The sequence below is a fragment of the Billgrantia saliphila genome, from assembly GCF_002930105.1.
In the GTDB taxonomy this organism is placed as follows: domain Bacteria; phylum Pseudomonadota; class Gammaproteobacteria; order Pseudomonadales; family Halomonadaceae; genus Halomonas; species Halomonas saliphila.
In genome coordinates this window covers 1-57,020 of the sequence record NZ_PJRN01000007.1, presented here as the reverse complement: position 1 = coordinate 57,020, position 57,020 = coordinate 1, and the positions used below count along the sequence as shown (strand labels likewise).

General features: G+C 63.7%; 50 protein-coding genes, 4 tRNA genes and 2 pseudogenes (1 of these 56 running past the window's edge). 34 read left to right on the top strand and 22 right to left on the bottom strand.

Annotated features, from left to right (window positions below):
• The 3 genes from mtnN to folD form a co-directional block, all read right to left on the bottom strand.
• A protein-coding gene (gene mtnN / locus CYJ07_RS09580) for a 5'-methylthioadenosine/S-adenosylhomocysteine nucleosidase (protein ID WP_104203475.1) crosses the window boundary here: on the bottom strand, positions 1–23 show its 5' portion. It extends 718 nt beyond the left edge of the window; 23 of the gene's 741 nt are visible here — the first part of the coding sequence; its start codon is at positions 21–23; the stop codon falls past the left edge of the window.
• Between the two features lie 48 nt (positions 24–71).
• Complete coding sequence (locus CYJ07_RS09575) at positions 72–545, bottom strand: S-ribosylhomocysteine lyase (RefSeq protein WP_104203474.1); 474 nt, start codon at positions 543–545, stop codon at positions 72–74.
• Between the two features lie 75 nt (positions 546–620).
• Positions 621–1,499, bottom strand: a complete 879-nt coding sequence (gene folD, locus CYJ07_RS09570; protein ID WP_104203473.1) for a bifunctional methylenetetrahydrofolate dehydrogenase/methenyltetrahydrofolate cyclohydrolase FolD — start codon at positions 1,497–1,499, stop codon at positions 621–623.
• Positions 1,500–1,717: 218 nt separating this feature from the next.
• Here folD and CYJ07_RS09565 point away from each other — a divergent pair.
• From CYJ07_RS09565 to CYJ07_RS09515, 11 genes are all read left to right on the top strand, one after another.
• Positions 1,718–1,794: transfer RNA gene (locus CYJ07_RS09565), tRNA-Pro, on the top strand.
• Positions 1,795–1,861: 67 nt separating this feature from the next.
• Positions 1,862–1,938 (top strand) — tRNA-Arg (locus tag CYJ07_RS09560).
• Between the two features lie 43 nt (positions 1,939–1,981).
• Positions 1,982–2,056, top strand: a tRNA-His gene (locus CYJ07_RS09555).
• A gap of 61 nt (positions 2,057–2,117) precedes the next feature.
• Positions 2,118–2,192, top strand: a tRNA-His gene (locus CYJ07_RS09550).
• 292 nt (positions 2,193–2,484) lie between these two features.
• On the top strand, positions 2,485–3,846 hold the full coding sequence (gene tig / locus CYJ07_RS09545; protein WP_104203472.1) for a trigger factor: 1,362 nt from the start codon (positions 2,485–2,487) through the stop codon (positions 3,844–3,846).
• 83 nt (positions 3,847–3,929) lie between these two features.
• Positions 3,930–4,550 carry an ATP-dependent Clp endopeptidase proteolytic subunit ClpP gene (gene clpP, locus CYJ07_RS09540; protein ID WP_104203628.1) on the top strand — a complete coding sequence of 207 codons (621 nt, stop codon included), beginning with the start codon at positions 3,930–3,932 and terminating at the stop codon, positions 4,548–4,550.
• A 78-nt stretch (positions 4,551–4,628) separates the two neighbouring features.
• Entirely contained in the window at positions 4,629–5,906 is a 1,278-nt protein-coding gene (clpX, locus tag CYJ07_RS09535) for an ATP-dependent Clp protease ATP-binding subunit ClpX (RefSeq protein WP_104203471.1), read from the top strand.
• 150 nt (positions 5,907–6,056) lie between these two features.
• Positions 6,057–8,462, top strand: coding sequence for an endopeptidase La (gene lon / locus CYJ07_RS09530; protein ID WP_104203470.1), 2,406 nt, complete (start codon positions 6,057–6,059; stop codon positions 8,460–8,462).
• Positions 8,463–8,638: 176 nt separating this feature from the next.
• Entirely contained in the window at positions 8,639–8,911 is a 273-nt protein-coding gene (locus tag CYJ07_RS09525) for an HU family DNA-binding protein (protein WP_104203469.1), read from the top strand.
• A 211-nt stretch (positions 8,912–9,122) separates the two neighbouring features.
• Positions 9,123–10,943 (top strand): SurA N-terminal domain-containing protein, encoded by a 1,821-nt coding sequence (locus CYJ07_RS09520; protein WP_104203468.1) that lies wholly within the window; start codon positions 9,123–9,125, stop codon positions 10,941–10,943.
• Positions 10,944–11,129: 186 nt separating this feature from the next.
• Positions 11,130–12,176 carry a CobW family GTP-binding protein gene (locus CYJ07_RS09515; RefSeq protein ID WP_104203467.1) on the top strand — a complete coding sequence of 349 codons (1,047 nt, stop codon included), beginning with the start codon at positions 11,130–11,132 and terminating at the stop codon, positions 12,174–12,176.
• 10 nt (positions 12,177–12,186) lie between these two features.
• On the opposite strand, the gene CYJ07_RS09510 is transcribed toward CYJ07_RS09515, so the two are convergent.
• Together CYJ07_RS09510 and CYJ07_RS09505 are read right to left on the bottom strand one after the other, a co-directional pair.
• Positions 12,187–12,948 carry a UDP-2,3-diacylglucosamine diphosphatase gene (locus CYJ07_RS09510; protein ID WP_104203466.1) on the bottom strand — a complete coding sequence of 254 codons (762 nt, stop codon included), beginning with the start codon at positions 12,946–12,948 and terminating at the stop codon, positions 12,187–12,189.
• Between the two features lie 78 nt (positions 12,949–13,026).
• Complete coding sequence (locus tag CYJ07_RS09505; RefSeq protein ID WP_104203465.1) at positions 13,027–13,536, bottom strand: peptidylprolyl isomerase; 510 nt, start codon at positions 13,534–13,536, stop codon at positions 13,027–13,029.
• Positions 13,537–13,725: 189 nt separating this feature from the next.
• Between CYJ07_RS09505 and CYJ07_RS09500 the strand changes: the two genes are divergently transcribed.
• Positions 13,726–15,402, top strand: a complete 1,677-nt coding sequence (locus CYJ07_RS09500) for a glutamine--tRNA ligase/YqeY domain fusion protein (RefSeq protein WP_104203464.1) — start codon at positions 13,726–13,728, stop codon at positions 15,400–15,402.
• A 1-nt stretch (position 15,403) separates the two neighbouring features.
• Positions 15,404–16,816 (top strand): cysteine--tRNA ligase, encoded by a 1,413-nt coding sequence (gene cysS, locus CYJ07_RS09495; protein ID WP_104203463.1) that lies wholly within the window; start codon positions 15,404–15,406, stop codon positions 16,814–16,816.
• 54 nt (positions 16,817–16,870) lie between these two features.
• Here the strand turns inward: cysS and CYJ07_RS09490 are convergent, their stop codons facing one another.
• The gene (locus CYJ07_RS09490) at positions 16,871–17,863 is read right to left on the bottom strand and encodes a DUF1853 family protein (protein WP_104203462.1); all 993 of its coding nucleotides are present in this window, start codon (positions 17,861–17,863) and stop codon (positions 16,871–16,873) included.
• Between the two features lie 92 nt (positions 17,864–17,955).
• Here CYJ07_RS09490 and osmF point away from each other — a divergent pair, with 92 nt between their 5' ends.
• From osmF to CYJ07_RS09470, 4 genes are read left to right on the top strand one after another with little or no spacing between them, the layout of a single operon-like run.
• Entirely contained in the window at positions 17,956–18,873 is a 918-nt protein-coding gene (gene osmF / locus CYJ07_RS09485) for a glycine betaine ABC transporter substrate-binding protein OsmF (protein ID WP_104203461.1), read from the top strand.
• Between the two features lie 3 nt (positions 18,874–18,876).
• On the top strand, positions 18,877–20,043 hold the full coding sequence (locus tag CYJ07_RS09480) for an ABC transporter permease (protein WP_104203460.1): 1,167 nt from the start codon (positions 18,877–18,879) through the stop codon (positions 20,041–20,043).
• Positions 20,040–20,981: an ABC transporter ATP-binding protein gene (locus tag CYJ07_RS09475; protein ID WP_104203459.1), complete on the top strand. Its 942-nt coding sequence runs from the start codon at positions 20,040–20,042 to the stop codon at positions 20,979–20,981. Before CYJ07_RS09480 ends, CYJ07_RS09475 begins: the two co-directional genes overlap by 4 nt.
• Entirely contained in the window at positions 20,978–21,739 is a 762-nt protein-coding gene (locus CYJ07_RS09470; RefSeq protein ID WP_231489590.1) for an ABC transporter permease, read from the top strand. The genes CYJ07_RS09475 and CYJ07_RS09470 overlap by 4 nt, the downstream gene beginning before the upstream one ends.
• Before the next feature lie 35 nt (positions 21,740–21,774).
• Here the strand turns inward: CYJ07_RS09470 and CYJ07_RS09465 are convergent, their stop codons facing one another.
• Positions 21,775–23,622: a hypothetical protein gene (locus CYJ07_RS09465; RefSeq protein WP_104203457.1), complete on the bottom strand. Its 1,848-nt coding sequence runs from the start codon at positions 23,620–23,622 to the stop codon at positions 21,775–21,777.
• A 448-nt stretch (positions 23,623–24,070) separates the two neighbouring features.
• Between CYJ07_RS09465 and CYJ07_RS09460 the strand changes: the two genes are divergently transcribed.
• From CYJ07_RS09460 to CYJ07_RS09445, 4 genes are all read left to right on the top strand, one after another.
• A complete protein-coding gene (locus CYJ07_RS09460) occupies positions 24,071–25,297 on the top strand; it encodes a thiamine pyrophosphate-dependent dehydrogenase E1 component subunit alpha (protein ID WP_104203456.1) in 1,227 nt (408 codons plus the stop codon).
• A gap of 1 nt (position 25,298) precedes the next feature.
• Complete coding sequence (locus CYJ07_RS09455; RefSeq protein ID WP_104203455.1) at positions 25,299–26,276, top strand: alpha-ketoacid dehydrogenase subunit beta; 978 nt, start codon at positions 25,299–25,301, stop codon at positions 26,274–26,276.
• A gap of 27 nt (positions 26,277–26,303) precedes the next feature.
• Positions 26,304–27,944, top strand: a complete 1,641-nt coding sequence (locus CYJ07_RS09450; protein WP_104203454.1) for a dihydrolipoyllysine-residue acetyltransferase — start codon at positions 26,304–26,306, stop codon at positions 27,942–27,944.
• A 62-nt stretch (positions 27,945–28,006) separates the two neighbouring features.
• Positions 28,007–29,848 (top strand): protein kinase domain-containing protein, encoded by a 1,842-nt coding sequence (locus CYJ07_RS09445; RefSeq protein WP_104203453.1) that lies wholly within the window; start codon positions 28,007–28,009, stop codon positions 29,846–29,848.
• An 18-nt stretch (positions 29,849–29,866) separates the two neighbouring features.
• Here CYJ07_RS09445 and CYJ07_RS09440 read toward each other — a convergent pair whose 3' ends face one another.
• The 5 genes from CYJ07_RS09440 to CYJ07_RS09420 form a co-directional block, all read right to left on the bottom strand.
• Positions 29,867–31,171, bottom strand: a complete 1,305-nt coding sequence (locus CYJ07_RS09440; RefSeq protein ID WP_104203452.1) for a TRAP transporter large permease — start codon at positions 31,169–31,171, stop codon at positions 29,867–29,869.
• Between the two features lie 26 nt (positions 31,172–31,197).
• Positions 31,198–31,761, bottom strand: coding sequence for a TRAP transporter small permease (locus CYJ07_RS09435; protein WP_104203451.1), 564 nt, complete (start codon positions 31,759–31,761; stop codon positions 31,198–31,200).
• A 68-nt stretch (positions 31,762–31,829) separates the two neighbouring features.
• A complete protein-coding gene (locus CYJ07_RS09430) occupies positions 31,830–32,813 on the bottom strand; it encodes a TRAP transporter substrate-binding protein (RefSeq protein ID WP_104203450.1) in 984 nt (327 codons plus the stop codon).
• Between the two features lie 47 nt (positions 32,814–32,860).
• The gene (locus tag CYJ07_RS09425) at positions 32,861–33,298 is read right to left on the bottom strand and encodes a VOC family protein (RefSeq protein ID WP_104203449.1); all 438 of its coding nucleotides are present in this window, start codon (positions 33,296–33,298) and stop codon (positions 32,861–32,863) included.
• 65 nt (positions 33,299–33,363) lie between these two features.
• Positions 33,364–33,792: a winged helix DNA-binding protein gene (locus CYJ07_RS09420; RefSeq protein ID WP_331280925.1), complete on the bottom strand. Its 429-nt coding sequence runs from the start codon at positions 33,790–33,792 to the stop codon at positions 33,364–33,366.
• A gap of 309 nt (positions 33,793–34,101) precedes the next feature.
• Here CYJ07_RS09420 and CYJ07_RS09415 point away from each other — a divergent pair, with 309 nt between their 5' ends.
• From CYJ07_RS09415 to CYJ07_RS09380, 8 genes are all read left to right on the top strand, one after another.
• Positions 34,102–35,958, top strand: coding sequence for an ABC transporter ATP-binding protein (locus CYJ07_RS09415; RefSeq protein ID WP_104203447.1), 1,857 nt, complete (start codon positions 34,102–34,104; stop codon positions 35,956–35,958).
• Positions 35,959–35,983: 25 nt separating this feature from the next.
• Positions 35,984–37,507, top strand: coding sequence for an ABC transporter substrate-binding protein (locus CYJ07_RS09410; RefSeq protein ID WP_104203446.1), 1,524 nt, complete (start codon positions 35,984–35,986; stop codon positions 37,505–37,507).
• Positions 37,508–37,568: 61 nt separating this feature from the next.
• Positions 37,569–38,492 (top strand): ABC transporter permease, encoded by a 924-nt coding sequence (locus CYJ07_RS09405; RefSeq protein ID WP_104203445.1) that lies wholly within the window; start codon positions 37,569–37,571, stop codon positions 38,490–38,492.
• Positions 38,493–38,497: 5 nt separating this feature from the next.
• On the top strand, positions 38,498–39,349 hold the full coding sequence (locus tag CYJ07_RS09400) for an ABC transporter permease (RefSeq protein WP_104203444.1): 852 nt from the start codon (positions 38,498–38,500) through the stop codon (positions 39,347–39,349).
• Positions 39,346–41,103 (top strand): M14 family metallopeptidase, encoded by a 1,758-nt coding sequence (locus CYJ07_RS09395; RefSeq protein ID WP_104203443.1) that lies wholly within the window; start codon positions 39,346–39,348, stop codon positions 41,101–41,103. The genes CYJ07_RS09400 and CYJ07_RS09395 overlap by 4 nt, the downstream gene beginning before the upstream one ends.
• A gap of 55 nt (positions 41,104–41,158) precedes the next feature.
• Complete coding sequence (locus CYJ07_RS09390; RefSeq protein WP_104203442.1) at positions 41,159–41,920, top strand: 5-oxoprolinase subunit PxpA; 762 nt, start codon at positions 41,159–41,161, stop codon at positions 41,918–41,920.
• Positions 41,917–42,627 carry a 5-oxoprolinase subunit PxpB gene (pxpB, locus tag CYJ07_RS09385; RefSeq protein ID WP_269320541.1) on the top strand — a complete coding sequence of 237 codons (711 nt, stop codon included), beginning with the start codon at positions 41,917–41,919 and terminating at the stop codon, positions 42,625–42,627. The genes CYJ07_RS09390 and pxpB overlap by 4 nt, the downstream gene beginning before the upstream one ends.
• Positions 42,624–43,568 carry a 5-oxoprolinase subunit C family protein gene (locus CYJ07_RS09380; RefSeq protein ID WP_104203441.1) on the top strand — a complete coding sequence of 315 codons (945 nt, stop codon included), beginning with the start codon at positions 42,624–42,626 and terminating at the stop codon, positions 43,566–43,568. Before pxpB ends, CYJ07_RS09380 begins: the two co-directional genes overlap by 4 nt.
• 33 nt (positions 43,569–43,601) lie before the next feature.
• Here CYJ07_RS09380 and CYJ07_RS09375 read toward each other — a convergent pair whose 3' ends face one another.
• The 10 genes and pseudogenes from CYJ07_RS09375 to CYJ07_RS09335 all read right to left on the bottom strand — a co-directional run bounded on the left by CYJ07_RS09375 (position 43,602) and on the right by CYJ07_RS09335 (position 52,014).
• Positions 43,602–43,823: a ribbon-helix-helix domain-containing protein gene (locus CYJ07_RS09375; RefSeq protein ID WP_104203440.1), complete on the bottom strand. Its 222-nt coding sequence runs from the start codon at positions 43,821–43,823 to the stop codon at positions 43,602–43,604.
• Positions 43,824–43,962: 139 nt separating this feature from the next.
• Positions 43,963–44,655, bottom strand: a complete 693-nt coding sequence (csiR, locus tag CYJ07_RS09370) for a DNA-binding transcriptional regulator CsiR (protein WP_104203439.1) — start codon at positions 44,653–44,655, stop codon at positions 43,963–43,965.
• A 106-nt stretch (positions 44,656–44,761) separates the two neighbouring features.
• The gene (locus CYJ07_RS20290) at positions 44,762–44,905 is read right to left on the bottom strand and encodes a hypothetical protein (protein ID WP_231489589.1); all 144 of its coding nucleotides are present in this window, start codon (positions 44,903–44,905) and stop codon (positions 44,762–44,764) included.
• 20 nt (positions 44,906–44,925) lie between these two features.
• Positions 44,926–45,261: pseudogene (locus CYJ07_RS09365) on the bottom strand (ABC-type transport auxiliary lipoprotein family protein); the annotation flags it as partial.
• 102 nt (positions 45,262–45,363) lie between these two features.
• Positions 45,364–46,302 carry an MlaD family protein gene (locus CYJ07_RS09360; protein WP_104203437.1) on the bottom strand — a complete coding sequence of 313 codons (939 nt, stop codon included), beginning with the start codon at positions 46,300–46,302 and terminating at the stop codon, positions 45,364–45,366.
• Positions 46,302–47,108 carry an ABC transporter ATP-binding protein gene (locus CYJ07_RS09355; RefSeq protein WP_104203436.1) on the bottom strand — a complete coding sequence of 269 codons (807 nt, stop codon included), beginning with the start codon at positions 47,106–47,108 and terminating at the stop codon, positions 46,302–46,304. Before CYJ07_RS09355 ends, CYJ07_RS09360 begins: the two co-directional genes overlap by 1 nt.
• Positions 47,105–48,226, bottom strand: a complete 1,122-nt coding sequence (locus tag CYJ07_RS09350; protein ID WP_104203435.1) for an MlaE family ABC transporter permease — start codon at positions 48,224–48,226, stop codon at positions 47,105–47,107. The genes CYJ07_RS09355 and CYJ07_RS09350 overlap by 4 nt, the downstream gene beginning before the upstream one ends.
• Before the next feature lie 107 nt (positions 48,227–48,333).
• Positions 48,334–49,146: an IclR family transcriptional regulator gene (locus CYJ07_RS09345; RefSeq protein ID WP_104203434.1), complete on the bottom strand. Its 813-nt coding sequence runs from the start codon at positions 49,144–49,146 to the stop codon at positions 48,334–48,336.
• A 97-nt stretch (positions 49,147–49,243) separates the two neighbouring features.
• A complete protein-coding gene (locus CYJ07_RS09340; protein ID WP_104203433.1) occupies positions 49,244–50,452 on the bottom strand; it encodes a 3-oxoadipyl-CoA thiolase in 1,209 nt (402 codons plus the stop codon).
• A 26-nt stretch (positions 50,453–50,478) separates the two neighbouring features.
• A complete protein-coding gene (locus CYJ07_RS09335) occupies positions 50,479–52,014 on the bottom strand; it encodes a 3-hydroxyacyl-CoA dehydrogenase (protein ID WP_104203432.1) in 1,536 nt (511 codons plus the stop codon).
• A gap of 216 nt (positions 52,015–52,230) precedes the next feature.
• Between CYJ07_RS09335 and CYJ07_RS09330 the strand changes: the two genes are divergently transcribed.
• The 5 genes and pseudogenes from CYJ07_RS09330 to CYJ07_RS09310 all read left to right on the top strand — a co-directional run.
• Positions 52,231–53,382 (top strand): acyl-CoA dehydrogenase family protein, encoded by a 1,152-nt coding sequence (locus CYJ07_RS09330; RefSeq protein ID WP_104203431.1) that lies wholly within the window; start codon positions 52,231–52,233, stop codon positions 53,380–53,382.
• Positions 53,382–54,983, top strand: coding sequence for a class I adenylate-forming enzyme family protein (locus CYJ07_RS09325; RefSeq protein ID WP_104203430.1), 1,602 nt, complete (start codon positions 53,382–53,384; stop codon positions 54,981–54,983). Before CYJ07_RS09330 ends, CYJ07_RS09325 begins: the two co-directional genes overlap by 1 nt.
• On the top strand, positions 54,980–55,405 hold the full coding sequence (locus CYJ07_RS09320) for a PaaI family thioesterase (RefSeq protein ID WP_104203429.1): 426 nt from the start codon (positions 54,980–54,982) through the stop codon (positions 55,403–55,405). Before CYJ07_RS09325 ends, CYJ07_RS09320 begins: the two co-directional genes overlap by 4 nt.
• Complete coding sequence (locus tag CYJ07_RS09315; RefSeq protein WP_104203428.1) at positions 55,402–56,790, top strand: hypothetical protein; 1,389 nt, start codon at positions 55,402–55,404, stop codon at positions 56,788–56,790. Before CYJ07_RS09320 ends, CYJ07_RS09315 begins: the two co-directional genes overlap by 4 nt.
• Before the next feature lie 102 nt (positions 56,791–56,892).
• Positions 56,893–57,020, top strand: a pseudogene (locus tag CYJ07_RS09310) (electron transfer flavoprotein subunit beta/FixA family protein); the annotation flags it as partial.

The following is a 57,020-nucleotide window of genomic DNA, read 5'->3' as shown; positions in this document are numbered from 1 at the left end:
CCGATGATGCCGATGCGTTTCATCTTGCGATGCGTTCTCCGTGGGCGGCGTGGGCAACGCCTATGGGGGCGTCATGCCTCGTCGGCGAAGACCTGGGTCCACTCGTCACGCTTGGACAGGAAGCCGCGGGCGATCCGCTTGGCGCCCTCGAGGCTATGGCTGGCTGCCCAGCCGCACTGCATCTCGTTGCAGGCGGGGACCTCGTTCGCCTCGAGCACGTCCTCCAGCGTCTTCTGCAGCAGGACCAGCACGTCGTCGTAGTCGTCGTGATTGATCAGCGCGACGTAGAAGCCTGTCTGACAGCCCATCGGGCTGATGTCGACGATGCGGTCGGAATGGTTGCGCGACAGCTCAGCCATAAGATGCTCGAGCGAATGCAGGGCCGGCATCTCCATGTGCTCGCGATTGGGTTGGCAGATACGCATGTCATACTTGTGAATGCGATCGCCGTTGAGTCCGGTCTTGATGTCGGCCAGGCGCACGTAGGGGGCCTTCACCTTGGTGTGGTCGAGGTTGAAGCTTTCGACGTTCATCTTGTCGCTCATGGGCGGCCTCCCGCTACCGGTGAGAAAACGAAGCGCGCATTCTAGCCGAGACGCGCGGTCGTGTCAGGGGCGGCGTCAGCGGTCGGCGGCGGCAGGTGCCATGGCGTCGTGCTGTTCGGCCGCGCCGAGCGTGTTTTCCAGTAGCGAGGCGACTGTCATCGGGCCCACGCCGCCAGGCACCGGGGTAATCCACCCGGCGCGCTCGGCAGCGGGGGCGAACTCGACGTCACCCACCAGGCGGCCGTCCTGCTCGCGATTGATGCCTACATCGATGACGATGGCTCCCTCGCGCACCCATTCGCCCTTGACGAGGCCCGGCTTGCCCACCGCCACCACCAGTAGTTCGGCGCGGCGCACATGCGTCTCGAGATTGCGGGTGAAGCGATGGCAGACGGTGGTGGTACATCCAGCCAGCATCAACTCGAGCGCCATGGGGCGACCGACGATATTGGAGGCACCGACGACCGTGGCGTCCAGACCGCGCACCTTGAGTCCGCTAGCCTGTAGCAGGGTCATGATTCCCTTGGGAGTACAGGGGCGAAGCATCGGCTGGCGTTGGGCCAATCGACCGAGATTGTAGGGATGGAAACCGTCGACGTCCTTGTGCGGCAGTATGCGCTCGAGGATGGGGCGATCGTCCAGATGCTCGGGCAGCGGCAGCTGCAGCAGGATGCCGTCGACCCGGGAATCGGCATTGAGCTCGTCGATCAGCCGTTCCAGCGCCTCCTGGGTGGTGTCGGCGGGCAGGGCGTGTCGGAACGACAGGATACCGGCCTGCTCGCAGGCGCGATGCTTGTTACTGACGTAGACGTGGGAGGCCGGATCTTCGCCCACCAGGATGACGGCCAGGCCGGGAATGCGCTTGCCCTCGATACGGCGCGCCTCGACCTGGCGTGCAACCTGTTCGCGGACCTGAGCGGCAATGGCCTTGCCATCGATGAGTTGGGCGGTCATCGTGTTCCCCCGTGGGTGGTCTGGGATGGGCGCTGTGGCGGCCTGGCCGGCCGGCGGAAGCGGTGCGAAGGGTGCCGATTTTCGCATGACGCGCCGTTCAGGCAAAGCGCAAAAAGCCCCGTCGTGTCAGGCCGCTATTGACCGTGTTCGATTCTCGCGTAGAATACGCAGCGCTCGACGAGGCCCCTGCGGCGTGTCGAGGGTCGTGCATAGGCCGGCGGGGTGTAGCGCAGTCTGGTAGCGCGCCTGCTTTGGGAGCAGGATGTCGGGGGTTCGAATCCCTCCACCCCGACCACAACTTACTGTTTGCGCTCAGGAAATGGCGGAGCGGGGTTGCGGTCAGACGCCATGGAACGTAGAATGCGCCCATAGCTCAACCGGATAGAGCAACGGCCTTCTAAGCCGTAGGTTGCAGGTTCGAATCCTGCTGGGCGTGCCAGTTCGGCGTGCGAAGCAGTTCGGCCGGGCGGTTTGTCGATATGGTGGATGTAGCTCAGTGGTAGAGCCCCGGATTGTGGCTCCGGTGGTCGTGGGTTCGATCCCCATCATCCACCCCATTCGACTTTCGTGCAGTACCCGCGATCTTGCGGGCGTTTTTGCAACGCGTCTCTTGCAATGGTGGATGTAGCTCAGTGGTAGAGCCCCGGATTGTGGCTCCGGTGGTCGTGGGTTCGATCCCCATCATCCACCCCATTGCAACTCCTCTTCTTCGTTTCGCTCCTTCAAGCTTGTGCCTTCCCGTGTGCCTTCCCGATTTCCAAGGGGTGATGCCCTGCATCTCGCCGTGGGCGGGCATGGCGCGGTGGGTGATACGCGTCTGTATCCTTCGCGCTCGGTTTCGGATGTCGCTGCGGCCCTTGCAATCCGCCGTGTCGCCCCCATGCTTTAGGCATAACGCTTGCCAGCGTAGAGTGGGGTTCTTAGAATCTCTCTTTTACTTTCCACACGCTTTCCCTAGAACGCCCCAGTCGGTAGAGGACCATTCATGCAAGTTTCCGTCGAAACGACCTCCCAGATCGAGCGCCGCGTCACGTTTCAGGTGCCGGCCGCAGAGGTCGACGAAGCCGTCGAGGCTCGCCTCAAGGACACGGCGAAGAACATTCGCCTCAACGGCTTCCGCAAGGGCCGGGTGCCCATGGCCGTGGTGCGCCAGCGGTACGGTCGCGGGGTGCGCGACGAGGTGGTCGGCGAGCTGATGCGTGAGCGCTACGTGAGGGCGATCACCGAAGAAAACCTCAACCCTGCAGGTTTCCCGAGCATCGAGCCGAAAGTCAACGAGTCTGGTCGTGACCTGGAATTCGTGGCGTCTCTCGAAGTCTATCCGGAGATCGAGCTGGCGCCGATCGACGGTGCCGAGATCGAGCGTCCCGTGGTCGAGGTGACCGACGCCGACCTTGAGGAGATGGTCGAGACCCTGCGCAAGCAGAACGCCTCCTGGGAAGTCGTGGAGCGTCCCGCGGAAGACGGCGATCAGGCCAAGATCGATTTCGAGGGCTTCCTCGGTGACGAGCCCTTCGAGGGTGGCAGCGCCCAGGGCCACGAGCTGGTGCTGGGCTCCGGCAACTTCATTCCCGGCTTCGAGGAGCAACTGGTGGGTGCCCAGGCCGGCGAGGAGAAGGAGATCAAGGTCACCTTCCCCGAGGACTACCAGGCCGAGCACCTGGCCGGTCAGGAGGCGACGTTCAAGGTCAAGGTGCATGAGGTCAAGGCCCGAGCCCTGCCCGAGGTCGACGAGGAGTTCATCAAGCGCTTTGGCGTCGAGGACGGCGATATCGAAAAGTTCCGCGCCGAAGTGAAGAAGAACATGGCGCGCGAGGCCAAGCAGGCGGTCGACAACCGCGTCAAGCAGCAGGCGCTCGAGGCACTGAAGAGAGCCAACGAAGTACCGGTGCCCCAGGCGCTGGTTCAGCAGGAAACCGATGCGCTCAAGCGCCAGGCGGCCCAGCAGTTCGGTCTGGGTGAGGACTTCGACGTTTCACAGCTGCCCAACGAGCTGTTCTCCGAGCAGGCCAAGAGCCGCGTTCAGGTCGGTCTGCTGCTGGCCGAAGTGATCAAGGCGAATGAGCTCGACGCCAGCGACGACGAGATCCGCGCCAAGGTCGAGGAGCTCGCCGAGCAGTATCAGGATCCGCAGGAGGTCGTCGACTATTACATGGGCAACGAGCAGCTCAAGACCCAGGTGAAGTCGGCTATCCTTGAGGAAAAGGCGGTCGACAAGCTGCTGGAGCAGGCCACCGTCAAGGACGTGGAGATGAGCTATCAGCAGGCCCTGGCCGCCGCCCAGCAGGGCGAGCAGTCGTCCGAGGAGGACGAGGTCGAGGAAGGCCAGGAAGAAGCCAAGAGCTGATCTTGCGACTGCATCCCGCTGGCGGCCAGGTCGCCAGCGGGATGTCACTCACTTCATTCATCGGATGCAAGGACATCACACTGATGAGCAACGAGTTCGAGACCCGAAACGCCGGCGGCCTGGTGCCGATGGTGGTAGAGCAGAGCGCACGCGGCGAGCGGGCCTACGACATCTACTCCCGGCTGCTGAAGGAGCGTGTGATCTTCCTGGTGGGTCCGGTGGAGGATCACATGGCCAACCTGGTGGTTGCCCAACTGCTGTTTCTCGAATCCGAGAATCCGGACAAGGACATCCACCTCTACATCAATTCGCCGGGCGGGGCCGTCACGGCGGGCATGGCGATCTATGACACCATGCAGTTCATCAAGCCTGACGTATCCACCGTATGCATCGGGCAGGCCGCCAGCATGGGCGCGCTGCTGCTGGCCGGCGGTGCGGCGGGCAAGCGCTACTGCCTGCCTCATTCGCGGATGATGATCCACCAGCCCCTTGGCGGCTACCAGGGGCAGGCGGCGGACATCGAGATCCATACCCGCGAGATCCTGGGTATCCGCGACAAGCTCAACCGCATTCTGGCCCATCATACCGGTCAGAATATCGAGACCATCGCCCGCGATACCGACCGCGACAATTTCATGAGCGGCGGCCAGGCGGTGGAGTACGGTTTGATCGATGCCGTACTGGATAAGCGCCCCACATCCTGATAGCGTGAAATCAAACCACGCATCTTATACGTGATTAGCGGCGGCCGGCGTGGCCGCCGAAGTGACAGAGGTACGCGAATGGCCGACGGCAAAGGCAAGGACGAGGGCGGCAAGTTGCTCTACTGCTCGTTCTGCGGCAAAAACCAGAACGAAGTGCGCAAGCTGATTGCAGGCCCGTCCGTGTATATCTGCGACGAGTGTGTCGACCTGTGCAACGACATCATTCGCGAGGAAGTTCTCGATGCCGATGCCGAGAGCGATGAGGAGCGCCTGCCCGTTCCCCGCGAGATTCGTCGCACCCTGGACGAGTACGTGATCGGCCAGGACCGCGCCAAGACGGTGCTTTCCGTGGCCGTCTACAACCACTACAAGCGTCTTCGCGCGGGTGTCAAGGGCGATGACGTGGAGCTTGGCAAGTCCAACATCCTGCTCATCGGTCCCACCGGCAGCGGCAAGACCCTGCTGGCCGAGACCATGGCGAGGCTGCTCAACGTTCCCTTCACCATCGCCGACGCCACGACTCTTACCGAGGCCGGCTATGTGGGTGAGGACGTCGAGAACATCATTCAGAAGCTGCTGCAGAAGTGCGATTACGACGTCGAGAAGGCCCAGCGCGGCATCGTCTACATCGACGAGATCGACAAGATCTCGCGTAAATCGGACAACCCCTCGATCACCCGCGACGTTTCGGGCGAGGGCGTGCAGCAAGCCCTGCTGAAACTGATCGAGGGCACCACGGCATCGGTGCCGCCGCAAGGCGGGCGCAAGCACCCGCAGCAGGAGTTCCTGCAGGTCGATACCGGCAATATCCTGTTCATCGTGGGCGGCGCTTTCGCCGGTCTCGACAAGGTCATCCGCGATCGCGCCGAGAAGGGCGGCATCGGCTTCAGCGCCGTGGTGAAGAGCAAGGACGAGACCAAGGGCGTGGGCGATCTGCTCGCCGATGTCGAGCCGGAGGACCTGGTCAAGTTCGGCCTGATCCCCGAGTTCGTCGGCCGTCTGCCGGTCATCGCCACACTGACCGAGCTCAACGAGGATGCCTTGATCCAGATCCTCACCGAGCCGAAGAACTCGCTGGTCAAGCAGTATGCACGCCTGTTCGACATGGAAGGCGTGGAGCTCGAGTTCCGCGAGGACGCCCTGCGGGCCGTGGCAGCCAAGGCCATGGCGCGCAAGACCGGCGCCCGCGGCCTGCGCTCGATTCTCGAGTCGGTACTGCTGGACACCATGTACGAGATTCCTTCCATGGAGGGGGTGACCAAGGTGGTCATCGATGCGTCGGTCATTGCCGGCGAAAGCGAGCCGCTGCTCATCTACTCGCAGCAAGATCAGCGGGTCGACGGCACCGACGGTTGAGGCGGGGCGGCCGACGCTGCCACGCCCGTGACGGTGAAAGGGGTCGCTTGGGCGGCCCCTTTTTCGCGTTCGACCTCGCGCCCTTGCAATAGTGGTGGCGCGCCCCCATCCCCCCCGTATCCACCGATTCGACTTTGAGGAACGTCTGCGATGCAGCAGAACGCCGTTCAGACTTTGAGTCTGCCTCTCTTGCCACTGCGCGACGTGGTCGTTTATCCGCAGATGGTGATCCCCTTGTTCGTCGGCCGCGAGAAATCGATCCAGGCGCTGGACGCCGCGATGGACGCCGACAAGCGTGTACTGCTGGTGGCCCAGCGCGAAGCCGGGCAGGACGACCCGGGCACCGAGGACCTATTCACCATCGGCACCGTTGCCGAGATCATGCAGTTGCTGAAGCTGCCCGACGGTACCGTCAAGGTACTGATCGAGGGGGTTTCCCGCGCCGACTTGCGCGAAGTCCATCATGCCGACCAAGGGCACAGCATGGCCGAGGCCGTCCTGCGCGACAGCGAGCCGCTGACCGAGCGTGAGCAGGAAGCGCTGGTGCGCGTGCTGCTCAATCAGTTCGAGCAGTACGTCAAGCTGTCGAAGAAGGTCCCCAACGAGGTGCTCAACTCGCTCTCGGGCATCGAGGATCCCAGCCGCCTGGTCGATACCATTTGTGCGCATCTCTCACTCAAGATCCAGGACAAGCAGCGACTGCTCGAAATGGATCGCGTGAGGGATCGCATCGAGCACCTGATGGCGCTGATCGAATCGGAAATCGATCTGTTGCAGGTGGAGAAGCGCATCCGCTCCCGGGTCAAGGACCAGATGGAGAAGTCTCAGCGCGAGTACTATCTCAACGAGCAGATGAAGGCCATCCAGAAGGAGATGGGCGAGCTCGAGAACGTGCCCAACGAAGCCGAGAAGTACGAGGCGGCGATCGAGGAGTCGGGCATGCCCAAGGAAGCGCGCGACAAGGCGCTTCAGGAGCTGGGCAAGCTCAAGATGATGTCGCCGAGTTCGGCCGAAGCCACGGTGGTGCGTTCCTATCTGGATTGGCTGGTATCGGTGCCCTGGAAGAAGCGCACCCGGGTCAAGCACGACCTGGTGCATGCCCATAAGGTACTGGACGAGGACCACTATGGCCTCGATGAGGTCAAGGAGCGCATCCTCGAATACCTCGCCGTGCAGAAGCGAGTGAAGAAGCTCAAGGGGCCCGTGCTGTGCCTGGTGGGGCCGCCAGGGGTGGGCAAGACCTCCCTCGGCCAGTCCATCGCCCGGGCCACCAATCGCAAGTACGTGCGCTTGGCGCTGGGTGGCGTGCGCGACGAATCGGAGATTCGCGGGCATCGCCGTACCTATATCGGTTCGCTACCGGGCAAGCTGATCCAGCGCATGAGCAAGGCCGGCGTCAAAAATCCGCTGTTCCTGCTCGACGAGGTCGACAAGATCGGCATGGACCATCGTGGCGATCCCGCCTCGGCGCTGCTGGAGGTGCTCGACCCGGAGCAGAACGACAAGTTCAACGACCACTATCTCGAGCTCGATTACGATCTCTCCGAGGTGATGTTCATCTGTACCGCCAACTCGATGAACATTCCGGGGCCACTGCTGGATCGCATGGAAGTGATTCGACTGCCCGGCTATACGGAGGATGAAAAGCTCGCGATCGCGCGTCGCTACCTGGTGCCCAAGCAGCTCAGCGCCAACGGGTTCAAGGAGGACGAGCTCAGCTTCTCCGACGATGCGTTGCTCGAGCTGATCCGCTACTACACCCGGGAGGCCGGTGTGCGCGAGCTTGAGCGGCAGATCGCCAAGGTGTGCCGCAAGGTGCTGCGTGAGCGTCTCGAGTACGAGGGCAAGGGCGCTCGAGCACCGGTCTCGCTGGATGCGGCGGATATCGAGAAGTATGCTGGCGTACGTCGCTACAGTTACGGACTGGCCGACAAGGAGGACCAGGTGGGGCGTGTGACCGGCCTGGCCTGGACCTCGGTGGGCGGCGAGCTGCTCAATATCGAGTCGGTAGTGACGCCCGGCAAGGGTCGGATCAACAAGACCGGGTCACTCGGCGACGTGATGAAGGAGTCGGTCAGTGCCGCCCAGACCGTGGTGCGTGCCAGGGCCAGCGCTCTGGGCATCGACCCGGAGCGCTTCGAGAAAGAGGACCTGCATATCCACGTGCCCGAAGGGGCTACGCCCAAGGATGGACCCAGCGCTGGCATCGCCATGGTCACCGCCATGGTGTCGGCCTATACCGGTCGCCCGATACGTTGCGATCTGGCCATGACCGGCGAGGTCAACCTGCGAGGCGAAGTCATGCCGATCGGTGGGCTAAAGGAGAAATTGCTGGCGGCCCGGCGCGGTGGTATAAAGACCGTGCTCATTCCAGAAGAGAACCGCCGTGACCTCAAGGAGGTACCGGACAATATCAAGGGCGCGCTGGACATCCGGCCCGTCCGTTGGATCGATGAAGTGTTGGAGGCTGCATTGGCAGAAAGAGCAGGCTCCAGCGGGGAAGAGTCAAGAACGGAGGAATCCGCTTCTTCTTCCACCATGATCAATACACATTAACGATAATTTAAGTGTTATGCCGGGGTTGAAATCCCGGCATGACGCGGTTTGGCGCCGCAGTTGCTTGACACCTCTTTTGCAGCATTGCTATAAACTGCCAGCCATGCTGTGATCGTGTTGCCGGGCGAAAGGCACGCCGATTAGAGCCATTTTCTGAAACAGTTAAGGGGTGAAGTGTGAACAAATCCGAGCTGATCGAAGCCATCGCCGCGTCTGCCGACATTCCCAAGGCCGCAGCGTCGCGTGCACTGGATGCCATGGTCGACACCGTCACCGAGAGCCTCAAGAAGGGCGATACCGTCTCTCTTGTCGGTTTTGGCACTTTCACGGTGAAGGAACGCGCTGCGCGCACCGGGCGCAACCCGCAGACCGGCGAGCCGATCCAGATCAGCGCAGCCAAAGTGCCGACCTTCAAAGCCGGCAAGGCGCTTAAAGACTCCGTAAACTGAGTCAACGGATTATTTGCGCCGCTGTCCCCGGTTGGGACGTACACATATCGGCAGCAAACAATCAGGCGCATCGCTAAGGCGATGCGCCTTCTTTTTTACGCCGCGAGCGACGTCGCATGACGAGGCGACGGAGAGCGGCGATGGCCGGGGGCGACGAGCCACCGTATAATACGGCGCCACAGCCAGCCAACAATCAGCAACAGAGGCCTGCATGCTGCAAAGTATTCGTGACCGCTCCAGGAGCTGGGGCGCCAAGATCATCGTAGGTGCCGTGGTAGTGACCATGGCGCTGTTCGGGATCGAGTCCCTGGTGGGGCTGTTCGGAGGCAGTGGCGATGAGGTCGCCAAGGTCAACGGCGAAACGATCACACGTCAGGAGCTGGAAATGGAGGTGCAGCGCGCCATTCGCTCCGGACAGGTACCGCCCGAGCAGGAGCGCGCGCTGCGCGGCCAGGTACTCGAAGAGATGATCGGCGAGCGCCTGCTGATTGATTTCGCCGAGGACGGCGGCCTGTACCTGTCGGACGAGCAGCTCGACCAAGTCATCGTGACGCTGCCGGAGTTCCATGATCAAAATGGGCGTTTCGATGCCGATCTGTTTCGCAATCGCTTGGCCAGCGCCGGCTTCACGCCTGTCTCGTTTCGCAACGCCCTGCGTGTGGACCTCAAGCGTCAGCAGCTGCAGCAGGGGTTGACGCTCAGCGAGTTCACGCTTCCCAGCGAGCGCGAGAGCCTCGCCGCACTACAGCGGCAGACGCGCAGCTTCCGCTACCACGTGCTTGACGAAGAGAACCTGGCTGAGCCCGTGGAGATCAGCGAAGAGGAGCTGAGCGCCTACTACGAGGAGAACCGGGATCGATACCGGCGTCCCGAACAGGTGCGACTCGAGTACGTCGTCGTCGACAAGCAGCAGATGGCCGAGCAGGTCGAGGTGGATGAGGCCTCGATTCGTGCGGCGTGGGAGGAGCGCGGCCAAGACGCGGATCGTCGTGTGTCGCATATCATGGCGACCTATGGCGACGAGCGCGGCCGGGAAGAGGCGGTGGCCAGGCTCGAGGAGGTGCGTGAGCGTCTCGCTGAAGGAGAGGAATTCGCCGATCTCGCCCTCGAGTATTCCGACGACCCCTCGACGGCCGAGCAGGGCGGAGATCTTGGGGTGATCAGCCGCGGTTTCTTCGGCGACGACTTCGATGAGGCCGCCTTCTCGCTGTCGCCGGGCCAGGTATCAGGCATCATCGAGACCAGCAACGGGCTGCACCTGATACAAGTCACCGAACTGGACCAGCCGCCTCTGGAAGAGTTGCGTGACGAGTTGGCTCGTGAGCTGGCGCTCGAACAAGTCGCTGACGAATTCAATCAGCGGGTACAAGCCCTGATCGACGAGAGCTTTGCCGCCGACGATCTGGAAAGCGTGGCAGAAAGCCTCGATCTGGAGCTGCAGGAGAGCGACTGGGTATCCCGGGAGGGGGCTGGACAGGGCGTTCTGTCCGAGCCTGGCGTCATGAGCGAAGCCTTCAGCGAAGACGTACTGATTGAGGGGTTCAATAGTGAAGTCATCGAACTCGATGCGGATCGCCGCATGGTGCTGCGAGTAGCCGAACATCGTGAAGCGACCGTTCTGCCGCTGGAAGAGGTTCGTGACCAGGTGGCGCAGGCAGTGGAGCGGCAGAAACGGCGTGAGCTTCTCGTGGATGTGGCGCGTGAGCGGGTCGAGACCCTGCGTGCCGGAGCGGAGCTCGATCTGGAATGGCAGCGGGTCGAGGCAGCAACTCGCCAGCATGATGGAGTGCCTCGCCAAGCGCTGCAAACGGCCTTTCGCTTGCCGAGTCCCCAAGGGAATGACGCCGTCTTCGGTCACGCCATCGATGGCGATCGTGTCATCCTGATCGCGCTGGACGACGTGGAGCAGGGCGAAGTCGACGAGCAGGTCGAGGAGTTCGTCGCGCGCATGACCGAGCAGCTGCGCAGCCAGAGCGTGGTGCAGGGACTGCGTGAGCATCTACGAGAGACTGGCGACATCACGAGACGCTGAATCGCGTTCGGATCCGCGAGTGGGGCGGCCTGGTCGCCCCTTTCTTTTTACGCTAGATTTATACCGTTATCTTTTCTAGCTCATTTAGCGTACGAATAGCCTTTGGTGTTGGGATGCCCAGTCGCGGACGGCAAAATTTTGTTATAAAGTAACGTATTCATTCCTTCCGTGCGCTTGAGTCATGCCATGCAAAACGCCACGCCTGTTCCCGTGCATGTCGTCACCGGTTTTCTGGGTAGCGGCAAGAGCACGCTGATCCGATCCTTGATCGAGCAGAAACCCGAGCACGAGCGCTGGGCGATCCTGGTCAACGAGTTCGGCCGTATCGGCATCGACCAGACCATGTTCGAGGCTCGCAGCGATGTCATAGTGAAAGGGCTGCCCGGCGGTTGTCTGTGTTGCCAGCTGGCTTTCGTCATGCAGGCGACGCTGGTCAACCTGTTGCATCGCCATCGGCCCGAACGGCTCATCATCGAGCCATCGGGGTTGGGCCATCCGGCAGGGTTGCTCGATGTGCTGCGCGGAGAAGCCTTCTCCGAGGTGCTCGACGTTCGTGACATCCTGGTGCTGCTCGACCCCGCGCGGCTCGACGATTCCCGTTCCCGAGAGCATGAGACCTTCCGCGATCAGTTGAGCATGGCCGATGCCGTGGCGCTGACCATGACCGACCGGGCCAGTGCGGCGCAGCTCGGCGAGGCATGGCGCCACGCGGAATCGCTGTGGCCGGCGAAGAAGTGGATAGCGGAGGCGCCGCATGGGGCATTGCCCATCGAACGGCTGCTAGGCAGCGGGGCGCATCGCGGCGAAGAGGGCGCAGCGACCAGTGTGGACCACGACAGGCTGCGCCATTCGGCTGGGGCGAGCGTCGTGCTCGATGACTTCGCCATGGCACAGCCTTCACCGGGTTGTCCGTTGCAAGAGAGTGACGTTGCGCTCGGTTACGCCACCCTGGGCTGGCGCTGGCATCCCGCCGATGTCTTTTGCCTCGATCGGCTGACCCTGGCGCTGGATCGATTGCCTGCAGGGCTGCGCGTCAAGGGTGTGCTGCATACCGATGTCGGCTGGAAACTCTTCAATCGGGCCGAAGGAAGCATCAGCCTCACCGATAGCGCCTGGCGTCAGGATTCGAGGCTGGAACTCATCGGCGAGAACGAGCGCCTCCCCGCGGCGGAAAGCGTCTTGAGTACACTGCAGGGCTGTCGGCTGGGGAGTGGGACGGGTACGTCGGGTTGATCGCCGCCCGCTACAGCGAGAATTCGCGCAGCTGCGGGTCGCCATCGGTGCCAATCACGACTTCCCAGCCCTGGCCAGGCTGCCAATCGCCCAGCACGATACGCCTGGCCGGCTGGTCGTCGATTTCCAGTTCATGCACAGCAGGGCGATGCGTATGCCCATGAATCAGCGTGGTGACACCGTGATCGCGCATGGTGCGAACGACCTCGTCGTGGGTCACGTCCATGATGTCCTCGGCCTTGTTGGAGGTCGCCTCGCCCGACTGCTGGCGAAGCGAGTCGGCCAGCTTGAGGCGCTCGGCGATCGGCATGGAGAGCACTTGTTGCTGCCACGCGGGATTGCGAGCCTGGCCACGAAACGTCATGTACGCCTCGTCGCGAGTGCATAGGCTGTCGCCATGCATCAGCAATACCGGCTCGTCGGCGATGCGCAGCACGGCGGGATCGGACAGCAGCTTGGCGCCGGCGGCAGTGGCATAGCGATGGCCGAGCAGAAAATCGCGGTTGCCATGCATCAGGTAGATCGACGTGCCGTCATCGGCCAGCCGCCGCAGGGCAGTGGCAACGCGCACGGCGAGTTCGGCGTTGCCGGTGGGGTCCTGCTCGATGTAATCGAGCAGGTCGTCGCCTATCCAGGCCTCGAAGAAATCGCCGAGGATGTATAGCGCTCCGACGCCGCGAGCGCGCTCATCGAGCCAGGTGAGGAATCCTTCCGTGACCTCGGGCGCGCCGGGGTGCAGGTGCAGGTCGGAGATCAGCAGGGTAGTGGTCATGGCCGTGTCTCGCAGGCGCGTGTCGTATGGCGAGGGCGGCGCGCGCCCGGGAGGTCGAGCGCGCGATATGAGCTGGGATCAGGCGTCGTCGGCCGTACCCTTGATGTAGGCGCGCTGGATCACCACGTCCTCTGCCGGTACGTCGGCGTGCATGCCGCGGCGAGTGGTTTCCACCTCGGTGATGCGCTTGACCACGTCCAGGCCTTCGACCACTTCGCCGAACACGCAGTAGCCCCAACCCTGGATCGATTTACCGCTGTGATTCAGGAAGTCGTTGTCAGCCACGTTGATGAAGAACTGGGCCGTGGCGGAGTGGGGGTCCTGGGTCCTGGCCATGGCCAGTGTACCGGACTGATTCTTAAGCCCGTTATCGGCTTCGTTCTCGATTGGATCACGGGTGGGCTTCTGGTTGAAGTCCTGATCGAAGCCGCCGCCCTGGATCATGAAGCCGGGGATGACGCGATGGAAAAGGGTGCCGTCGTAGTGACCGTCGCGAACGTACTGCTCGAAGTTGGCTGCGGTTTTCGGAGCTTTTTCGTGATTCAGTGCAATCGTGATATCACCGAAATTCGTTTCGAGAATGATCATCAAACTATTCCTGTCCAATAAGCGCACGCCTTGGCGCCGTGCATGGGCGTGGCGTTATAATAGCGGTTTTGTATCGACGCGCGAAGCGCGTCGGACTCATCGATACCCGCGAGGCTGAGGGCGGCGCTGTTGTTCACCGGTTCGCCAGCGTTCCCGATTCGCATCCAATCAGAGGGTTGCCGCAATCATATGACCACCGAGACCGCCAGTGCGCCGAATTTCATCCGTAACCAGATCTACGACGAGATCGAGACTGGTCGCGTCGACAAGGTCGTGACCCGCTTTCCGCCGGAGCCCAATGGCTTCCTGCATATCGGGCATGCCAAGTCGATCTGTCTTAACTTCGGTCTGGCCGAGATGTTTGGTGGAGATTGTCATCTGCGCTTCGATGACACTAACCCGACGAAGGAAGAGCAGGCCTACATCGACGCCATCAAGGCGGATGTCAGCTGGCTAGGCTTCGAGTGGGCCGGTGCGGTTCGCTACGCCTCGGACTACTTCGACCAGCTCTACGCCTGGGCACAGCATCTCATTCGCGAGGGCAAGGCCTACGTCGACGACCTTTCGCCCGACGAGATCCGCGAGTACCGCGGCACCCTGACCGAGCCGGGGAGGCCGAGCCCTTATCGCGAGCGTGACGTCGAGGAGAACCTGGACCTGCTGGAACGCATGCGCGCCGGCGAATTCGACGAAGGCGAGAAGGTGCTACGGGCCAAGATCGACATGGCCTCGCCGAATATCAATCTTCGCGATCCGATACTCTATCGTATTCGTCATGCCCGTCATCACCAGACCGGCGACAAGTGGAAGATCTACCCCTCCTACGACTTCGCGCATGGCCAGTCGGATGCCGTCGAGGGCGTGACCCATTCTCTCTGCACCCTGGAATTCGAGGATCACCGTCCGCTGTACGAGTGGTTCCTCGACAATTTGCCGGTGCCCTGCAAGCCGCGCCAGATCGAGTTCGCGCGGCTCAACATGAATTACACGCTCACCTCCAAGCGCAAGCTGAAGCTGCTGGTCGACAAGGGGATCGTCGACGGTTGGGACGATCCGCGTATGCCGACCATCTCGGGCATGCGCCGTCGTGGCTATACGCCCGCCTCGATCCGCAAGTTCTGCGAGATGATCGGGGTGACCCGTGCCGACGGCGGCCTCGTCGACATCGCCATGCTCTACCATGCGATTCGTGCCGACCTCGAGGACAATGCACCGCGCGCCATGTGCGTGCTCAAGCCCCTCAAGGTGGTGCTGACCAACGTCCCCGAGGACTTCGAGGAGATCTACGAGGTGCCCGGTCATCCCGCGCGGGAGGACATGGGCGTGCGCCGCGTGCCGTTCAATCGCGAGATCTATATCGACCACGACGACTTCATGGAGGAGCCGCCGAAGAAGTTCTTCCGCCTGGCACCCGGCCAGGAGGTGCGTCTGCGCAACTCCTACGTGATCCGCTGCGACGAGGTGGTCAAGGATGCCGGCGAGATCACGGAACTGCGCTGCTCGGTGGATTTCGACACCCTGGGAAAGAACCCGGAGGGTCGCAAGGTCAAGGGCGTGATTCATTGGGTCAGCGCGACCCATGCGGTGCCGATGGAAGTGCGCCTCTACGACAACCTGTTCCTGGTCGAACAGCCGGACAAGGACAAGGACGCCGACTTCATCGAGCATCTCAATCCCGAGTCGTTGTCGGTCTGCCAGGCCATGGGCGAGCCGAGCCTGGCCGAGGCCGGCCCGGAGACGCGCTTCCAGTTCGAGCGCGTGGGCTACTTCTGTGCCGACCGTCATGCCTGTCGCGAGGGTAAGCGGGTCTTCAACCGCACCGTCGGTCTCAAGGACAGTTGGGCAAAGATACAGAAGAAGGGCTGACATGCAGATCTACAACACGCTGACGCGGCGCAAGGAGCCGCTCTCCCCGATCGAGCCGGGCAAGGTGCGCATGTATGTCTGCGGCATGACCGTCTACGACTACTGTCATCTGGGTCATGCGCGCGTGATGGTGGCCTTCGACGTGGTCACCCGCTACCTGCGCTGGCGCGGTTTCGACGTCAACTACGTGCGCAACATCACCGACATCGACGATAAGATCCTCAAGCGCGCCGACGAGAATGGCGAGAGCATCGCTTCGCTCACCACGCGCATGATCGACGCCATGCACGAGGACGAGGCGCGTCTGGGCGTGCTGCGTCCCGATTTCGAGCCGCGCGCCACGGGGCATGTCAGCGAGATCATCGCCATGATCGAGACCTTGATCGACAAGGGGTACGCCTACGCGGCCGATAATGGCGACGTCTACTATCGTGTGCGCAGGTTCGAGGGCTACGGCAAGCTCAACAACCGCAATCCCGACGAGATGCGCGCCGGCGCCAGGGTTGAAGTCGACGAGCACAAGGAGGACCCGCTCGACTTCGTGCTGTGGAAGGCGGCCAAGCCGGGTGAAGCGAGCTGGCCTTCGCCTTGGGGCGAGGGGCGCCCCGGCTGGCATATCGAATGTTCGGCCATGTCCACTTGCTGCCTGGGCGACACCTTCGACATCCATGGTGGCGGTCCGGACCTCACGTTCCCGCACCACGAGAACGAGATCGCCCAGTCGGAGGCCGCCACGGGCAAGCCTTACGTGAACACCTGGATGCATGCCGGCGCGGTGCGGGTAAACCAGGAGAAAATGTCCAAGTCGCTGGGCAATTTCTTCACCATTCGCGAGGTGCTCGAAGCGCACGACCCGGAAGTGGTGCGTTACCTGCTGGTGGCCAGTCACTACCGCAGCCCGATCAACTACGCGCCGGATTCGCTGGCCGAGGCACGCAAGTCGCTGGAACGTTTCTACAACGCTCTCGACGGTATGGTCATCGACGATGGTGGCGCGGAAGGCGATGGCGATGTGGCTGCCCGCTTCGGCGAACGCTTCGTCGCCGCCATGGACGACGACTTCAATACGCCCGAGGCACTATCGGTGTTGTTCGATCTGGTGCGCGAGCTGAACCGGGCCAGGAAGGATGCGCCGGAAATGGCGCCCGTGCTGGCTCGTGAGTTGCGTCGCCTGGGCGACGTACTGGGTCTGTTCGGTCAGGAGCCGCAGCGATTCCTCAAGGGCAGCCAGGCGGCGTTGCCACTTTCCGAAGACGAAATCGAGGCGCGCATTCGCCATCGTGCCGAGGCCAAGCAGGCCAGGGATTTCGCCACCGCCGATGCCATTCGCGACGAGCTTGCGGCACTCGGCATCGTGCTCAAGGATTCGCGAGAGGGCACGAGCTGGGTTTTCGAGGCGCCCCAGGCGCAGTAGCAGCGGAAGCGGAAGCAAAGCGCTGAACGCCCGGCCCTGGCCGGGCGTTCTCGTCTAGAAGACTTGACGAGGATGAGGCGGTAGGGGAATCAGGCGCGGCCAGTCGTCGTCCACCACGAACAGACGCCGATGGATGACATCGCCTCGCGAACGCTGAAGCAGGGCGATCTGGACCGGCGACGCGGGGCGGCTGAAGTGCTGTGCCAGGCGCGCCTCGAGCTCGCGCAGGGGGACGAACGCTTCGTCCCGGGGCAGCGCCAGCCAGTGCGGCTTGGCCAGCCAGGCGGCACATGTGTGCCTCGGCAGGCTGTCGCGCAGGCGCCGCCAGTCGCGCCAGGGCAGCCAATGCCCTCGGAGATGGTTCGTCGTCGCCTCGTGCGGTGCGGGAAGCGATGCTCGCCAAGGATAGAAGAGCACGCCTGGCATCGCCAGCTGGCGCTGAATGAGAATTGCCGGTGCCGGGCCGATATCTCGCGGATGCGTATGCAACTGGATCGTCTGGCGGGTTTCGTCCCATTCGGTCAGCCGCAACTGATGACGATCGAGATGCTCGCGCTTGGTCGCCAGGCTATCGGCTCCCCCTGGACCGATCCAGCGTGCCTGATCTCGAGCGTTGCCGGGCCCCGAGGCTAGGCCGAGGTAGAACTTGATCGCGACTTCGAGATGAATCGGCGTCGGATCGTCACGCCGCCGATAGAGGAGATCGAGTTCGCCCAGCGTGCGTTTGCCCTGATGAATGCGGAGGTTGCTGGCCAGCAGGCGCGTGGCCGGTGCCGCATCGAGCAGGAATTGCCAGAGGCGTTCGTGATAATGGCCCATGCGGCCCTCGATGGTACCGCTCACGCGGCGCTCCAGCGCTTGGGGGTGGGCTTCCTGCTCGTCGAGGAACGCGGTCAGCCGTCGATCGTCCTCCAGCCCCAATGCTGGACGCCCAGGACGCCCGGGCCAGGGTGTGGCGATCAAATCCGGCGTCAGCACTAACCATGCCAGATCCCTCACCAGCGGATGATGGCATCGGGCAAGCAGGCGGTGGTCGTCCTCGCGCATGATCGGCTCATGGCTCCGCGTTGAGGTGGATCTGACAGGCAAACTGTACACGCCTTATACTCTGGGTACATTCACAACGACGGTATTGCCTTATGAATCGCTCCCTGAGAGGTTTGGCGGCACTCGCCGCCGGCTCCTTGCTGCTGTTCGCTTCCGCCGGTGTCCAGGCCAACGAACCGGTCGTCGTGGCGTCCAAGATCGATACCGAAGGATCGGTATTGGGCCAGTTGATCATCCAGCGTCTGGAGCAGGGGGGGATCGAAACCGAAAACCGTCTGCAACTCGGCGCCACCAGTATCGTGCGCGAAGCGCTGCTGGCCGGCGAGATCGATCTCTACCCCGAGTACACCGGCAATGGCGCTTTCTTCTTCGACATGGGAGACAGCGATGTCTGGAACGATGCCGAGCGCGCCTTCGAGACGGTACGGCAGCGGGATGCCGACAACGGCTTGCGTTGGCTGGCGCCGGCTCCGGCCAATAACACCTGGGCGATGAGCGTACGCGGCGACCTGGCACGGGAGCACGACTTGAAGACGCTCGAAGACCTGGCGGACTATCTGAAAGAGGGGGGAGACTTCAAGTTCGCGGCGAGCGCTGAGTTCGTCGAATCCGAGCAGGCGCTGCCGGCGTTCCAGGAGGCCTACGGCTTCGAGCTGACGTCGGATCAATTACTGGTGCTTTCGGGCGGCAATACCGCCGCCACCATGCGGGCCGCCGCCCAGCAGACCAGCGGGGTCAACGGCGCCATGACCTACGGAACGGATGGGGGGCTGGCGGCGCTGGATCTGGTGGTACTCGAGGACACCAAGAATGTGCAGCCGATCTATCAGCCGGCGCCGGTGGTGCGTCAGGAGGTGCTCGATGAGCACCCCGAGATCGAGGAACTGCTCGCGCCGGTATTTCGCGCGCTCGACCTGGAGACGCTCCAGGAGCTCAACGGCAAGGTTGCGGTCGATGGCCTCGATCCGCGTCAAGTGGCTGAGGGCTTTCTCGAAGAGCTGCCGGAATAAGCTATGGAGAGCGGTAGACGCGTACCCAATAGGGTCCTGCTGGCCTTGATGCTGGCCGGTCTGCTGGCGTGGCTTGCGCTGGATGCCGTCAGCCTGGCTCCCAATCGCATCGTGCCTGGTAACTCGTATCGTGCTTTCGAGATAGGGGGGGGCTGGCCGGCACTGGCCATGACGCTGCCGATGCTGGTGGTGGCGGGGCTGGCCTGGCGGCCCTCGCCTCAGACGCTGCGGTTGGCTCTTTGGAGTGTGCTGGCGCTGCTGGTTCTGCTCCCCTGGTGGCTCGTCGCGGCGAGTGCCAGCCTGGTGGAACCGGAGATGCCGCAGGCGCGAATTGGAATTGGCGTCTCGATATGGCTATTGCTGTTCGTCTGGCTATTGACACTGATCGAGTTGCGTACTCGACTCGGACTGCCGCGCCAGTTGGGCTGGTTGCTACTGTTGCCCGTGCTGGCGAGCTGGTGGGTGGCGCTGGTGTGGTGGCTGGAACCACTGTCGCTCTACCGAGAATACCAGGCGCGTAGCGACCAGTTCCTGGCGGCCGTTACCACCCATCTTGCTCTGGTCGGAGCGGCGGTTCTCGCTAGCCTGGTCCTGGGTGCGCTGCTGGCGCTTGCCATGCGACGCCATCCCGGTGTGCGCCGTGCGGGCTTCGGTCTGCTCAACTTCCTGCAGACTGTGCCCAGTCTGGCGCTGTTCGGCCTGCTCCTGGCGCCGCTCGCCTGGCTCGGCGCTCGGTTCGATGCGCTGGCGGCCATTGGGGTCAGTGGCATCGGTTGGGCGCCGGCCTTCCTGGCATTGCTGGGCTACAGCCTGCTGCCAATGGTGCGCAACATGTATGTGGCGCTGGAGGAGGTCGACCCGGCGGTGATCGAATCGGCGCACGGGATGGGCATGAACCGGCGCCAGGTACTGCTCCAGGTGCGCTTGCCGCTGGCATTGCCGATCGTGCTCGAGGGTATTCGCATCACCACCGTGCAGGCGATCGGCCTCACGGCGGTAGCGGCACTGATCGGTGCCGGGGGGCTCGGCACCTTCGTCTTTCAGGGGCTGGGGCAGGCCGCCATGGATATGGTGCTGCTCGGGGCATTGCCGATACTGGGGCTTGCGCTGGTTGCCGACGCCGCGATCAGCGCTCTGAGTGAACGTCTCCGCCCGGGAGGGGCTGCATGATAGAGCTGTTCGGCGTCACCAAACGATTCGGCGGCGAGACCGCCGTCGATGCGCTTTCGCTGCGCGTCGAGAAGGGAGAAGTGTGCGTGCTGGTGGGCACCTCGGGGTGCGGCAAGTCGACGACGCTGCGCATGATCAATCGTCTGATCGAGCACGACGGGGGCGAGATTCATCTCGAGGGGGCCCCGGTGCGCAGTTTCGATGAGGTGACGCTGCGCCGACGCATCGGCTATGTGATCCAGAGTACCGGGTTGTTTCCGCACTGGACGGTCGCACGCAACATCGGGCTGGTGCCGCGACTGCTCAAGTGGCCGCGGGCACGCATTCAGGAGCGGGTCGAGGAGTTGATGCAACTGCTGGGGCTGCCGGTGCGGGAATTTGCCGGCAAGTACCCGCGGCAGCTTTCAGGCGGCCAGGCACAGCGCGTCGGCGTGGCCCGAGCGCTGGCCGCCGATCCCGAAATCCTGCTGATGGACGAGCCGTTCGGCGCCCTCGATCCCCTCACACGCCAGTCACTGCAGAAGGAATTGCAAGAGCTCCAGGCCCGCCTGCACAAGACCGTGGTCTTCGTGACTCACGACATGGACGAAGCGCTGGCATTGGCCGACCGTCTCGTGGTCATGCGCAAGGGTCGTATCGTGCAGCAGGGGCGCCCCATCGACCTGTTGCACGACCCGGCCGACGAGTTCGTCGAGTCACTGCTGGGCGGTATGGATCGCGGCCTCAAGGAGGCGGCATTGACCCGCGTCAGCGAGCGGATGCTGCCGTTGGGGCCGCGCCTTCTCGCCAGCGAACGTATCCCCTATGCCGCGCCGCTGAGCCAAGCGCTGTCACTGATGCTGTGGCATCGCGTGGAGCGCTTGACGGTGGTCGACGACGAGGACATACCCGTCGGCGAGCTGTCGCTGCGTCGACTGCTGGGGGGCAAGACGTCATGAGCCGCCAGGAGTTGACGATCGGTGCCGCGGGATTGCAAACGCAGATGCGTTCCTGGCTGGCCCCACTGGCCTGGCTATTCCTGCTGGTGTTGTTCGCCTCCGGCATGCCCCATCTAGAAGGAGCGTTTCGCTGGATCGAACCCGATAGTCGCGAGGTCATCTATCGGCGTGCCGGGTTCTTTGTGCTGCTGGGCCAGCACGTGCTGGTGGTGGGGGTGGCATCGCTGCTGGCCGTGGCGTTGGGCATAGGGTCGGCGATCGCCGTCACGCGTCCGGCCGGACGCGACTTCCTGCCGCTCGTCTCGCAGCTCGCATCGATCGGCCAGACCTTTCCACCCGTTGCCGTACTCGCGCTGGCGGTTCCGGCGCTGGGCTTCGGTACGCTGCCCATCATCGTTGCGTTGTTGCTCTACGGCCTGCTGCCTATCGTGCGCAACACCCTGACGGGGCTCGATGGCATCGACGCCGACGTACGCGAGGCGGCACGGGGCATGGGCATGACCGGTGGCCAGCTTCTACGCCAGGTCGAGCTGCCCCTGGCGGCGCCGGTGATACTGGCCGGTATTCGTACCTCCGTCACCGTCAACATCGCGACCGCGGCGCTGGGAGCCACCGTCGGTGCCAGCAACCTTGGCGACCCGATCATCGCGGGCATCATCAACGGCAACACCGCCTATATCGTACAGGGGGCGCTGCTGATCGGGCTGCTCGCCCTTGCCGTCGATAGCGTCTTCGAGCGCCTGCTGCGTCGCGGCTAGCGCCACGCGCGGCAGGGCCCGTCATGGCAATGACTTCACGCCAGTTCGCCATGCTCGATCAGGGTCGTCTCACCCACGCCCAGCAGCGATAGGGCGTGATCGCCGATGAAGGCGTCCACTTCGGCGGCACTCTGTACATTGCCCTCATCGACCCAGCCTTCCCCCGCCTCGGCGATGCGGAAGGCGTCCGCACCTTCTTCGATGCCGGGGTCGGCATCGGTATCCAGCACATAGAAGAGGTCGCCGGCGTCATCCTCGAACAGAAGGCCATCCAGGGTGTCGTCATCGTCATTGGCCACGGTGACGCCGAAGTCGAAGGTGCCGTCGAAGCGGCCGTCAGCGTCGATCGACCATTGCGTATCCCTGGTATCGCGAGCGAAGAAGGCGTCGTTGTAGGCAGCGCTGTCGTTGGAAAAGTTATGGCCGGCATTAAGCGTCACCTCTCCGCTCGACCGTACTCTGACAGCACCATCGGCACTTTCCGGATGCAGGATTGCTCCGGTCAACGCATAGAAATCCTCGGTTTCCACCAAGCTGTCGCCTGAAACAATGGCGAATCCATCCTCCAGCAACAGCTCGCCACGGGCTACCACGTCTTCCAGAGAAGTCGAAGCGTTGGGAGAATGGATACGGAAGCTGGCCATGTCATCCAGTTCGCCAGCGTTCCGATAACGCAACCCGTTGCCTGCCGTTCCGCCGGTGTAGCTCAGATCACGACCTTCAACGGTAATGCCGTTCTGGCCAACTTCGGAGCCAACGATCTCGGCCGTGCCACGCGCCTGGCCGGCAAATGCACCGATATCGATGTTCAGGGTGTCTTCACCAGGTGGCACAATGTCGCCGCGCAGTTCGGCCGCGTCGATACGAACCGACTCGACCTGAGTGCTGGCCTCGTCGGTGTAGAAAACGACTCGGCCACCGCCCTCGAGGTTGACCTCTTCGAGATGATTCAGTTCGAGGCCCGATAGCAGCAGCTCGCCGTCGGTGGAGGCATCCACCTGCTGCAAAGCGTCCGAATCGGCAATGGAGGTGAGGTGAAACCTTGCATCGCCCGTGACCTTTAGCCGCTCCAGGTTCTCGGCGTTGATATCCAGGCTGTGATAGGTGCCACCATGGGCTTCATCACCTTCATAGATGCTCACCATGTCCAGGTTGAAGGTGGCTTCGGTCAGGTGCGCGCCATGCAGCGTGGCATTACTGAACCAGCCGGGCGCGTCGACCCGCAGCGACTGGGCCGCATCGGCATGGATGGTACCGCTAAACCCGGTGTCATCAGCCACGTACAGGCTCACCGATTCGCTGTTGGGCAAATGGTAGGTACCGCTGGGAGAGTCATATTCGGGATTCGGATCTTCCGACAAGAAGGTGTCGATCGCCGCGGGGCCGCTGCCGTCGAAGCGGAAGACGCCGTGGTACTCCTCATTCCTTTCATCGGCACTCAGGTTCAGCGCCAGGGCAGCGTCGCCCATGTCGTCGTACGTCATGTCCTCGTCGGTACTGCCCAGCGTGACGGTTTCCACGTGCCTCTCTTCATCATCCTCTTCTTCGTCGCGTTCCCGCTCCGAGGGTGTAATCGTCTCGTTGAGGAGGCGCATCATTTGTCCTGCCGGGCCCTCGCGTAGTGCGGAGATCGCTGTCTCGAGATCCTGCGAGAGGGTTCGCTGATGCATGTCGCGGAACAGGGCAGTCGTCTCTTGCATGCGGTTCAGGTCGGCATAGAGTTCCTGTTGCTGTTCTCTGAGCTCGGTAAGCCCCGAGTGAAGCTCGCTCAGGATCGAGTCGTTTGAACGAAGCAGGGCGGCAGGGGTGGAGCCATGTGCTTCCAGTGGAAGGTCGATACGTTGGGCGAAGGATGGGATCGCTGCCTTGGGATCGCGAGTCATTCAAATACTCCCTTTCGACTGGCCACGAGCGAACTTCGCTGCCCGAGGTGGGGAATTTTTTGTGACGTGCTGTAGCGTGTTATGGGTGCGATTTGCCGTGCTGGCGCGCCACTACTGTGTAGTAAAGAAAGCGAGGCGCAGCAAGGGTGCGGGAGGCAGGTTGGTTCACACTGCGGCGCCAGGGGAGGGGCCGCGTCGTTGGCGCGCCGCGGGGATCGTCGGAACAGAGCGAGGCACTTCATGCATTCAGCTTCAAGGCAGTCGATTCCTTATACGAACCGCCAATAGGCCAGCAAAATAGATGCGCTAAGATCCATCTTACGTTAACGTCAACTGATCCAGCGTTGGCGGGTCGCTGGGTGACCCTCTGGCGGCCGGCTACATTAGAGACAACACTGCCCTCACAAGGGGCGGTTTTTCCTCCTGCCACTACCCAAGGACCAGGAAGATGACAACAACTTATGACGTCCATGCGCCGGAGTTCATGACCGGCGATGAGTTCCAGATCCCGACGTTCCGGCTATTGCAGCAGGATGGCACCCTGTTCGAAGGCGCCGAGGCGCCCGAGCTCGATGAGGAGAAGGCGCTGAAGATCTATCGCGCCATGCTCGTCACGCGCGTGCTCGACGAGCGTATGATGGCGGCGCAGCGCCAGGGGCGGCTCTCCTTCTACATGCAATGTACCGGCGAGGAGGCCGCCGTGATCGGCGCGACCGCGGCACTCGACGACGCCGACATGATCATGGCGCAGTACCGGGAGCAGGGGGCGTTGGTCTATCGCGGCTTCAGCTACGACGAGTTCATGAATCAGTTGTTCGGCAACGAGCTCGATTACGGCAAGGGACGTCAGATGCCGATCCATTACGGGTCGCGCAAGTTGCACTACATGACCATCTCCTCACCGCTGGCAACCCAGATTCCCCAGGCCACCGGTTATGCCTACGGCCAGAAGCTGGCCGGCGAGGGCCACTGCACCATCACCTTCTTCGGCGAGGGCGCGGCCTCCGAGGGCGATTTCCACGCTGCCCTGAACATGGCGTCGGTGCACAAGGTGCCGGTGATCTTCTTCTGTCGCAACAACGGCTATGCGATATCCACGCCGGCCAGCGAGCAGTTCGCCGCCGACGGCATCGCACCGCGTGCCTTCGGCTACCGCATGCATGTCATTCGCGTCGACGGCAACGACGTGCTCGCCGTCTATCGGGCCACTCAGGAGGCACGCAAGATTGCGGTCGAGATGAACCAGCCGGTACTGATCGAGGCGATGACCTATCGCTTGGCGGCTCACTCTTCCTCGGACGATCCCTCGGGCTACCGCTCGCGCAAGGAAGAGGAAGCGTGGCGCGAGAAGGACCCGATCCTGCGCATGCAGCGTTGGATGATCGATCGCGGCTGGTGGAGCGAGGAGCAGGAGAAGAGCCTTCAGGAGAGCCTGCGCCGCGAGGTGCTAGAAACCATGAAGCGCGCCGAGAAGCGCCCGCCACCGCCCCTGGACAGCCTGGTGACCGACGTCTACGCCGACGTCACGCCCGCATTGCAGCGCCAGCTCGACGCGCTCAAGACCCATATCCGCAGGCATCCGGACGCCTACCCCAGGGGGGCTCGATCGCTCGATCCCGACGTCAGCGTCGACACCACCGACACCAAGGCCAGCGAAGAGCAAGGGGGAGCCTGAGATGCCCAAGATGAACATGCTTCAGGCGATCAACAACGCCCTCGACATCGCCATGGCCGAAGACGAGAAGGTGCTTTGCTTCGGTGAGGACGTCGGTGTGTTCGGCGGCGTCTTTCGCGCCACCAGTCATCTGCAGGAGAAGTACGGCCGCGACCGCTGCTTCAACACGCCGCTGGTGGAGCAGGGCATCATCGGTTTTGCCAACGGCCTGGCGGCCCAGGGCTCGGTGCCGGTGGCCGAGATCCAGTTTGCCGACTACATCTTTCCGGCCTTCGACCAGATCGTCAACGAGACCGCCAAGTTCCGTTTCCGCTCGGGCGATCTGTTCAATGTCGGCGGGCTGACGATACGCACGCCGTACGGCGGCGGTATCTCCGGTGGTCTCTATCACTCCCAGTCGCCCGAGGCTTACTTCGCGCACACGCCTGGGCTCAAGGTCGTGGTGCCGCGCAACCCCTATCAGGCGAAGGGGCTGCTGCTGTCGGCCATCCGCGATCCGGATCCGGTGGTCTTCTTCGAACCCAAGCGGCTCTATCGCGCCTCGGTCGGCGAGGTCCCCGAGGAGGACTTCCAGTTGCCCATCGGCGAGGCCGAGGTGATCAAGGAGGGCAGCGACATCACCGTGCTGGGCTGGGGCGCGCAGATGGAGGTGATCGACCACGCCGTGGAGCTGGCTGAGAAAGAGGGCATCTCCTGCGAGGTGATCGACCTGCGTACCATCCTGCCCTGGGACGAGGACACCGTGGCCGAGTCGGTGCTCAAGACCGGCCGCCTGGTGATTACCCACGAGGCACCGCGCACCGGCGGTTTCGCCGGCGAAATCGCCGCTACCGTCCAGGAGCGCTGCTTCCTGTACCTGGAGTCGCCCATCGAGCGGGTGACGGGTCTGGATACGCCTTTCCCGTTGACGCTGGAGAAGGAGTATTTGCCCGATCACTTGAAAATCTTCGAAGCGATCAAGGCATCCGTGGCGTTCTGACGCCCGATATCAGGACAGGAGACAACGATGAGCGACTTCATGCTGCCCGATATCGGCGAAGGTATCGTGGAATGCGAGATTGTGGAATGGCGCGTCGATGAAGGCGACGTCATCGAGGAAGACCAGCCGGTGGTCGAGGTGATGACCGACAAGGCCCTGGTCGAGATCACCGCCCCCGAGGCCGGGCGCGTCACCAAGCTCTACGTGCCCAAGGGCGAGATCGCCAAGGTACATGCGCCGCTGTTCGCCTATGAGGCCGAAGGGAGCGAACAGAGCGTCACGCCGGAGCCGCCGCGTCCCGTTGCCCGGCCGGAGGACGAAGTGGCGAGTCCGGTCGAGGAAGCACCCTCTCCGCGGCCCGAGTCCGCCGGTTCGGCGACGTCGGCCGCTGACGTTTCGCGCGACTTCATCCTGCCCGACATCGGCGAGGGCATCGTCGAGTGCGAGGTGGTGGAGTGGCGCGTGGCCGAGGGGGAACATATCGAGGAGGACCAGCCGCTGGTCGACGTGATGACCGACAAGGCGATGGTCGAGATCACGGCCCCCGAGGCGGGCACGGTGAGTCAGTTGTATGTGCCCAAGGGCGAGATCGCCAAGGTGCATGCGCCGCTGTTCGCCTATGTGCCGGATCAGGTCGAAGCGACCGATGCCGCGCCCGAGAAGCGGACGGCGCCCCAGGCGGAGGCGGTTAGCGAGGCGTCGGCGGTATCTCCGGTCGCCTCCGGCGGTCGGGGGCCCTACGGGCGTATCCCGGCGAGCCCGGCGGTGCGTCGCCTGGTGCGCGAGCACGGGCTTTCTCTCGAGGCGATCTCCGGCTCCGGCAAGGAGGGGCGTGTGCTCAAGGAGGACGTGCTGCGTTACCTGGAGCGGGGGGAAACACAGCCCGCTGCGGTCGCCACGCAGCCCGCCCCCCGTGATGCGTCGCCAGCGAGGGCGACATCGACCCCCACCCGTGATGAGAGCGAGGTGCGAGTCGAACCTATCCGCGGTGTGCGCGCGGTGATGGCGCGGCGCATGGTCGAATCGGCCAGTACCATTCCTCACTTTCAGTATGGCGAGGAGATCGACGTCACCGAGCTGCTGGCACTGCGTGAGCGGTTGAAACCCGTGGCGGAGGCGCAGCAGACCCGTCTGACCCTGATGCCGTTCTTCATGAAAGCGCTGGCCTTGGCGATCCGCGACTACCCGATCCTCAACGCCCGGCTCAATTCCGAGGTGACCGAGATCCACTACCTGCCCTCGGTCAACATCGGCATGGCGGTGGATAGCCAGTCGGGCCTGATCGTGCCCAACGTCAAGCACGTCGAGCGGCTCACGGTGCTCGACGTGGCCCGCGAGGTCCAGCGTCTCACCGCCGATGCCCGCGAGGGCCGAGTCGCGCAGGAGGACCTCAAGGGCGGCACCATCAGCATCTCCAATATCGGCGCGTTCGGCGGCACCTATGCGTCGCCGATCATCAACGCCCCGGAGCTGGCCATCGTCGCCATCGGCAAGAGCCAATGGCTGCCGCGCTTCGACGACCGCGGGGAAGTGACGCGGCGCGCGATCATGACGGCTACCTGGGCGGGCGACCACCGCGTGATCGACGGCGGCACCATCGCCCGCTTCTGCAATGCCTGGAAGGGTTATCTCGAGAGTCCCGAGACGATGCTCCTGCATCTCGGCTAGCATGTGTGAGCCGTCCGAGCCATTGGCATCGAGACGGCTTCCCACCGACAGGCAGGCATGACATGTCTCAGGCGCCGCTGCAGCAGTTCTACATCCCTGAAGAGCAGTCGATCTATCTGCTCAGCCACGACGACGCGCGCAAGCTCAAGGAGTGGGTGGCGCTGTGTTGCGCCCAGCTCGAGCAGTTGGGTTACCGGGACATCGAACTGATCGGCAAGGGTGCTTACGGCTTCGTATTTGCCGGCATTACGGCCCATAGCGAGGAGTACGTATTCAAGTTCACCCGGGTCAACCTGCCCCAGCAATTGCAGGATCGCCTCGAGGAGGAGGCTTTCATGCTGGAGCAGGTCGACCACCCCCGGGTGCCGCGCCTGATCGCCTTCCAGCGCGTGCGCAACCAGTCGATCCTGATGATGCAGCGTGCGCCGGGAATCAATCTGGAAGAGGTCTCGCTGCGCGAGGGGCGCCTCTCACCGCGCCTGGTGGTGCGCATCGCCGACCAGCTCGCCGACATCCTGCGCAGCCTGCGCCGCGAGTCAGGGCCGGCGGGGCGGCCCATCGTCCATGGCGACATCAAACCGTCGAACCTGGTTTACGATGCCCGCTGCGAGGCGGTGGCACTGATCGACTGGGGCTCGTCGGTGTTCGCTCAGCTCGATGCCAACCAGCAGTTCGTGTCGGCCAACGTGATGGAGCTGATGTCGGACAACCTGCAGCAGACCAATGCGCGTCTTGGTGACGTCTACTTCATCGGCGAGGAGCAGTTGAACGGCGCGTTGTCGTCGCCGCGCTTCGATGAACAGGGCACCGCCGGCACGCTGTACGCATTGGCCTCGGCCCAGTCGTGCCGCTTCGGCCATCGCGCCATTCCAGCCACCTCCCTAGGCCTGCCCATGGAGTTCGCTCGCATGCTCGACGGCATGCTCGACCCCGACCCGCGCGTGCGCCTACGCGCCGGGGATCACTTCATTCGCGAGATGCCGCGCCTGGCGCGGGTGGTGATGATCGACCTGCCGGAAGCCGCGGAGTCGCCGCTGGTGCCGACCTGGGTACGGCCCTCGACTCGCGAGATCGATACCGTGGTGTACAGCTCGCGCAAGGCTTTCCTGCGCGAGGAGGGCGGCCGCGAGACGCTCAACGACGTCAATGACGTGCAGCTCGATCGTTACTACAAGAACTTCATGCAGGGCATGGGCGAGACCGAGAAGGCGTTCCTGGCGGCCGTGAGCCGCCTGGGCAAGTATCCTGTGGTAGGCGGGCTCGCCGTGCGTTGGGAAGCCGATGGGGTCTACATCGACACCTCGTTGAATCTGCACGATACCAGGCTCAAGTCGGCCTTCGTCGCCGCGGTCAACAACATGGTCAATCTGGCCCGCGCCATCTATCGCCAAGGCATCTTCAAGAGCTGCCTGTTCAACGCTCGCGATACCTTGCACCTGGACCGCGAGAGCCCGGCGCACCCCTTCGTCATCGAACCCGGCATGCGGTTGCGCTACGAGGTCAGCGCGGTACCCGAGCTGGAGGACCGCAGCCGCCTGCACAGCTACTTCGAGGACGGACCCGACCCCGAGGAGTTCCTGGTCCTGCCGGAGCCGATCATCACCTCGCTGGAGGCGCTCAACGAGATCCACCACACCGGCATGATCATCTTCGAAGCGCTGCCGCAGCACCTCAAGATCCATAGCTACTACCGCCTGCTCGATCCGTCGCGGGAGGCGGAGTTCCGCCGCCGCCTCGAGGATATCCTCGATGCCGTCGGATTGATCGAAGGGCTCGGTGTGTCGGGCTTCATGAAGATGCCCTACAAGGACACGCGTTTCTTCGCCCATATCGAACGTCAACCCGAACGCTACTACCCGCGCAACCCTCGGGATGAGCTGCGGCATGACGGCGCCCGAGGCTAGGCTCGAGCGCCGTCGCACTCAGCGGGTCATGGTCTGGGGCAGGTAGAGGGCGATCTCGGGGAATAGGTGCATCAGCGCGATCGCGACCAGCATGAGCAGGAAGAACGGCAGCGTGGCCTTGGTGATGGTGACGATATCCTTGCCCGTGAGGCCCTGGATCACGAACAGGTTGAAACCCACGGGCGGCGTGATCTGCGACATCTCCACCACGATGACCAGATAGATGCCGAACCAGATGAGGTCGAAGCCGGCAGCGTTCACCAGCGGCATGATGATGGCCGTTACCAGCAGGATCAGCGAAATCCCGTCGAGAAAACAGCCCATGATCAGCAGCAGCAGGGTCAGGGCGACCAGCAGCATGGTGGGCGACAGGCCCATCTCGCCGATGGCTCGGGCCAGTTGCATCGGTACCTGGGTGAAGCCCATGGCCGAGGTCAAGAACGAGGCCGCGGCGATGATGAAGGCGATCATGCAGGCGGTACGCACGGCGGCGAACAGCGAATCCCTGAAGATGGCGGCATCGAAGCTGCCATTCCAGCGGGCGATCAGCATCGACAGCACCACGCCGACCGCCGCCGCCTCGGTGGGAGAAGCCAGCCCGCCGTAGATCGACGCAATGATACCGCCGATCAGCAGCAGGATCGGTATGAGCTCCAGCGTCTGGCGCAATTTTTTGGCCAGAGGCAGGCCGGACTCGTCCCGTCCGGTAAGGCCGCGACGGTTGCCGCTGACCAGCGACCAGACGATCAGGTAGCCCATGAACAGCGCCAGGATCATCAGGCCCGGACCGATTCCCGCCATGAACAGACGCGAGATCGACTGCTCGGTCACCACGCCATACACGATCAGCACGATCGAAGGGGGAATCAGCAGCCCCAGGGTGGAGGCGCTGGCCAGGGTGCCGATGGCCATGTTGACGTCGTATCCGCGTCGTTCGAGCTCCGGCAGGGTCATCTTGCCCACCGTGGCGCAGGTGGCGGCAGAGGAGCCGCATACCGCGGCGAACATGCCACTGCCGACTATGTTGGTGTGCAGCAGACGGCCGGGCACACGATTGAGCCACGGCGAGAGGCCGCGGAACATGCTGTCGGCGAGCCCCGAGCGAAACAGGATCTCGCCCATCCAGATGAACATAGGCAGGGCGGTCAGATCCCAGCCATAGCTGGCGCCCCAGAAATCGGAAGCCAGAATCGGGCCTGGATCGAAGGAGCTGAAGAAGGCCAGCACAACCCAGGCGGTACCGATCAGCGCGAAGGCGATCCACACGCCGCTGCCGAGCAGGATCGCCAGCGTGGCGATGGTGGCCAGACTCAGTATCAACACGTGTCTACTCCGTATCGGGGAGCGCCTCAGGGCGTCTCGCTGTCGTCGGTTGCCGTGGCTTCGCGGAAGCGGCTGGGCTCGCGAATGGCGATGCGCAGCGTCGCCGCCAACGTTTCAAGCAGCGCCAGGCACAGCAGGCCGACGCCGGTAGCCAGCACGGTCTGAGGGATCCATAAGGGAATCGACAGGAAGCCCGATGAGACATCATCGAAATCGCGGCTCTCGCGGGCGAGCTCAACCAGCCCGTAGCCGAGCAGCACGCTGATGGCGAGTGCCACCAGCAGGCAGAAGACCTCGAACCAGGCGCGTGCCGCCGAGGGCAAACGGGAAATCAGCAGCGTGACGCGAATGTGCGCGTGATGCACGAAGGTGTAGGCAAGGCCCAGGAAGGCCGCTCCGACCAACAGGTAGGCGGCGATCTCGGACAGCCCGGTGACGCTCAATCCCAGGCGAGCGAATCCCGTCACGGACAGCAGGGCGTCGATCAGCCGGAAAGTGACCTGCAACGCCACCAACGCGCAGATCATAACCATGCAGGTCGCGGCACCCCAGGCGCCCAGGCGATAGAGAAAGTGGAATTTGTAGGTCATGGTGTGGCCTCGCGGCGAGCGGTAGAGGCGATACGCGGCGGGTAGCCGCCGCGTATCGCGGACATGGCTCAGTTGCCGCGCTTTTCGCGGTACTCCTCGAGTACCTGCTTGGCATCTTCGCCGGCACGTTCCTGCCAGTCGGCGAATAGCTGGTCACCGGCTTCCTGCAGCGCTGCCGCCACCTCGTCGTTGGGTTTCGACACGGTGATTCCGTTCTCCTGCAGCGCCTCGAGGCTGGCCTCGTTGTCCTCGCGGCTCATCTGCCAGCCACGCTCCTCGGCGCGTGCCGCCGCTTCGAGCAGGGCCTCCTGGGTGGCCTCGTCGAGACGGTCGAAGGCGCGCTGGTTGACGAACACGATATTCTTCGGCAACCACAGATTGGCGTCGGTGTAATGCGAGACGTAATCCCAGGCGGTCATCGAATTGCCGGTCGAACTCGAGGTGATCATGGCGTCGACCCGGCCGGTGCTGAAGGCGGTTGGAATGTCGGATTCCTCGGTCTCGGTCGGGTTGCCGCCGAGATTGTCGACGAAGCGCTGTGTGTTGATGTTCGGCGCGCGAACGCGCAGGCCCTCGAACTGCTCCGGGTCGGTCAGCTCGAAGTCGGTATAGATGCCTTGAGCCGGCCAGGCCACCGCGTACAAGGGCTTGAGCCCCTGGTTGGCGAACAGCTCCTCGATGACCGGGCGGGTGGTCTCCCACAGCGTATACGCCTCGTCATAACTGCCGGCGACGCCCGGTAAGGTATCGACCTCGAAGATCGGATCGTCGTTGGAGAGTACCGAGAGGAAAACCTCGCCCACCTCGACGGTGCCGCGGCGCACGGAGGGCTTGATCTCGCCGTGGGCGACCAGCGAGCCGCCGCTGTGCACATTGATGGTCAGTTCGCCGTCGGTGGCTTCGGCCACGTCCTCGGCGAACTGCTTGACGTTCTGGGTGTGGAAACTGGCATCGCCATAGGGGGTGGCCATGGTCCATTCGACGGCATGGGCGGTGGCGGTGAGGCCGCAGGCGGCGGCCAGTAGCAGGGTACGGGAAAGAGTCTTGTGCATGATCTCGTCTCTCTTGTTGGTCTTGTTGTATTGAAGCTTTAGCCGGCTTACGCCTTCCTGAACAGCTGCTCTTCGCGATTCTTGAACGCCTTGAACTCCAGCGCGTTGCCGGAAGGATCGTAAAAGAACATGGTCGCCTGTTCGCCCGGTTCGCCCTTGAAGCGGATGTAAGGTTCGATCTCGAATTCGACGCCATGGTCACGCAGTTTTTGCGCCAGCGCTTCCCACGAGGCCATGTCCAGCACGACACCGAAGTGGGGCACCGGCACGCCGTGGCCGTCGACCGGATTCTTGTGGCTGGACACGGGGTTGTCCTTTAGGGCGGGATTCAAGTGGCAGACGAATTGATGTCCATACAGGTTGAAATCGACCCAGCTATCCGACGAGCGGCCCTCCGGACAACCCAGGAAGTCGCCGTAGAAACGGCGGGCCTCTTCGATATCGTGAACCTGCACGGCCAGGTGGAAAGGATCTTTCACAAGCATTTTGAATGTCTCCAAGTTTCAAGGTGGCGACCAGTCGCTGCACCCCAGGTGCAAGCGTTGCGCTATCACAGCGAAGCAGCCGCTCGCGCCGCCTGGTCATAGAGACCCGACATCGCGCGGAGCATGCCTGCCAGCCTGCTCATTTCCAGGCGTTCGATGCCCATTGACGACAGGGAGTCGACGAGACATGCCTCACGTATCTCAGCATAGCGACTACAGGCTTCTCGACCCTCGCTCGTGGTGCGGAAGAATGTCTCCTTGCCTTGTTTTTCTCCATTGACCAAATTCAGCTTAGCCAACTTCTTTAGCGCATAAGTGACCGTATGCGTGTCTTCGACATTGAGCACCAGGCAGATGTCCGACTGGCGCTTGGCCCTCTTGCGGTGATTGACGCTATGCAATACCAGTATGTCCAGGGAATTCAACTCGGAATACCCGGTGGCTGTCATGCAGCGCACCATCCAGCGATGAAAGGCGTGACCTGAAATGATCATGCCGAATTCGAGCTCCGATAGCTCTTGAGCGCTATGCGAGAGATGCTCTGAGGAGACGATCGGGCCGCGAGCGTGTGGTTGAGTTATCTTCGAGTCTGTCATCAACAAACTGCCCTATTGTTTTGATGTGCCTGAGCATGCGTGTTCCAAGGGCGCCATGGCAAGCAGGGCGTTGGGCACCGCCAACAGCTTTTTTCGAGTCGACATACGAGCATTGCCAAACGAGGTGGCGAACGTGCACGGTTGACACGATCATAGTGTGAATATAGTTTCTTTGTAAATTACACAAAAAATATAGGTATAGTCCTTGTGACTTCCTCTCCTTTATTGAGCGTCGAGTCCCTCCACGTCGCCTTTGGTCGCAATGAAGTCGTCAAGAATCTCTCCTTCAGCGTTCAGGCAGGGGAGACGCTCGCCATCGTCGGTGAGTCCGGCTCCGGCAAGTCCGTCACTTCGCTGGCTATCATGCGCTTGGTGGAGTATCAGCATGCCTCGATCACCAGCGGCAGCATCCGCTTCCAGCGCGCAGATGGCACCACCTGCCTCGACCTGACCCAGCTCACCGATCGCGAGATGCGGCGTATCCGCGGCAAAGAGATCTCGATGATCTTTCAGGAGCCGATGACCTCGCTGAACCCGGTCTACACCATCGGCGACCAGATTGCCGAGGTGCTGGTACTGCATGAGCAGCATGACCGGTCTTCCGCGCGACAGGAGGCCATACGGCTGTTGGAACTGGTGCGCTTGGCCGATGCCGAGTCCCTGCTCAAGCGTTATCCCCACCAGCTCTCCGGCGGGATGCGTCAGCGCGTGATGATTGCCATGGCCCTGGCTTGCAAGCCAAGAATCCTGGTGGCAGACGAACCGACCACGGCACTGGATGTGACGATTCAGGCACAGATCCTGGCCATCATTCGCGATCTGCAGAAGGAGCTGGGGATGGCGGTGATCTTCATTACCCACGACATGGGCGTTGTGGCTGAAGTCGCCGATCACGTAGTCGTCATGAGAGAGGGGGAAAAGGTCGAGGAGGCCCCGGTAGAGGAGATCTTCGCCAACCCCAGGGAGCCCTATACCAAGGCACTGCTCTCGGCAGTGCCCAAGCTTGGCAGCATGCAAGGTCATCGCCTGCCTCGGATCGACCCCTTGATCATCTTCGACGGCAGTGAAGCTCGCAGGATCGGCGAGTCCAGGGAGCAGGATACCGTCCAGCAGGACGCATCGCCGATCGTGCGGATCGACAACTTGGTCACTCGCTTCGACATCCGCAAGGGGTTCTTCGGCGGCGTTAGCCATCGTGTCCATGCCGTCGAAAACGTCAGCCTGGAGATCTACCCCGGGGAGACGCTCGCGCTGGTAGGCGAGTCGGGGTCGGGCAAGTCGACCATCGGCCGTACCATCCAATTGCTTCAGGAAAGCACCAGCGGCGACATCCTCTTCTCAGGCAAGCCGGTAGCGCAGATGAGCCGCATCGAGAAGATGCGCCTGCGCCAGGAAGTGCAATACATCTTCCAGGATCCTTTCGCCTCGCTCGACCCGCGCAAGAGCGTTGGCTTCTCGATTGCGGAGCCCATCCATACCCATGGCCTGCTCAGAGGCAGGCGCAATGTCCAGCGCCGCGTCAGCGAACTGCTCGAGCGAGTGGGTCTGAAGCCAGAGCATGCCGAGCGTTATCCGCATGAGTTTTCCGGCGGCCAGCGCCAGCGTATCTGCATCGCCAGGGCGCTGGCGTCACGTCCCAAGCTGATCATTGCCGATGAAGCGTTGTCGGCACTGGATGTATCGATTCAGGCTCAGATCATCCATCTGATGATGACGCTGCAGAGAGAAGAAGGGCTGGCCTACCTGTTCATCAGTCACGACATGGCCGTCGTCGAGAAGATGAGTCACCGAGTGGCGGTGTTGCACCTGGGACAGGTCGTCGAGCTGGGACCCAGGCATCGCGTGTTCGACGCTCCCCTGCATGCGTATACCCGTAAGCTGCTGGCAGCCGTGCCGGTGGCCGACCCTTCCCAGCGCCATGAGCACGTGCTGCTGGAGGGAGAGATCCCGAGTCCCATCAGGAAGGTGGGTGACGAGCCGAGTGTCCATCCTTTGATCGAAGTCCACCCTGGCCATTTCGTCTCTCGCGAGGCGAGCCACAACCACAGTGCCCAGTCGCTGTGAACAATAACGTTCAGGAGACAGGAACATGAAGAACAAGAGAGTGTTGATCAAAGCGCTGGCAGCGGCATCGGCCCTGTCGGTTTCCGCCGTGTCTCAGGCCGGGTCGTTGACGATCGCAACCCCTCAGGATCCCGGCAGTTGGGATCCTATCGATACGTTTCTGGTGAACTGGGCTTCGCTCGCCACCAATGTGTTCGATGGGCTTACCTATCGTGGGCCGGACCTGGAGCTGGTGCCCGGTCTGGCCACACGTTGGGAAGAGCTGGATGACGGCACGCGCATTCGCTTCGAGCTGCGAGATGGCGTGACCTTCCACAACGGTGAGCCTTTCAATGCCGAAGCGGTCAAGTTCACTTTCGAGCGCCTGCTTGGGGAAGAGGGGGCGAAGGGACCCCAGCGCTCCAACTATACGGCGATCGAGAGCGTCGAGGTCATCGACGATCATACTGTCGATTTCCATCTGAGCGAGCCCGACCCGGTACTGCTGACCAAGCTGGCTGGGTATGGTGCCATGATCGTGCCGCCGGGCTACATCCAGGAACATGGTGACGAGCACTTCAACAACAATCCGGTAGGTACCGGCCCCTTCAAGATGGTCGACTATCGCCCGCGCGAAGATGTACGCCTGGAAGCATTCGCCGAGCATTGGGGTGGCGCTCCCAAGCTCGACAGCGTCACCTATCGCTTCATCTCCGAACCCTCCACGGCCGTTGCCGAGCTGCAGTCGGGACGTGTCGATATCGTCATTCCGCCGACGATCCCCATCGGCATGATCGATACCATCAACAACCACGACGGCATCCGGGTCGTGAGTGTGCCTTCGCCCACGGTGGAGGCGATTCGCTTCAATACTCGGTCGGGCATCACTGCCGATGAGAAAGTGCGTCAGGCCATGATCATGGCGGTGGATCGCCAGGCCATCATCGACTCCATCCTGGCCGGTGAAGGGGAGGTGATCGCCAGCTTCCAGAGCTCCCAATCGTTCGGTCACGATCCAGAGCTGGAGCCGTACCCTCACGATCCTGAGCGTGCGCGTCAATTGCTCGATGAAGCCGGTGTCGAGCCGGGGGCCAACGTGCAGATCGACGTGCGCGGCAACGATGCCACCTTCGGTGAGGTCGCCCAAGTCGTAGCGGCCTATCTTCAGGGGGTGGGCATCAACGCATCGATCCAGCCCTACGAAACCAATGTGCTGCTCAACGACATCATCCCGGCGGGGCGTACCGGGGAAATGTTCCAGCAGAAGTGGGGCGGCTGGACCTTCGATTACGACAACACCGCCTATTTGATGTACCACACCGGTGAGCGCTGGAACCCTTACGACAGCGACGAAGAGCTCGATCGCATGCTCAACGCACAGCGCGGTATCACCGATCGCGACGAGCGCGAGGCCATGCTGCAGGAGATCGCTCGCTATACACAGGAGAGGGCGCTGGAAATGCCTCTGTACAGCCTCAACGCTCTCTATGGCGTCAGCGATCGGGTCCAGGGCTTCGAGCCTGCTCCCGACAATCGTCTGCGTCTGACCGACGTCAGCGTCTCGGAGTAAGACCCCGTTGTCGGCCGCCCCTCCGAGGGCGGCCGCCGGCTATCGTCCAAGGGAGCCAGCCGTGGCAAAGTTCCTGTTCTACCGCTTACTCCAGGCCGTTTTCGTTGTCCTGGCGGTCACTTTGATCGTCTCGTTCGCCATTCGCCTGACTGGTGACCCCGCCGTCATGCTGGCCCAGGGAGCGGGGAGCATCACCGAGGCCGATCTGGAGCGCATCCGCGAAGCGCTAGGGCTCAACCAGCCGTTCATCTCTCAATACCTCGATTTTCTTCGCGGCTTGCTGGTGGGCGATCTGGGTCGCAGTTTCATGGGCGGCACCCAGGTCAGCGACCTGATCGGACGCGCCCTGCCGGCGACCCTCGCCCTGGCATTCGCTTCGCTGTTCGTTTCCATCGCGGTTTCCATTCCCCTGGGCATCAAGGCCGCGGTATCCCGGGGGCGCTGGCCGGACCAGCTGATCCGCGTGTTGTCGCTGATAGGGCTCTCCTTTCCCAACTTCTGGCTGGCCATCATGCTGGTGCTGCTTTTTTCCATCACCTTCAACCTGCTGCCGCCCAGCGGCATGGAGGGCTGGTCCAGCTTCATCATGCCGGCGGCCACCATGGGCATCATCCTGACGGCCACCAACGTCAGGCTGGTGAGAACCACCATGCTCGACACCCTGCGTTCCCAATACGTCATGGTGGCCAGAGCCAAGGGGCTATCCAATTCGGTGGTGCTCTACAAGCATGCACTGCGCAACTGTTCGATCCCGTTGATCACCTATTTTGGCTTGCAGTTCGGCGGCCTGTTGGGAGGCATCGTGGTCGTGGAGCGGGTCTTCAACTGGCCGGGGCTTGGCACGCTTGCCTTCGAGGCCGTGGCTGCGCGCGACTACCCGGTGCTGCAAGGCGTGATCACCGTGCTTTCGTTACTGATCATCACCATCAACCTTCTGGTGGACATCGCCTACGGGTTGGTCGACCCCCGAGTGCGTAAGGACTAAGCGCGATGCTGTCTCTCAATTTCCCGTCCCTGAGGCGTTTCAAGAACTTCGAGTTCATCCTGGGTATCCTGCTGGTGGGGGGAATCGCTGCCGCCATCCTGCTCTCCGGCTGGCTGTTTCCCGGCGGTGACAGCGATATCAATCTCGCCATGCGCCTGTTGCCACCCATGACCGAATCGGCTTATCCGTTGGGTACCGATCCCCTGGGGCGCGACCTGCTGGCCCGGGTGGTCATAGGCGGCGAGATATCTCTCAAGGTAGGGATTTATTCCGCCTTGGGGGCGGTCGTGATAGGCATCGTCATGGGGCTCGTTTCAGGCTACTACGGCGGCATCATCGATATGCTGGTAATGCGCTTCGCCGACGTGCAGCTGGCGCTACCCTTCATCCTGCTGGCGATTACTTTCATCGCGGTGATAGGCGGCGGGCTGACCAACATGATCATCCTGTTGATCATTTCCCAATGGGTGCAGTATGCGCGCCTGGTGCGGGGATCCGTGCTGTCGCTCAAGGACCGTGAGTTCATCTTGTCGGCCAAGGCCATTGGGGTGCGCGACGTGCGCATCCTGTTCCAGCACCTGCTGCCCAATCTCATCGGTCCCGTCATCGTGCTGATGACCCTGAACGTGGCCAACAACATCCTGCTGGAAAGCAGCCTGACGTTTCTTGGCCTGGGCGTCGATCCTTCTGTCCCGAGCTGGGGCGGCATGCTGGCCGAAGGCCGTACCTATCTGCAGACGGCGTGGTGGGTCAGCGTATTCCCGGGTCTAGCGATCCTACTGACCGTGCTGGGTCTCAACCTGCTGGGCGACTGGCTGCGCGATACCCTCGATCCCACCGGGAGGACCTCGCTGTGAGGCAGACCCTGCTCGAGCAAATCTTCCAGCGCAGCGTCGACGCCCTGGTGGCCGAGTATAGCGACCCCAAGGCCCGCGGTGGCTCGCTCGATGCATGGGTGTTCGACGACCTGGCGGCTCGTCGTGGCGCCGAGCAAAAACTGGCCCGTCAAGGCGTCCGGGCGCGCTTCCGTAGCGCTTACAAGCCGCTGGTGCACTTTTTCCTCGAGGAGGTCGGTGACCGGCGACTGACGGCAGCGACGATACGTTATCCGTCCCCGACAGTGTCGCCGCGCCGCTTTCTTCTTGAAGCCTATCCCTTGGCCGGCTTGCTGGGCGACGAGGTCTCTTTGACCTGGGAGCCGGTGGCGGTTGAAGCGGCCACGACCCGTTACTTCTACGAAGTGCACCTGACCGGTGCCGATGGTGTCGTAGCGAAGCACAGCGTTGCAGCACCCAACCGGTGGCATCACGATTACGTCGACACTCTCCAGTTGTCGCCTTGCGGTTGGGTGAGCTGGTGCTCGGCCGCCGGTGAACGTCACGACGAGCCGCTGCGCACCGACTACGAGCAGCTGTTCGAGTCGGCCATGGAGGCGGTCACGGGGAGCGAATGGCCGGGTGAACAGCCTTTCTTCGAGGAGCTGAACCTTAGGGTCGTCCTGCCTGGTCGAGATACGCCATTGCCGTACGCTGAGGAGCACATCAGCCTGGCGGAGGGGCTGCACGAGGATCTCTATTTCTCGTTGCTGGAATATTTCCAGCAACGCGCCGGGCTGTCGCTGGGCGATCGCTCGGTTCAGCCCGGGCAGATCGTGCCGGAGGTACTGACGCGTCCGGATGCTGCACCCAGCGCCATCGTTACACTGCAAAGTCTGCACGTGTCGGCGGTACCGGCACCTCCCGACGTGCCCTTGGACAGGGCTGACCGACCGCTGAGCGAATCCCAGGTCAGTGCTCTGCTCGAAGCGCTGGGTCAGCGAACCCTGCGCTCTCACAGTCGTAGCGGGCGCCCGGTAGTCGCGCGGTATCGTCCCGGAAGCGACAGGGCCGTCCTGATCAGTGCCGCTCAGCATGCCAACGAAACCTCCGGCATCGTGGGGGCTCTGCGGGCAGCCGCTGAACTGGACGAGCTCGCGCACGCCCACTTCGTCATCTCCCCGTTGGAGAATCCGGACGGCTACCATCTTCGCCAGCGCCTGGCCGTGGAACAACCTTGTCATATGCACCACGCCGCCCGTTATACCGCGTTCGGTAACGACCTGCAGGCGCAACCGCTCGCCGGCGGTTTCGAGCACGCCATTCGCGAGCGGGCCATCGAGTGCAGCGGTGCCGGGCTACATGTGAACCTGCATGGCTATCCAGCCCATGAGTGGACTCGCCCATTGACCGGCTACGTTCCACGTGGTTTCGAGATGTGGACGATCCCCAAGGGCTTCTTCCTGATCGTCCGCTACCGTGAAGGATGGCAGCATCAGGCACAATGGCTACTCGAGGAGGTCATCCAGGACCTGGCGAGCGTCCCTGAGCTGGTCGCGTTCAATCGACGCCAGATCGCGACCTTCGAGGCGCATGCAGGTGAGCTCGATTTCCCTATCTTGCATGACATTCCTTATTTGCTGATGCGGGATGATGCCCAATTGACGCCACTGATGCTGATCACCGAATACCCCGATGAGACGGTACATGGCGACGCCTTCATGCTCGCGCATGAAGCGCAGCGGGCAACGGTCATCAGCGCCTACACTCACTATCAACGGCTCGAACCAACCTGAACGTGTACGCACGCATAGGCAGCGCTTTCCACCATCGATGAGCTAGGTGACATAAATGCTTCAAGCAACTTTGCCATTACTCAACTGCGACATGGGCGAGAGCTTCGGCAACTGGTCGCTGGGCATGGATGAGGATGTCATGCCCTACGTCGACTGTGCCAATATCGCCTGCGGCTACCACGCCTCCGACCCCCACGTGATGCGCCGGACGGTGGCGCTGGCGGCCCGGCATGAGGTACGGATCGGTGCCCACCCGGCCTATCCCGACCTGATGGGGTTCGGACGTCGTTCCATGGCCTGTTCTCCTGCGGAGGTCGAGGACATGGTGCTCTACCAGGTGGGTGCGCTCGCCGGCATCTGCCAGGCAGAAGGCACGACCGTAAGCTACGTCAAGCCGCATGGCGCGCTGTACAACGACATGGCCCGGGATCCCGAGCTGTTGCGCGCTGTGATGCGCGCGGTTCAGGCCTTCGATCGGAGCCTGCCGCTGATGCTGATGGCTACCGCCAATCCCGAGCCGAGTCGTCGCCTGGCCGCCGAGATGGGCGTCTCGGTATGGTTCGAGACCTTCGCCGATCGGGCCTACGACGCCCATGGCCATCTCGTCTCACGCCGCTTGCCGGGAGCAGTGCACCACGACCAGTCGATCATCGTCGAGCAGGCGGTGCGCCTGGCCAAGGGCGAACCGCTGCGCTCAGCGGATGGCACCGAGCTCGAGCTGCCCTGTGACACCCTGTGCGTGCATGGCGACAACCCCGAGTCGGTAGCGGCGGTGCGGGCCATCCGCGAGGCCTTTCAGGCGCTGGAGTCGGCGTGAAGGAGTGTCCCCGTATCGAGCTGACGGCCATGGACGTCCTGATGATTCGGCTGTTCGATGCCATCGACGAAGCCAACATGCCTTGGGTCATGGCCGCCGACCGGGCGCTGCGCGACGCCTTCGGCGATGAACTGATCGACCTGGTTCCGTCCTACACCACGTTGATGCTGCATTACGACTGCCTGAGGCTGGAACACGGGCAGGCCCGGGAGCGTATCGAGCGGGTGCTGCAACACCTCGAGCCGGCAGGTACCGAGCTTGGCGAGCGACACGAGATCCCCGTCTGGTACGACCCCAGCGTCGGCCCTGAACTCAACCGCGTCGCCGAGCGTGCCGGAATCGCCATCGAGGAGCTCGTGCGTCGACACTGTGCCCGCGACTATTACGTCTTTGCGCTCGGCTTCGCGCCCGGCTACGGCTTCATGGGACTGGTCGAGGAGAGCTTGGCCACGCCGCGCCTGACCACGCCTCGCCGTCGCGTGCCCGCTGGCAGCGTCGGCATTGCCGATCGCCAGACCGCCATCTATCCGCTGCTCTCGCCGGGTGGCTGGAACATACTCGGACGTACCGCGCTGCCATTGTTCGAGCATGCCCGCCGGGGCGAGCCGCTGCTGCGTCCCGGGGATCGTGTTCGCTTCGTGTCGATCCCGCGCGACGAGTTCGTGCGACAGGGCGGCGATACCACGCCGCTGGAGGAAGCCCGATGAAGGAGGTGACAGCGCAAATTGCCTGCCTGCGTGTCATTCAGGCCGGCCCCCTGGCACTGATCGAGGATGGCGGTCGCTTTGGGGTGCGTCACCTGGGGGTGACCCAGAGCGGCGGCGCCGACTGGGTGTCGCTCCGCTGGGCCAATTGGCTGCTAGGCAATGAGCTGGACAGCGCGGCGCTGGAGATCGTGATCGGTGGCGGACTCACCCTAGAAGCCGAGAGTGATGCCACGCTGGCACTGGTGGGCGCGGATCTCTCTGCCGAACTCGACGGGGAGCCGCTCGCGCCGGGCGCCAGCTTTCGAGTCTTGGCCGGTCAGCGCCTCGTCTTTCGACAGCCGCGCAACGGGTTGCGTGCCTACCTGGCGGTGCCCGGCGGCTTCGATGTTCCCGAGGTATTGGGTAGCCGCAGTGCCACGCCGCGCGAACGGCTCGGCGGCCACGCCGGCGACGGCAGGTCCTTGCAGGCGGGCGATCGGCTGAGTTGGCATGGCAGCGCCGATGCCGGAAGAGAGCTGCCGTCCGCCGCGAGTGCGTACGATACCCTGACAGGCGATCGGCTCGCGCTGGTCCTCGGCGCGCAGATCGGTCACTTTTCCGGCCCGAGCCTTTACCGGGCCTTCAACACGCCCTGGCGCGTCGACGATCGCGCCGATCGCATGGGCGTGCGCCTGGTGGGTCCCTCGTTGCAATGTCAATTGGCCGGCATGGTGTCTGAGGGCATACCGCTGGGAGCGGTCCAGGTGCCGCCCGATGGACAGCCCATCGTATTGTTGAACGATCGCCAGACCATCGGCGGCTATCCGCGCCTCGGGGCGTTGACGCCCCTCGCCGCCGCGCGGCTTGCCCAGTGTCTACCGGGGCAGGGGCTGCGACTGGTGGCGATATCGCGCGCTCAGGCGCTCGAGGCGCACCGGCGCTGCCTGGCGGCATTTTGCTGACGTCGCTTCGCTGAGCGTGGCATGGGGCTCGGGTCAGGCGCCCAGGCCGCTCTCACGCAGCAGTTGGTCTAGCGCCGGCGGCTCCACCACGAAAGAGGCATGGGAGGCGTCCTCCAGCAACAACTGGGTCTCCAGATCGCTCATGCCCACGGCGAGGCAGCGCTCGATGAGTTCGCTCTTGGGAATACCGGTCCGCTGAGCGAGGCGTTGCAGGCGGGTTTCGATGTCACGGGAAAAACGCAGCAAGTGTGGCATGACGCCCTCTCTCGGCCCCTGACGGCAGCTGCCGTGCGCGGCCATGGTCGTGTTGTGGTGCCTTCAAACATAAGGCGCCGGTTCGCTCCTGTCACCTGCGAGTATGCCGCCTTGAGATGACAGGCCAGTGACGAAGGGCTCAGGCTAGTCCTCGGCGGGTCATCACTTCGGTGATGATCGGGACCGGCGTCATCAGGTGCTCTCGCATCATATCCGCGGCCCGGCTGGCTTGACGTGCAAGGATCACGTCGACCAGGGCAGCATGTTCCTGGCGCTTGCGCTCCAGCGCTTCCTCGGAAAATACCGTCTCGCGCAACCACAGATGGCGATAGCGTTCCACCTGGTCGAACAACCCTTGGCGCACCTGTAGCAGATGCGGGGAGCGACAGCCGCTGGCAATGGCAGTATGGAAGGCCTTGTGGCGCGTATCCCAGACATCGAGCAGCTCGTCGGGGCTGTTGACTTCCATGACCTTCGAGAGCGTATGGGCCTTGGCCAGGATATCGGCTTCCCAGCTGTCGTCGCCACGCTCGATGGCCAGCTTGAGCATCATGCCCTCGAGCTGGGCGCGGGCGTCGTAGAGATCGGCGAGCTCGGCCAGCGACATGGGAGCAACACGGTAGCCGCGCTGGCTGATGGCGACTACCAGCCGCTCGGCAACGAGCTGGGACAGCGCCTCACGCAGCGGACCGATGCCCAGTTCGTAGCGCTCCTTCAGCCGACTCATCAGAAGCTTCTCGCCCGGCTGAAATACGCCGCGAATGATGTCGCGCTTGAGCCAGCTGTAGGCGCTGATGCCCAGGTTCTGGCGAGGCGGGCTATCGATTGTCATATGTCGCGTTTTCCTTGCTTTTGCCGAGCATGATACCCAAACGCTACCACTCTCGGTAACCGCCTGGCATTCCCATCAAGTATCTACATTCGCCGGCAGTCTGCCGTCAGCGCTTGTCCAGAGTCGACACCGTCCAATCGACCAGCTCGCGCGAGAGCCTGTCCGTTGCCAGACCCAGCGCGTCGATGACGTCGACGATCGCCTCGCTCGAGGCCCGTTGTTGCTGGACGAAGCGATGACTGGCCAACAACTGCTGTGAGCGAACCTCGATCAGCCTGACATCGAGACGAATGACCGCCTCGGGGGTGCCGCCGCGGTATTGAGGTCGCTGAGCAGCTCGACATCCGCCGACATGGCGCCTTCGTCATGAATGAGGCGAGGGATACGCCCATCGTCATGGAAGGCATCGAGCAGGCGGTCGTGCAGCAATCGGGGCGGGGCATCGGCCCAGCGGGCCCCGCGGTAGGCCTGGGGTTGGTGGGGCGTGGACATGACCACGATACGCGCGCCGTCCAGCAGGCCGCTGGCGCGGGGTGTCGACAGACGCAGGGTGGCATCGATGGGCTCGACCGCCTGCGCAGCGCTCGACGGCGTCAGCGCGGCGGACGGAAGCTCGTAAAGTGTTCACCGGGGTGCGTTCCGGCACCACCCCGCAGCCCGCAACCGCGAGGGCGAACGCGAACGGAAGCCCGCGTCGGCGGCGCGTCTTCATGGGCTGAACTCCTCGACGCGATCGCGGCCCAGCAGGAAGTCCGTGGGATTCTCCTCGATCCGGCGCACCAGCCTGTCGAGGGAGGAGAGAGTATTGCGCAGCTCCTGAGTGATCGGGCCTAACCCTTGAACGCCGCGCAGTCCGCTTTCGAGCGCGCTCTGGTTGTCAGCGAGCAGAAGCTCGATCTGGCGTGCCGTACGCGCCAGGCTGGCGGTGGTCTCGTGGGCATCGATCAGAGCCTCTTCGGCATGCCCTTCCAGCATGCCGCCGGTGCGATCGGCAAGACCACGCAGCTCGGCGAAGGCGCGCATGGCTTCCTGCGAGATCTCGCCAATGCGATCCGTCAACCGTCCGGGAGCGTCGGCCAGGGCGGCCAGATTGGCGGTGGTGCGTTCCACATTGGTCAGAATCCGTTCGATGCTCTCCACGTTCTCTTCCGATAGCAGAACCTCGAGACGTGACAGCACGCGATTGACGCTTGCCAGCAGCTCCTCGCTGTCGTTGAGCATGGTGCTGAGCGGCGAGGGGTCGGCCACGATGCGTGGCGGTGTTTCGCCTTGCGATACCAGCAAGGGACTGTCGGGAGAGCCGCCGTGCAGCTGGATCGTCATGCTGCCGGTGATGTTGGCCAGGGCGAGACGGGCGCGGGTATCGTGGCGGATGGGGACATGGCTCTGCACCTGGATCCGGGCGATCACGTTGCGCGGATCGCCCGGGTCGAGACGCAAGACGGTGACCTCTCCCACGCGCACGCCGCTGTACTCCACGGCGTTGCCCTCCGACAGACCGCTGACGCTGCGGTTGAACAGCACCTCGTAGCGCGAGTAGGCCTCGTCCCGCGTGTTCTGGTTCAGCCACAGGGCGAACAGCGCGCCGCCGACGAGGGCCAGGACGACGAACAACCCGATTACCACGTGGTGGGCACGCGTTTCCATCAGCGCTCCTCCCTGTCTGGACCCGTTCGGGAACGTGCCGCCCCGGCGGCTGCCCGGCCTCGCGGGCCGTGAAAATAGTCGCGCACCCAAGGAGTGTCCGTGGCCGCCACGACCTCGAGCGTATCGGCGACCAGCACGCGCCGATCGGCGATCACGGCGACTCGATCACAGCTCGAATACAGCGTATCGAGATCGTGGGTGACCATAAAGACGCTGAAACCCAGGGCGTCCCGCAGCGTCACCAGCAGCCGATCGAAGGCTGCGGCGCCTATCGGATCGAGGCCTGCTGTAGGCTCATCGAGGAACAGCACCTCGGGATCCAGCGCCAGGGCTCGGGCGAGCGCGGCACGCTTGATCATGCCGCCGGAGAGTGCGTCGGGGCGCAGGCCGGCGGACGACGGCGGCAGTCCCGCCAGGGCCAGCTTGACCCGCGCGATACGCTCGGCGTCGGGACGCGACAGGCCGGCATGTTCTATTAGCGGCAGGGCGACATTCTCCTGCAGGTTCAGCGAGGTGAACAGCGCGCCGCGTTGGAAGAGGACGCCGAAGCGACGCTCCAGTCGTGCCCGCTGGGCCGGCGGCAGGCGTTGCAGCTCCTCGCCGAAGACGCGAATGCTGCCGCCGTCGGGGCGCTTGAGCCCAACGATGCTGCGCAGCAGTACCGACTTGCCGGTACCCGAACCGCCCACCACGCCGAATATCTCGCCGCGCCGAATATCAAGGTCGATGTCCTCGTGCACCACATGCTCGCCGAAGCGATTGCTCAGGCCGCGTACTTCGATGATGGCGTCGCGGGCATCGCTCACCAGCCCATCTCCATGAAGAACAGGGCAGCCAGGGCGTCGAGCAGAATTATCATGAAGATCGATTGCACTACGCTTGAGGTGGTGTGCTCGCCTACGGATTGTGCGCTGGCGCCCGCCTTCATGCCCTCGAGGCAGCCTATCGCGGCGATGACGAAGGCGAACAGAGGAGCCTTGCCCAAGCCCACCAGAAAGTGGCGCAGCGGAATGTCGCGCTGAAGGATGGTGAGGAACTGAGTGGTGGAGATATCGAGGGCCAGAGCACAGACCAGGGCGCCGCCGACCATGCCGCTGAGCATGCCGACCAATGTCAGCACCGGCAGGCTGAGCAGCATCGCCAGCACGCGTGGCAGTACCAGCAGTTCCATGGGGCTGAGCCCTTGGGCGCGCAGGGCATCGAGCTCCTCGTTCGCCTTCATCGAGCCGATCTGGGCGGTGAAGGCGCTGGCCGTGCGACCGGCCAGCAGGATAGCGGCCAGCAACACGCCGAATTCACGCAGGAAAGAGTAGGTCACCAGATTGACGGTATAGAGGGTTGCCCCGAAGTCACGCAACACCGTGGCGCCCAAGAAGGCCACCACTGCACCCACCAGGAAGGTCAGCAGAGCAACGATGGGAATGGCGTTGAGCCCGGTCTGCTGGATATGCGCCACCAGCGCAGTGAGGCGCCAGCGCCTGGGGCGCAGCAGGGTACCCAGCAGACTGCTTAACGTGAACCCGATGAATCCGAGCAAGGCGAGCTGTTGGCGGCCGAGCCGCTCGACGGCCAGGCCCAACCCGGCCAGGGCGGTCAATGGCGTCGTGCGTGGAGCGGGAGGCGGGAAAAGTGGGTCGCGCATGGCGTCGGCGACGGCCATCAGCATGGCGCGACGCTCGTGCGTCAGCCCGCGTGCGCCTTCGGCGATTTCGCGGAGGGTCTCCGGCCCCAGCAGGTCGACCAGCAGGGCGGCACCGGCCGTGTCCAGGTCGCCGAGTCGCTCGAGATCGATTGTTCGCGCCTCGTGCACCCTGATCACGTCGTTTCTCAGCTGCGCATAGTGTGGCAGCGTCCAGTCACCGACGGCGCGTAGACGATGGGCTTCCTGATCCAGCTTGCCGGGACGTGAGGCGGTGTCGGGCATCGCGTGTCGTCCCTCTCTCCCTGAAATGTCCATCGAGTGTTCTGGACTTCACTATATCGGCATCTGACGAGAGACGACAGCGGGCGTGCAAGCGTGTCCCGATATCCTTAGCGCGCGCCGTGCTGCAGTTCGCCGAGAATGCGCTTGGCCACTTCCTTGAGTCGCGGCCCCAGGTTCTCGATCAGGATCTCGTGGCTGAGACGATGCGAGGCGCCACCGCAGTTGATTGCCATTACCTCGGCGCCATCCTCCAGAATCAGCGGCGTGGCGACGGCACTGATCTGAGATTGCCAGTCGCCTTCAGAGAGGCAGAAGCCATGGCGCGCGTAGTCCTCCTGGCTGCGACGTATGCCTGCTTCCAGCGCTGGCCACTCGTCGCCATGCGCCTCCGCCAATGTTTCCAGCACAGCCTCTCGTCGTGCTTCGCCAAGTCCACAGAGCCAGGCGCGACCGATGGCCGTTGTCGCCATGGGCAACCGCGAGCCCACGTCGAGCCGGAGGATGAGCGGGCCGCTTCCGTGACAACTTTCGACGTACACCATGTCCGCCTTGTCCGCCGCACCCAGGCTGACGTTGCAGTCCGTGGCCTCGGCGAATTGCTGCATGAAGGGGCGGGCGATCTCGCGGATGCCTTGGCTTGCCAGGAAGCGATAGCCCAATGCCAGGATGCCGGGACCCAGACGGTATTTCTCGAGCCGGGAGTTGTGGCGCAGGTAACCGAGCTGGGTCAGCGTGTAGGTCAGCCGCGATACCGTGGGGCGCGGGATTCCGGTACGACCGGAGAGTTCGGCGTTGCCCAGGTACTCCTCGCCGGTACCGAAGGCGCGCAGCAGCTCGAGCCCTCGCGCCAGGGCGGTCACGAAGTTGCGATCCTTGGTGGGCGGTGCCTGGTTGTCTTCCAGAGGAACGGGCTTGTTCATCGATGCATTCCCTGTAGCGAGAGCGTTGCGGAAGGGAGTATCGCATATCGCCCCAGCCGGGTCCGCCTGCGGCGCGGGGCGACGGCGTCATGTCGTGCTAGGCGTCGAGGCGCTCGAGAATGCAGGCGATCCCCTGGCCGACACCGATGCACATTGTCACGAGGGCGTAGCGGCCTCCGGTGGCTTCCAACTGGCGCAGGGCGGTCAAGGCCAACCGCGCGCCGGAGGCGCCGAGGGGGTGGCCGATGGCGATGGCGCCGCCATTGGCGTTGAGCCGGCTGTCGGCGGCATCGAGCCCGAGCTGCTCGACGCAGCCCAGAACCTGCACGGCGAAGGCCTCGTTGATCTCGATGACATCCATTCGATCAAGGGAGAGTTCGCTTCGTTCAAGCGCCTTGCGGCTGGCCGGGACCGGGCCCAGGCCCATCACTCGCGGCGGCACTCCGGCCACGGCGCTGGCGACGATACGCGCCCGCGGCGCGATACCGGCACGCTCGCCGGCCGCCAGACTGCCGACGATCAGCGCGGCGGCGCCGTCGTTGAGCCCGGAGGCGTTACCCGCGGTGACCACGCCGCCCTCGAACAGCGGGCCGAGCCGCGCCAGCTTGTCGATATCGGTGCCTGGACGCGGATGCTCGTCGCGATCCACGTTGAGTGGTGGCTGCTTGCGCCCCTGAGGTACCGCCACGGGGAGCAGTTCGTCGGCGTAAAAGCCGCGGGCCAGTGCCTCGGTGTAGCGTGCCTGGGAGCGGGCGGCGAAGGCATCGCTGGCGTCGCGGCCGATGCCGAGATCGTGGGCCACGTTGTCGGCAGTCTCGGGCATGCTGTGGCTGCCGTACTCGCGGCCGATCCAGGGGTTGGGGAAGCGCGAGCCGATCACGGTGTCGTACATCGGCTGGTTGCGGGCGAAGGGCGTCTCGGCCTTGCCCAGCACGTAGGGCGCTCGTGACATCGACTCCACGCCCCCGGCGAGGAACAGTTCACCCTCGCCAAGGCGCGTGGCGCGAGCGGCATCGATGACGGCGGCGAGCCCGCTGCCGCAAAGTCGATTGACGGTCTGGGCCGCCACTTCCACCGGCAGGCCGGCTACCAAGCCGGCATGCCGGGCGACGTTGCGCGAGTCTTCGCCGGCCTGGTTGGTACAGCCGGCGAGTACTTCCTCGTAGGCCTCGGGCGCGAAGGCGTTGCGCTCGACGAGTGCCTTGAGCACATGCCCCAGCAGGTCGTCGGGACGTACCGTGGCCAGGCTACCGCCATGGCGGCCGAAGGGTGTGCGCAGCCCATCGTAGATATAGACGTCTTGCATGGAGTGTCTCCTGTAGGGCGAAGGGCTCAGGCGCGGGTCAACGGCAGGTCGAGGCTGGCGCGACGACGCAGCCAAGGGCTCGCGCGATAGCGCGGGTCGCCGGTGGCGGCCAGCATGTTGTCGAGAACGGTGAGGATGCGGCGACTGCCGTAGTAGTCACCCATGGCCAGTGGTCCATGGGGATAGCCCAGTCCCAGCTCCACGGCACGGTCGATGGTTGGCGGCTCGGCCACGCCCTGCTGGGCGATCTCGCTACCGACGTTGACGATGCAGGCCACGACTCGCTGCAGCACGAAGCCGTGGCTGTCATGGAAGGCACTGACGGGGGTGCCGTCGTGGCCAAGCAGGGCCATGGCGGCATCGCGAAACTCGCCGCGGGTCGCCGGGGTGGTCATCAGGCTACGACGCTTGTCGAGACCGGCCAGCATGTCCACGGCCACGCAGCGCTCGGCCGGCAAGCCTAGGCGCTGGGCGCAGGCGGTGGCGTCTTCCCCCAGGGGGGTCAGCAGGCATAGCGCTTCAGAGGAGGGCGCATCGCTATCCTCAAGCGGCCAACACGCTTCGCGTACCAGTTCGGCGAGCGGCTGCCGGTCGTTCGTCTCCTCGGCGCCGATCCATACCGGACGCGGCTTCGCCACGGGCAGTGGCGGCTCCTCGGGCACCTGCGGCTTGCCGTCGACATAGCGGTAGAAGCCTTCGCCAGTCTTGCGTCCGAGCAGGCCGGCCGTCACCCGCTGGCGGGTCAACGGCGAGGGGCGAAAGCGCGGCTCCTCGTAGTACTGGTGGTAAATCGACTCCATCACTGCATGGGAAACGTCTAGCCCGGTGAGGTCGAGCAGGGCGAACGGCCCCATGCGAAAGCCGCCCTGCTCGACCAGGATGCGATCCACTGTGACGTGGTCGGTGACGCTCTCGCCGAGAATGCGCAGTGCCTCGGTGCCGAAGGCGCGGCCGGCGTGGTTGACCAGAAAGCCCGGGGTGTCGGTGGCGCGGGCGGTGAAGTGGCCCATCGACCGACCCAGCGCCTCGACCCGCTCGGCGGTGTCGTCATCGGTACGCAGCCCGGGAATCACTTCGGCGATTTTCATCAGCGGCACGGGGTTGAAGAAATGAAAGCCGATGACGCGTTCGGGACGGCGACAGGCCGACGCTATGGCGGTAACCGAGAGCGACGAGGTGTTGGTGGCCAGTACCGCGCGGTCGTCGATGATCGCCTCGAGTTCGGTGAAGAGTTCTTGCTTGGCTTCGAGCTTTTCGACGATTGCCTCGACGACGATGTCACACTCGGCGAGGTCGGCGAGTGTTGCGGCCTCCTTCAGAGCGGCGCGGTAGCGCTCGGCATCGGCTTCGTTCAAGCGCTGCTTCTGTACGCCGCGCGACCACATGCCACCGATGAAGTCACGCGCCTCGCCGACGGCGCCTTCGCGCAGGTCGTGAAGATAGACGGTCAAGCCGGCCTGGGCGGCGATCTGGGCAATGCCGCGCCCCATGGCGCCGGTGCCGACGATGCCCAGCTTTCGAAAGGGGGGCGGGGCGTGGGAAGAAGCGGGGGCGGTCGACATGGGTGGTCCTCCTGATGACGTTATTATGGCTTTATTCCGCAAAGCGGAATTCAGTTTCGTTTATTGACTGCCATCCTAGGCTATGTAACAGTGCCTGACAACCAAATGCGGGCCTTCATTCTGCTAAGCGAAATAAGGGCAGATGACGCCCGTCATTTCAAGGCCTCAAGGCCCAGCACGCTTCGGGGCAGCCGCCATCACCTATGAGGAACCGCCATGATTCGCGATCCCGAATTGCTCGATCAGCTCATCGATACCATTTCCCGCTTCGTGCGCGAGCGCCTGATCCCCAATGAAGCGCGACTGGCGGCAGAAGATGCCGTACCGGCCGAGTTGCTGCAGGAGATGAAGGAGATGGGGCTGTTCGGCCTGTCGATCCCGGAGGAGTACGGCGGCCTGGGATTGACCATGGAGGAGGAGGCGCTGGTGGCGATGGAGATCGGCAAGACCTCGCCGGCCTTTCGCTCGGTCTTCGGCACCAACAACGGCATTGGCGCCCAGGGCATCCTGATCGACGGTACACCTGAGCAGAAGGCCAAGTACGTGCCGCGCCTGGCCACCGGTGAGCTGTTGAGCTCCTTCTGCCTGACCGAGCCGGACTCGGGTTCCGACGCCGCCAGCCTGAGAACCACCGCGGTGCGCGACGGCGACTATTACGTGCTCAACGGCACCAAGCGTTTCATTACCAACGGCCCCGAGGCCGACGTATTCACCGTGATGGCGCGCACCGATCCGAGCCACAAGGGCGCAGGCGGCATCACCGCCTTCATCGTCGAGGGCGATACTCCGGGGCTCAAACGCGGTCCGTCGGATAACAAGATGGGGCAGAAAGGCGCGCACACCTGCGACATCATCTTCGAAGATTGCCGGGTGCCGGCCGAGAACATCATCGGCGGCCAGGAGGGGCAGGGCTTCAAGACCGCGATGAAGGTGCTTGACCGTGGCCGCCTGCACATCTCGGCGGTTTGCGTGGGCGTGGCCGAGCGGCTGGTCGAGGAGTCGCTGCACTATGCCATCGAGCGCAAGCAGTTTGGGGTGCCGCTAGCCGAGCACCAGCTGGTTCAGGCGATGCTCGCCGACAGCAAGACCGAGGCCTACGCCGGCCGCACCATGGTGCTCGACGCCGCGCGGCGCAAGGACGCCGCAGAGAACGTGTCGACGCTGGCTTCCTGCTGCAAGCTGTTCTGTGCCGAGATGGTGGGGCGTGTGGCCGACCGCGCGGTGCAGGTCCACGGCGGTGCCGGCTACATGGCCGAGTATGCAGTGGAGCGTTTCTACCGCGACGTGCGTCTGTTCCGCATCTACGAGGGCACCACTCAGATCCAGCAGCTGGTGATCGCCCGCAACATGGTGCGGGAGGTGACCTGATGGCTCTCTCGGCGACACGCCGGGCGCCGGACGAGGAGATCTTCGGTCGCCTGGCGAGCGACCTGGTGGCCGAGCTGCCCGAGCGCCTCAGCACCCGAGTGCTGGAGAACGCCGAGCGCCTGGCCGGCCAGCCGGCGCTGGTCGACGGCGAGGTGCGCTGGACCTATGCCGAACTGGGACGCGAGATCCGTGCCGCCGCCGAGTGGCTCGACACGCTGGGCATCCGTCCCGGCGATCGCATCATGACGGTGAGCGAAAATGGCCGGGCACAGGTCGTGCTGCTGCTGGCGGCCAGCGAGCGCGATGTCTGGGTAGCGATCGTCAATTCACGGCTCTCGGCCCAGGAGATCGACGCCATCCGCGACAATTGCCGGCCGCGCCGGGTGTTCTACACCAGCGAGGCGTCGCCTGACGCCGAGGCCCACGGCGAACGTCATGGCGCCGAGGCGCTCGAGCACTCCATGCTTGGTCGGCTGCGACTTTCACCACTGGCCGAAGTGGAACCCGAACCGGTCGAGGCCAACGGTGCCGACCAGGTCGCGGCGATGATTTATACCTCCGGGACTACCGGGGCCCCCAAAGGGGTCATGCTGACCCATCGGGGCATCCTGTATATCGCCTCGCTCTCGGGCGGCATGCGGCATCTTGGCGAGGGCGAGCGGGTCTACGGCGTATTGCCGATGTCGCACGTTTTCGGCCTGTCGTCGGTGTGCCTGGGCTCGCTCTACAACGGTGCCTGCCTCTACACCGTGCCGCGCTTCGACGCCGCCGCCATGCTCGAGACGCTGGAACGGGAGCGAATCACCGTACTGCAGGGCGTGCCGGCAATGTTCGCGCGCACGCTGGAGTTCCTGCGTCGCGAGGAGCGATTACTCGTCGCTCCCTCGCTGCGCTACATCTCGGCCGGCGGCTCGCCGCTCGACGGTGATCTCAAGCGCCGAGTCGAGGCGTTGTTCGGCCTCACCCTGCACAACGGCTACGGCCTCACCGAGGCGAGCCCGACCATTAGCCAGACTCGCATCGACGATCGCTTCGACAGCAATACCGTGGGGCGCGTGTTGCCGCTGCTGGAATATCGCCTCGAACCGTTGGGCGAAGCCGGCGAGGACGAACCGGACCATGCCAGTGCGGGGGAGCTCTGGGTGCGGGGCCCCAACGTGATGAAAGGGTATTTTCGCCAGCCAGCGGCGACGCGCGCCTGCCTCACCGAAGAGGGGTGGCTGAACACCGGTGACATCGCCCGCTTCGACGAGGGCGACCAGCTCTATATCGTGGGTCGCAGCAAGGAGCTGATCATCCGCTCCGGTTTCAATATCTATCCGCCCGACGTGGAGGCGGTAATCAACGAACACCCCGACGTCACCCTGTCGGCGGTGGTGGGGCGCCAGGTGGACGGCAACGAGGAGGTGGTCGCCTTCGTCCAGTGCGAGCCCGGCGCCCACGTCGAAGCGAGTGAGCTCAAGGCTTTTATTGCCGAGCGCCTGGCCCCGTACAAGCGACCCACGCAACTGGTGCTGATGGATGCGCTGCCGGCCACCGCCAGTGGCAAGATCCTCAAGGGTCGCCTGCGCGAGCTGGCCAGCCGGGAGGGCGCGGCATGAGCGAGCTTTCGCACCCGCCCACGATGGGCTATTTCGAACTGCTCGGCATGCGCGTGGTGGAGTGGTCGGAAGGCTTCGCAGTGGTCGAGCTGGTGGCTGACGAGCGCCATCTCAATCGCAGCGGTATCGTGCATGGCGGCGTGCTCGGCTCCATGCTCGACAGCGCACTCAGCCTGGCCGGGCTTCATTGCGAGATACCTGGGCGAGTGCGTCGCGGCATGACGCTTTCGCTTGCGACCACTTTCGTTGGACCCGCCGGTCCCGGTGTGCTGTATGCCACCGGCCGGGTGCGCGGCGGCGGACGCAAGGTCTACATGGCCAGCGGTGAGGTCGTCGATGCCCAGGGCGACCTGCTGGCCATGGCCGAAGGTTCGTTTCGGCGTCGCAGCGGCAGCGAATCGTCCGAGGGCATTCCCGAGTGACAGCGGCGCGTCAGCGCACCGGCCTGCTGGCGTTGGTCACGTTGGCCACTCTGGCCCACCTCGTCACAGGCAGTATCGTCCCGCAGGCCATTGGCGTGTTTGCGCTGTTGGCCTACCTGATCTCCCTGCGGGGCAGGTTGGCGGTCATGGCCCGCGGTCTGCTTGTCGCGGCCGCGGTGATGACGCTGGTCGCGCTATGGCGCGTCGATGCCCCCGGCCAGTTGCTATTCGAGGCCGCCGGCCGCTTCGCTTTCTTCGCCACCTTCGTGGTGGCGCTGAGCCTGCTGCGCCTACCGGCCTACCGTTCTCGGCTAGTGCGTCGCTGCGGCCAGGCCATGCTGCTGCAGCCCCCGGGGCGCCGCTATCCGATCCTCTCCATCGGCTCTGCCCTGTTCGGCGTCATTCTCAACATCGGTGTGCTCAATCTGTTCGCCGCTATGATTGAGAAGAGCAACACCCTGGCGGCGGCCCAAGGCCGTGCCTGGGTCCAGCAGGCGCGACAGCGGCGGATGATGCTGGCCCTGCTGCGCGGTTTCGCCCTGGCACCTTTGATCTCGCCGATGGGCATCGGCGTGGCGGTGGTGCTCTCCAACTTGCCTGAGCTGCGCTGGCTCGACCTGGCTCCCTACGTGATCGGGGCCGCCCTGGTCATCTTTCTGGTAGGGTGGGGTGTCGACCTTTTCACCGGTCCGCATCCCGTCGCCCACAAGGCGGCATTGCCCGCACCGTCCTTGGCACCGCTCGGTCGGTTCTGCCTGCTGCTGGTGGGGATCGTTTCACTGGTGTTTCTACTGGCATGGGCGCTCGATGTCCGTCTGCCCATTGCTGCCTTGCTCGGGGCGCCGCTTGGTGCACTAGCCTGGTTGGCCTGGCAGCGCCGTCGCCTGGGCGCGCTGGGGATTCCCGCGGCACTTGCCAGCCTGCAGCGCCAACTGCCCTGGCTGCTGGCGCCCAGCGCCAACGAAGTGGTGGTGCTGGGCGCGGCGGGGTACCTGGGCCATCTGTGCGTCACCTTGGTCGATGTGGAGAGCCTGGGGCCACTGATGGCGTTGTTGGGTCCCTTGGGCGCGGCGAACGCCGTGCTGGCCATGCTGATGGTGGTCGTGCTCGCCCAGGTGGGGATCAATCCGATCGTTACCGTCACCCTGCTGGTCGGGCTGCTTCCCACGCTGCCCATCGACGGCTTGTCACCCGCCATCACGGGAGCCTCCTTGATGGTGGGGTGGGCGCTGGCCTTGATGTCATCGCCGATGACGGCTTCGATGTTGATCCTGTCACGCTTCACCGGCGTGGCTTCGACCCGCATCGGCTATCGTTGGAATGCGCATTTCCTGCTGGCCTGTATCCCGCTGTTGGCAGCCTGGTTCCTGATTGCACCGTGGTAAGGCCATGCCGAGGCTTGACCTCGCTATACGAAATAGTTCGATTCACTAACCAAGCAGCTCGGCCTGTTTGTCAGGCCGTTCGGAAGAACCGGGAGAGAGCCCATGAAAATCCTCGTCGCGGTCAAACGCGTCATCGACTACAACGTCAAGATCCGCGTCAAGGCGGATCACTCCGACGTCGACCTCACCAACGTCAAGATGGCCATGAACCCCTTCTGCGAGATCGCCGT

Excerpts from the sequence above, each read along its gene's own strand:
- tig (WP_104203472.1), top strand. The coding sequence starts at position 2,485 with ATGCAAGTTTCCGTCGAAACGACCTCCCAGATCGAGCGCCGCGTCACG.
- CYJ07_RS09470 (WP_231489590.1), top strand. The coding sequence starts at position 20,978 with ATGAGCCGCCAGGAGTTGACGATCGGTGCCGCGGGATTGCAAACGCAG.
- CYJ07_RS09380 (WP_104203441.1), top strand. The coding sequence starts at position 42,624 with ATGAAGGAGGTGACAGCGCAAATTGCCTGCCTGCGTGTCATTCAGGCC.
- CYJ07_RS09480 (WP_104203460.1), top strand. The coding sequence starts at position 18,877 with ATGGAGAGCGGTAGACGCGTACCCAATAGGGTCCTGCTGGCCTTGATG.
- CYJ07_RS09420 (WP_331280925.1), bottom strand. The coding sequence starts at position 33,792 with ATGATCATTTCAGGTCACGCCTTTCATCGCTGGATGGTGCGCTGCATG.
- clpX (WP_104203471.1), top strand. The coding sequence starts at position 4,629 with ATGGCCGACGGCAAAGGCAAGGACGAGGGCGGCAAGTTGCTCTACTGC.
- CYJ07_RS09350 (WP_104203435.1), bottom strand. The coding sequence starts at position 48,226 with ATGCCCGACACCGCCTCACGTCCCGGCAAGCTGGATCAGGAAGCCCAT.
- lon (WP_104203470.1), top strand. The coding sequence starts at position 6,057 with ATGCAGCAGAACGCCGTTCAGACTTTGAGTCTGCCTCTCTTGCCACTG.
- CYJ07_RS09435 (WP_104203451.1), bottom strand. The coding sequence starts at position 31,761 with ATGACCTACAAATTCCACTTTCTCTATCGCCTGGGCGCCTGGGGTGCC.
- CYJ07_RS09520 (WP_104203468.1), top strand. The coding sequence starts at position 9,123 with ATGCTGCAAAGTATTCGTGACCGCTCCAGGAGCTGGGGCGCCAAGATC.
- CYJ07_RS09450 (WP_104203454.1), top strand. The coding sequence starts at position 26,304 with ATGAGCGACTTCATGCTGCCCGATATCGGCGAAGGTATCGTGGAATGC.
- CYJ07_RS09410 (WP_104203446.1), top strand. The coding sequence starts at position 35,984 with ATGAAGAACAAGAGAGTGTTGATCAAAGCGCTGGCAGCGGCATCGGCC.
- csiR (WP_104203439.1), bottom strand. The coding sequence starts at position 44,655 with ATGACAATCGATAGCCCGCCTCGCCAGAACCTGGGCATCAGCGCCTAC.
- CYJ07_RS09340 (WP_104203433.1), bottom strand. The coding sequence starts at position 50,452 with ATGCAAGACGTCTATATCTACGATGGGCTGCGCACACCCTTCGGCCGC.
- CYJ07_RS09475 (WP_104203459.1), top strand. The coding sequence starts at position 20,040 with ATGATAGAGCTGTTCGGCGTCACCAAACGATTCGGCGGCGAGACCGCC.
- CYJ07_RS09510 (WP_104203466.1), bottom strand. The coding sequence starts at position 12,948 with ATGACCACTACCCTGCTGATCTCCGACCTGCACCTGCACCCCGGCGCG.
- CYJ07_RS09455 (WP_104203455.1), top strand. The coding sequence starts at position 25,299 with ATGCCCAAGATGAACATGCTTCAGGCGATCAACAACGCCCTCGACATC.
- CYJ07_RS09345 (WP_104203434.1), bottom strand. The coding sequence starts at position 49,146 with ATGAACAAGCCCGTTCCTCTGGAAGACAACCAGGCACCGCCCACCAAG.
- clpP (WP_104203628.1), top strand. The coding sequence starts at position 3,930 with ATGAGCAACGAGTTCGAGACCCGAAACGCCGGCGGCCTGGTGCCGATG.
- CYJ07_RS09360 (WP_104203437.1), bottom strand. The coding sequence starts at position 46,302 with ATGGAAACGCGTGCCCACCACGTGGTAATCGGGTTGTTCGTCGTCCTG.
- osmF (WP_104203461.1), top strand. The coding sequence starts at position 17,956 with ATGAATCGCTCCCTGAGAGGTTTGGCGGCACTCGCCGCCGGCTCCTTG.
- CYJ07_RS09515 (WP_104203467.1), top strand. The coding sequence starts at position 11,130 with ATGCAAAACGCCACGCCTGTTCCCGTGCATGTCGTCACCGGTTTTCTG.
- CYJ07_RS09575 (WP_104203474.1), bottom strand. The coding sequence starts at position 545 with ATGAGCGACAAGATGAACGTCGAAAGCTTCAACCTCGACCACACCAAG.
- CYJ07_RS09490 (WP_104203462.1), bottom strand. The coding sequence starts at position 17,863 with ATGCGCGAGGACGACCACCGCCTGCTTGCCCGATGCCATCATCCGCTG.
- CYJ07_RS09460 (WP_104203456.1), top strand. The coding sequence starts at position 24,071 with ATGACAACAACTTATGACGTCCATGCGCCGGAGTTCATGACCGGCGAT.
- CYJ07_RS09500 (WP_104203464.1), top strand. The coding sequence starts at position 13,726 with ATGACCACCGAGACCGCCAGTGCGCCGAATTTCATCCGTAACCAGATC.
- cysS (WP_104203463.1), top strand. The coding sequence starts at position 15,404 with ATGCAGATCTACAACACGCTGACGCGGCGCAAGGAGCCGCTCTCCCCG.
- CYJ07_RS09465 (WP_104203457.1), bottom strand. The coding sequence starts at position 23,622 with ATGACTCGCGATCCCAAGGCAGCGATCCCATCCTTCGCCCAACGTATC.
- CYJ07_RS09425 (WP_104203449.1), bottom strand. The coding sequence starts at position 33,298 with ATGCTTGTGAAAGATCCTTTCCACCTGGCCGTGCAGGTTCACGATATC.
- CYJ07_RS09375 (WP_104203440.1), bottom strand. The coding sequence starts at position 43,823 with ATGCCACACTTGCTGCGTTTTTCCCGTGACATCGAAACCCGCCTGCAA.
- CYJ07_RS09335 (WP_104203432.1), bottom strand. The coding sequence starts at position 52,014 with ATGTCGACCGCCCCCGCTTCTTCCCACGCCCCGCCCCCCTTTCGAAAG.
- CYJ07_RS09325 (WP_104203430.1), top strand. The coding sequence starts at position 53,382 with ATGGCTCTCTCGGCGACACGCCGGGCGCCGGACGAGGAGATCTTCGGT.
- CYJ07_RS09505 (WP_104203465.1), bottom strand. The coding sequence starts at position 13,536 with ATGATCATTCTCGAAACGAATTTCGGTGATATCACGATTGCACTGAAT.
- folD (WP_104203473.1), bottom strand. The coding sequence starts at position 1,499 with ATGACCGCCCAACTCATCGATGGCAAGGCCATTGCCGCTCAGGTCCGC.
- CYJ07_RS09330 (WP_104203431.1), top strand. The coding sequence starts at position 52,231 with ATGATTCGCGATCCCGAATTGCTCGATCAGCTCATCGATACCATTTCC.
- CYJ07_RS09320 (WP_104203429.1), top strand. The coding sequence starts at position 54,980 with ATGAGCGAGCTTTCGCACCCGCCCACGATGGGCTATTTCGAACTGCTC.
- CYJ07_RS09430 (WP_104203450.1), bottom strand. The coding sequence starts at position 32,813 with ATGCACAAGACTCTTTCCCGTACCCTGCTACTGGCCGCCGCCTGCGGC.
- CYJ07_RS09390 (WP_104203442.1), top strand. The coding sequence starts at position 41,159 with ATGCTTCAAGCAACTTTGCCATTACTCAACTGCGACATGGGCGAGAGC.
- CYJ07_RS09445 (WP_104203453.1), top strand. The coding sequence starts at position 28,007 with ATGTCTCAGGCGCCGCTGCAGCAGTTCTACATCCCTGAAGAGCAGTCG.
- CYJ07_RS09400 (WP_104203444.1), top strand. The coding sequence starts at position 38,498 with ATGCTGTCTCTCAATTTCCCGTCCCTGAGGCGTTTCAAGAACTTCGAG.